52 protein-coding genes and 1 pseudogene are annotated in these 52,429 nt (G+C 41.5%); 35 read left to right on the top strand and 18 right to left on the bottom strand.

Going from position 1 to position 52,429, the window contains the following annotated elements; translation table 11 throughout:
- Positions 1–117: 117 nt before the first annotated feature.
- The 5 genes from ABKW31_RS20425 to ABKW31_RS20405 all read left to right on the top strand — a co-directional run bounded on the left by ABKW31_RS20425 (position 118) and on the right by ABKW31_RS20405 (position 2,266).
- Positions 118–396: a type II toxin-antitoxin system RelE/ParE family toxin gene (locus tag ABKW31_RS20425; RefSeq protein WP_348618454.1), complete on the top strand. Its 279-nt coding sequence runs from the start codon at positions 118–120 to the stop codon at positions 394–396.
- Positions 396–689: a HigA family addiction module antitoxin gene (locus tag ABKW31_RS20420; protein WP_348618453.1), complete on the top strand. Its 294-nt coding sequence runs from the start codon at positions 396–398 to the stop codon at positions 687–689. Before ABKW31_RS20425 ends, ABKW31_RS20420 begins: the two co-directional genes overlap by 1 nt.
- Before the next feature lie 79 nt (positions 690–768).
- Positions 769–1,209, top strand: a complete 441-nt coding sequence (locus ABKW31_RS20415; RefSeq protein ID WP_348618452.1) for a hypothetical protein — start codon at positions 769–771, stop codon at positions 1,207–1,209.
- 86 nt (positions 1,210–1,295) lie between these two features.
- Positions 1,296–1,676, top strand: coding sequence for a hypothetical protein (locus tag ABKW31_RS20410; protein WP_348618451.1), 381 nt, complete (start codon positions 1,296–1,298; stop codon positions 1,674–1,676).
- A gap of 89 nt (positions 1,677–1,765) precedes the next feature.
- Positions 1,766–2,266, top strand: coding sequence for a hypothetical protein (locus ABKW31_RS20405; RefSeq protein WP_348618450.1), 501 nt, complete (start codon positions 1,766–1,768; stop codon positions 2,264–2,266).
- A 72-nt stretch (positions 2,267–2,338) separates the two neighbouring features.
- Here the strand turns inward: ABKW31_RS20405 and ABKW31_RS20400 are convergent, their stop codons facing one another.
- A complete protein-coding gene (locus ABKW31_RS20400; RefSeq protein WP_348618449.1) occupies positions 2,339–2,710 on the bottom strand; it encodes a hypothetical protein in 372 nt (123 codons plus the stop codon).
- 26 nt (positions 2,711–2,736) lie between these two features.
- Between ABKW31_RS20400 and ABKW31_RS20395 the strand changes: the two genes are divergently transcribed.
- The 14 genes from ABKW31_RS20395 (at position 2,737) to ABKW31_RS20330 (ending at position 13,732) form a co-directional block, all read left to right on the top strand.
- The gene (locus tag ABKW31_RS20395; RefSeq protein ID WP_348618448.1) at positions 2,737–2,859 is read left to right on the top strand and encodes a hypothetical protein; all 123 of its coding nucleotides are present in this window, start codon (positions 2,737–2,739) and stop codon (positions 2,857–2,859) included.
- 2 nt (positions 2,860–2,861) lie between these two features.
- Positions 2,862–3,374 carry a hypothetical protein gene (locus ABKW31_RS20390; RefSeq protein WP_348618447.1) on the top strand — a complete coding sequence of 171 codons (513 nt, stop codon included), beginning with the start codon at positions 2,862–2,864 and terminating at the stop codon, positions 3,372–3,374.
- A gap of 230 nt (positions 3,375–3,604) precedes the next feature.
- Positions 3,605–3,934 (top strand): hypothetical protein, encoded by a 330-nt coding sequence (locus ABKW31_RS20385; protein ID WP_348618446.1) that lies wholly within the window; start codon positions 3,605–3,607, stop codon positions 3,932–3,934.
- Positions 3,935–4,040: 106 nt separating this feature from the next.
- Complete coding sequence (locus ABKW31_RS20380; protein WP_348618445.1) at positions 4,041–4,274, top strand: CDGSH iron-sulfur domain-containing protein; 234 nt, start codon at positions 4,041–4,043, stop codon at positions 4,272–4,274.
- Positions 4,275–5,018: 744 nt separating this feature from the next.
- On the top strand, positions 5,019–5,387 hold the full coding sequence (locus ABKW31_RS20375) for a ribonuclease E inhibitor RraB (protein WP_348618444.1): 369 nt from the start codon (positions 5,019–5,021) through the stop codon (positions 5,385–5,387).
- A gap of 314 nt (positions 5,388–5,701) precedes the next feature.
- Positions 5,702–7,036, top strand: a complete 1,335-nt coding sequence (gene hflX / locus ABKW31_RS20370) for a GTPase HflX (RefSeq protein WP_348618443.1) — start codon at positions 5,702–5,704, stop codon at positions 7,034–7,036.
- A 986-nt stretch (positions 7,037–8,022) separates the two neighbouring features.
- Complete coding sequence (locus ABKW31_RS20365; RefSeq protein ID WP_348618442.1) at positions 8,023–8,469, top strand: DUF1499 domain-containing protein; 447 nt, start codon at positions 8,023–8,025, stop codon at positions 8,467–8,469.
- Positions 8,470–8,569: 100 nt separating this feature from the next.
- Positions 8,570–9,529: a transcription termination factor Rho gene (rho, locus tag ABKW31_RS20360; protein ID WP_348618441.1), complete on the top strand. Its 960-nt coding sequence runs from the start codon at positions 8,570–8,572 to the stop codon at positions 9,527–9,529.
- Between the two features lie 247 nt (positions 9,530–9,776).
- On the top strand, positions 9,777–10,001 hold the full coding sequence (locus ABKW31_RS20355; RefSeq protein ID WP_348618440.1) for a hypothetical protein: 225 nt from the start codon (positions 9,777–9,779) through the stop codon (positions 9,999–10,001).
- Between the two features lie 82 nt (positions 10,002–10,083).
- A complete protein-coding gene (locus ABKW31_RS20350) occupies positions 10,084–10,725 on the top strand; it encodes a cold shock and DUF1294 domain-containing protein (RefSeq protein ID WP_348618439.1) in 642 nt (213 codons plus the stop codon).
- Positions 10,726–11,010: 285 nt separating this feature from the next.
- On the top strand, positions 11,011–11,415 hold the full coding sequence (locus tag ABKW31_RS20345; RefSeq protein ID WP_348618437.1) for a GNAT family N-acetyltransferase: 405 nt from the start codon (positions 11,011–11,013) through the stop codon (positions 11,413–11,415).
- A 60-nt stretch (positions 11,416–11,475) separates the two neighbouring features.
- Complete coding sequence (locus ABKW31_RS20340; protein WP_348618436.1) at positions 11,476–11,676, top strand: DUF1294 domain-containing protein; 201 nt, start codon at positions 11,476–11,478, stop codon at positions 11,674–11,676.
- 398 nt (positions 11,677–12,074) lie between these two features.
- Complete coding sequence (locus ABKW31_RS20335; protein ID WP_348618435.1) at positions 12,075–12,656, top strand: carbonic anhydrase; 582 nt, start codon at positions 12,075–12,077, stop codon at positions 12,654–12,656.
- 170 nt (positions 12,657–12,826) lie between these two features.
- On the top strand, positions 12,827–13,732 hold the full coding sequence (locus tag ABKW31_RS20330) for an NAD(P)-dependent oxidoreductase (protein ID WP_348618434.1): 906 nt from the start codon (positions 12,827–12,829) through the stop codon (positions 13,730–13,732).
- 399 nt (positions 13,733–14,131) lie between these two features.
- On the opposite strand, the gene ABKW31_RS20325 is transcribed toward ABKW31_RS20330, so the two are convergent.
- From ABKW31_RS20325 to ABKW31_RS20310, 4 genes are read right to left on the bottom strand one after another with little or no spacing between them, the layout of a single operon-like run.
- The gene (locus ABKW31_RS20325) at positions 14,132–15,388 is read right to left on the bottom strand and encodes an FtsX-like permease family protein (RefSeq protein WP_348618433.1); all 1,257 of its coding nucleotides are present in this window, start codon (positions 15,386–15,388) and stop codon (positions 14,132–14,134) included.
- A gap of 9 nt (positions 15,389–15,397) precedes the next feature.
- Positions 15,398–16,723, bottom strand: coding sequence for an ABC transporter permease (locus tag ABKW31_RS20320; protein ID WP_348618431.1), 1,326 nt, complete (start codon positions 16,721–16,723; stop codon positions 15,398–15,400).
- A 13-nt stretch (positions 16,724–16,736) separates the two neighbouring features.
- On the bottom strand, positions 16,737–17,438 hold the full coding sequence (locus ABKW31_RS20315) for an ABC transporter ATP-binding protein (protein WP_348618430.1): 702 nt from the start codon (positions 17,436–17,438) through the stop codon (positions 16,737–16,739).
- Between the two features lie 28 nt (positions 17,439–17,466).
- Complete coding sequence (locus ABKW31_RS20310) at positions 17,467–18,762, bottom strand: efflux RND transporter periplasmic adaptor subunit (RefSeq protein ID WP_348618429.1); 1,296 nt, start codon at positions 18,760–18,762, stop codon at positions 17,467–17,469.
- Between the two features lie 230 nt (positions 18,763–18,992).
- Between ABKW31_RS20310 and ABKW31_RS20305 the strand changes: the two genes are divergently transcribed.
- The 3 genes from ABKW31_RS20305 to pheA all read left to right on the top strand — a co-directional run bounded on the left by ABKW31_RS20305 (position 18,993) and on the right by pheA (position 22,839).
- A complete protein-coding gene (locus ABKW31_RS20305) occupies positions 18,993–21,137 on the top strand; it encodes a molybdopterin-dependent oxidoreductase (protein ID WP_348618428.1) in 2,145 nt (714 codons plus the stop codon).
- Positions 21,138–21,270: 133 nt separating this feature from the next.
- On the top strand, positions 21,271–21,828 hold the full coding sequence (locus ABKW31_RS20300) for a hypothetical protein (RefSeq protein ID WP_348618427.1): 558 nt from the start codon (positions 21,271–21,273) through the stop codon (positions 21,826–21,828).
- Between the two features lie 159 nt (positions 21,829–21,987).
- A complete protein-coding gene (gene pheA, locus ABKW31_RS20295) occupies positions 21,988–22,839 on the top strand; it encodes a prephenate dehydratase (protein WP_348618426.1) in 852 nt (283 codons plus the stop codon).
- A gap of 48 nt (positions 22,840–22,887) precedes the next feature.
- On the opposite strand, the gene ABKW31_RS20290 is transcribed toward pheA, so the two are convergent.
- From ABKW31_RS20290 to ABKW31_RS20265, 6 genes are all read right to left on the bottom strand, one after another.
- Entirely contained in the window at positions 22,888–24,060 is a 1,173-nt protein-coding gene (locus ABKW31_RS20290; protein WP_348618425.1) for a hydroxymethylglutaryl-CoA reductase, read from the bottom strand.
- Between the two features lie 144 nt (positions 24,061–24,204).
- Positions 24,205–24,723: an RNA methyltransferase gene (locus tag ABKW31_RS20285; protein WP_348618423.1), complete on the bottom strand. Its 519-nt coding sequence runs from the start codon at positions 24,721–24,723 to the stop codon at positions 24,205–24,207.
- Complete coding sequence (mgrA, locus tag ABKW31_RS20280; RefSeq protein WP_348618422.1) at positions 24,716–25,729, bottom strand: L-glyceraldehyde 3-phosphate reductase; 1,014 nt, start codon at positions 25,727–25,729, stop codon at positions 24,716–24,718. The genes ABKW31_RS20285 and mgrA overlap by 8 nt, the downstream gene beginning before the upstream one ends.
- A gap of 81 nt (positions 25,730–25,810) precedes the next feature.
- Complete coding sequence (locus tag ABKW31_RS20275; protein ID WP_348618421.1) at positions 25,811–28,897, bottom strand: efflux RND transporter permease subunit; 3,087 nt, start codon at positions 28,895–28,897, stop codon at positions 25,811–25,813.
- Positions 28,890–32,243, bottom strand: coding sequence for an efflux RND transporter permease subunit (locus tag ABKW31_RS20270; RefSeq protein WP_348618420.1), 3,354 nt, complete (start codon positions 32,241–32,243; stop codon positions 28,890–28,892). Before ABKW31_RS20270 ends, ABKW31_RS20275 begins: the two co-directional genes overlap by 8 nt.
- Before the next feature lie 10 nt (positions 32,244–32,253).
- Positions 32,254–33,375 (bottom strand): efflux RND transporter periplasmic adaptor subunit, encoded by a 1,122-nt coding sequence (locus ABKW31_RS20265; protein WP_348618419.1) that lies wholly within the window; start codon positions 33,373–33,375, stop codon positions 32,254–32,256.
- A 298-nt stretch (positions 33,376–33,673) separates the two neighbouring features.
- Here ABKW31_RS20265 and ABKW31_RS20260 point away from each other — a divergent pair, with 298 nt between their 5' ends.
- The 4 genes from ABKW31_RS20260 to ABKW31_RS20245 are packed head-to-tail and all read left to right on the top strand — an operon-like array spanning position 33,674 to position 37,493.
- On the top strand, positions 33,674–35,497 hold the full coding sequence (locus ABKW31_RS20260; protein WP_348618418.1) for a VWA domain-containing protein: 1,824 nt from the start codon (positions 33,674–33,676) through the stop codon (positions 35,495–35,497).
- Positions 35,475–36,098, top strand: coding sequence for a sigma-70 family RNA polymerase sigma factor (locus tag ABKW31_RS20255; protein ID WP_348618417.1), 624 nt, complete (start codon positions 35,475–35,477; stop codon positions 36,096–36,098). Before ABKW31_RS20260 ends, ABKW31_RS20255 begins: the two co-directional genes overlap by 23 nt.
- Entirely contained in the window at positions 36,095–37,000 is a 906-nt protein-coding gene (locus ABKW31_RS20250; RefSeq protein ID WP_348618416.1) for a hypothetical protein, read from the top strand. The genes ABKW31_RS20255 and ABKW31_RS20250 overlap by 4 nt, the downstream gene beginning before the upstream one ends.
- A gap of 43 nt (positions 37,001–37,043) precedes the next feature.
- Positions 37,044–37,493 (top strand): YaiI/YqxD family protein, encoded by a 450-nt coding sequence (locus ABKW31_RS20245; RefSeq protein WP_348618415.1) that lies wholly within the window; start codon positions 37,044–37,046, stop codon positions 37,491–37,493.
- Positions 37,494–37,942: 449 nt separating this feature from the next.
- Here the strand turns inward: ABKW31_RS20245 and ABKW31_RS20240 are convergent.
- Together ABKW31_RS20240 and ABKW31_RS20235 are read right to left on the bottom strand one after the other, a co-directional pair.
- Positions 37,943–38,101 (bottom strand): annotated as a pseudogene (locus tag ABKW31_RS20240) (hypothetical protein); the annotation flags it as partial.
- 202 nt (positions 38,102–38,303) lie between these two features.
- Positions 38,304–38,540, bottom strand: a complete 237-nt coding sequence (locus tag ABKW31_RS20235) for a DUF2892 domain-containing protein (protein ID WP_348618413.1) — start codon at positions 38,538–38,540, stop codon at positions 38,304–38,306.
- Positions 38,541–38,842: 302 nt separating this feature from the next.
- Here ABKW31_RS20235 and ABKW31_RS20230 point away from each other — a divergent pair, with 302 nt between their 5' ends.
- The 4 genes from ABKW31_RS20230 (at position 38,843) to ABKW31_RS20215 (ending at position 42,709) form a co-directional block, all read left to right on the top strand.
- Entirely contained in the window at positions 38,843–39,343 is a 501-nt protein-coding gene (locus ABKW31_RS20230; protein ID WP_348618411.1) for an RDD family protein, read from the top strand.
- 238 nt (positions 39,344–39,581) lie between these two features.
- Positions 39,582–40,277 (top strand): DUF1080 domain-containing protein, encoded by a 696-nt coding sequence (locus ABKW31_RS20225; protein ID WP_348618410.1) that lies wholly within the window; start codon positions 39,582–39,584, stop codon positions 40,275–40,277.
- Positions 40,278–40,287: 10 nt separating this feature from the next.
- Positions 40,288–41,970: a GMC family oxidoreductase gene (locus ABKW31_RS20220; protein WP_348618409.1), complete on the top strand. Its 1,683-nt coding sequence runs from the start codon at positions 40,288–40,290 to the stop codon at positions 41,968–41,970.
- 1 nt (position 41,971) lies between these two features.
- Positions 41,972–42,709 (top strand): gluconate 2-dehydrogenase subunit 3 family protein, encoded by a 738-nt coding sequence (locus ABKW31_RS20215; protein WP_348618408.1) that lies wholly within the window; start codon positions 41,972–41,974, stop codon positions 42,707–42,709.
- Between the two features lie 50 nt (positions 42,710–42,759).
- Here ABKW31_RS20215 and nhaD read toward each other — a convergent pair whose 3' ends face one another.
- The 5 genes from nhaD to ABKW31_RS20190 form a co-directional block, all read right to left on the bottom strand.
- Complete coding sequence (gene nhaD / locus ABKW31_RS20210; protein ID WP_348618407.1) at positions 42,760–44,004, bottom strand: sodium:proton antiporter NhaD; 1,245 nt, start codon at positions 44,002–44,004, stop codon at positions 42,760–42,762.
- A gap of 385 nt (positions 44,005–44,389) precedes the next feature.
- Complete coding sequence (locus ABKW31_RS20205; protein ID WP_348618406.1) at positions 44,390–44,860, bottom strand: hypothetical protein; 471 nt, start codon at positions 44,858–44,860, stop codon at positions 44,390–44,392.
- 13 nt (positions 44,861–44,873) lie between these two features.
- A complete protein-coding gene (locus tag ABKW31_RS20200) occupies positions 44,874–46,163 on the bottom strand; it encodes a glycosyltransferase family 4 protein (protein WP_348618405.1) in 1,290 nt (429 codons plus the stop codon).
- Positions 46,160–47,404 carry a GGDEF domain-containing protein gene (locus ABKW31_RS20195; protein ID WP_348618404.1) on the bottom strand — a complete coding sequence of 415 codons (1,245 nt, stop codon included), beginning with the start codon at positions 47,402–47,404 and terminating at the stop codon, positions 46,160–46,162. Before ABKW31_RS20195 ends, ABKW31_RS20200 begins: the two co-directional genes overlap by 4 nt.
- A gap of 179 nt (positions 47,405–47,583) precedes the next feature.
- Entirely contained in the window at positions 47,584–48,183 is a 600-nt protein-coding gene (locus ABKW31_RS20190) for a hypothetical protein (protein WP_348618403.1), read from the bottom strand.
- A 1,051-nt stretch (positions 48,184–49,234) separates the two neighbouring features.
- On the opposite strand from ABKW31_RS20190, the gene ABKW31_RS20185 reads away from it, so the two are divergent.
- The 5 genes from ABKW31_RS20185 (at position 49,235) to ABKW31_RS20165 (ending at position 52,266) form a co-directional block, all read left to right on the top strand.
- Complete coding sequence (locus tag ABKW31_RS20185; RefSeq protein WP_348618402.1) at positions 49,235–49,747, top strand: hypothetical protein; 513 nt, start codon at positions 49,235–49,237, stop codon at positions 49,745–49,747.
- Positions 49,748–49,970: 223 nt separating this feature from the next.
- Entirely contained in the window at positions 49,971–50,477 is a 507-nt protein-coding gene (locus tag ABKW31_RS20180; protein WP_348618401.1) for a helix-turn-helix transcriptional regulator, read from the top strand.
- 126 nt (positions 50,478–50,603) lie between these two features.
- Entirely contained in the window at positions 50,604–50,975 is a 372-nt protein-coding gene (locus ABKW31_RS20175; RefSeq protein ID WP_348618400.1) for a hypothetical protein, read from the top strand.
- A gap of 115 nt (positions 50,976–51,090) precedes the next feature.
- The gene (locus ABKW31_RS20170; RefSeq protein WP_348618399.1) at positions 51,091–51,351 is read left to right on the top strand and encodes a hypothetical protein; all 261 of its coding nucleotides are present in this window, start codon (positions 51,091–51,093) and stop codon (positions 51,349–51,351) included.
- A 471-nt stretch (positions 51,352–51,822) separates the two neighbouring features.
- On the top strand, positions 51,823–52,266 hold the full coding sequence (locus tag ABKW31_RS20165; protein WP_348618398.1) for a hypothetical protein: 444 nt from the start codon (positions 51,823–51,825) through the stop codon (positions 52,264–52,266).
- Positions 52,267–52,429 lie beyond the last annotated feature (163 nt).

Here is a 52,429-nt window from a genome sequence, read left to right as displayed (position 1 = left end):
GCGATAGTTCATTAGGTTGGCGCAATAACAAGCAAAGGCATCGGACGCAAAAAGCCGCGCCGTTGCTTTGAACGTTACGCGCTTTGACAGTGTTGCGCAACATGCTACACTCTGCGCATGATCAAATCATTCAAGCACAAAGGCCTAGAAAAGTTCTACAACACCGGAACTAAAAAGGGCATTCAGGCTACTCACGCCACCAAACTAAGGATGCAGCTTGCGGCTTTAGATACTGCCCATTGTATTGAAGATTTGGACATCCCAGGTTATCGGCTGCACCCGTTAAAAGGTAACCGAAAAGGTCTGTGGTCTATTACCGTCAATGGTAACTGGCGTGTAACTTTCGAGTTTGAAGAAGGCCATGTTTATATCATTAACTATGAGGATTATCACTAATGAGTATGCATAACCCCCCTCATCCAGGTGAGTTTATCAAAGCAACTTACATGGAGCCATTTGATATTAGCTGCCGCAATCTTGCAAAACATCTTGATGTAGCGGCTTCAACTCTTAATCGAGTCATTAAGGGTCAGAGTGGTATCAGTCCAGAAATGGCTCTAAGGCTTTCTAAGGCTTTAGGTCGTAGCCCAGAAAGCTGGCTTACCATGCAAGACAACTACGATTTGTCAATTGCTAAAAAGCAGACAAAGCTGACGAACGTTTTTCCCCTTGACCTAAGTGCCGCATAACAAGGCCAACAATTTGACCTCCTTACGCTGCGCTTCAGTCATCAAATTATGGCGGCGTTATGTTTCAAGGTAGGTTCTGTTGAGTATTGTAGATAGTATTGAAAACTTATTGATACCAGACTACTACACTAATTCCTTAGGTGGTTTAGCGCCAATTGAATTGCTTTTGATGAAAAAGAAGGCCTTCGCACGTTATGTGCTAGTCGTAAAATCGTTGAGTGATATTTCTAATTTAGCATCAGAAATCGCTGAAGTTAGAAGCCAAATCAGAAAACGTACGAATGCTCTTTGGATGGTCAGAGAGGTTGGCGCTTATGTGGTTTTTCGCGTTGATAAGCTACCGAAATTGGAACGTGCAGCTATTGAAGTTGACAAAACAGGTTTCCACGCAGTAATAATTCAAGGTGTTCATTTCATATCAGCTTCTGGACAGCACTTGTTTAATCATTCAAAGTGGCTTAATCACACTTTCGGTGGCGCAGTTGGGATCGCAGAGAGGATCGAGTCAATTGAAACATAACAAAAACATCATGGTGGGAATTTTACTCGCTGAAAAAGCGCACCTAAAATTCCAATATGTTAAGCGTTAGAGGTTAAAGGGATTAAATGGAATTAGAAGTTTCAGATATACGTAATGTAAAAAAAAATATGCTCATTTTGATGACGATTTGGCCATTGCTTGATTTAGCTATTTTCGTCTATCGGCAAGAATTTTCAATTCTTATCAGGCTTTGTTTGACTTGTGCACTATTTTTCATGATTTACCGTGGGAAAAATTGGGCTCGTCAACTTTTTTTGATATTTGCGATGCTAGGCTTAATTATTGGTGTCGGAGCGTCTATTTATTTCGCCACCATATCAATTTGGATTGGAGTTGGCATGTTACTTTTTACTGTGGTTCTGGCAACTTTGCCAAGCTATTTGGTGTTTAATAAAAAGGCTAAAGCATATTTTGTGTCCGCCACCCTTGTAAAAAATAGCCACTAACAAAAACATCATGGTGGGAATTTTACTCGCTGGATAAGCGTTCCTAAAATCCCCATTAGCAAAGCGTTAGAGAATCATTTGGAAATTTCATGGAATTTAGTTGGCAAGGAATCATCACTTCGGCTTTAACTGTTGGCCTCATCACGTATGTAATTAATTCTGCTAGCCACTCTGTCAAGCAAGGACAGTTAAAATACGGGCTATTTATAAAAGGATTGGGGATAGTCTGTTTGTTATTCTGTTTGGGCCCACTTTGGGTTTATTTAACTGATAACTATCAAGTAAATAAACCAGGGCAGGCCGCTGCACTCATTGGATTAACAATAGGCTTTGGCTTTTTTGCAATCTGTACGATAGGTGAGGGCTTTTTTGTAAAGGGAAGTTATGATGAATCCTCAATTAATTTCTCAACACTATGGACAGGTTCAAAAGCTTGCAACTGGGGAGACCTTGAATCGGTAAAGTTTAATATCCTTTGTTGCTGGTATGTTTTGCAATTTAAAGATGGAAATACTATACGAATATCATCTTATTTAGGTGGAAACGGCTATCTTTTGGATTTTTTACGTGAAAAAGGACATGATTTCTAACAAGCCAAGTCAGCGGGAATTTTACTCGCTGAAAAACACTCTCAAAATCCCCCACTTGGGGCGTTATACAAGTTAGCAGACAGTGGAGGTTGAAGTGAAAGGTGCATCGGTTGGTTTTAGTTTTTTAACATTGATAATTTTGCTGATGGCTATTGTCGGGCATATGTTTATCTTTGTTGGTATCTTCACTGAACAAGCCTCTACCATAAATTTTTTGGTTGTTACTCCAATATCACTACTTATCTTTTTGTTTAATGCTCTCATCGTTTTCGGTCTTAGGCGGCGCTGATTTTGGGCGTTTCTTTTTGGAAGTTTTGAGATGATTGTTCTGATAATTGTAGCATCGGTAAATATTTGGTCGGCTGATATGTTTGGCGTTATTTTTAGTTTATTCCTGATGGTATTTTCAATTTCGATGCTTTTCGCATTGCGTAATGATTTCAATGAGATTAAGGCACAAGAGATACCGCATGTATAACAAGCGCCTTATGCTCGCCCAACAAGTTGGGTTGGGACAATTACTCGCTGCAACTTCGTTGCAAAACACTCCTAATCGCCAGATAGGCGAGCGTTATATGCCAAAGGGAATTTGAAATTGCTCTTCGATCGGTTCAAGTCAGAAAAACCAAATGTATATTTAGGATCACTCGCGGTAGTTTCTGAAGACAACTTTACAAAAATAGAAAACTTTTTCTCATTCACTGGCAATTCCCTGCAAGACCATATGCGGACCAAACTAGAGGAGGCTTTTTGTCTTCACAGTGTTTCTTCAGTAAAAGAAATCAAGCCTTCCGATGTTGGATTAGATATTGTTATCGTAACTCTTCATGGTGGGGACGCTTTTTCTATCGACTGGGGTGTAGGCGGTTTGCCTGTATTTTGGCGTCCTAAAATTAAACTTGTTTCACGTCTTTATAATTTGAAATCTAAGAAAATAATTAAAACGTTCAAAGTATCAAAATCGGTAATTTGGCGGGAATTTTTTATAAAACAGTTCAGTTTTAGGGGAATTTTTTGTTGGGGACCGCTGTATAGTAATCAGGATATGGAAATACTTCTTTATCAAGCATCCCTCGAACTCATAGACAAAATGCGTAAGGCTATTTAAACATTGGCTTATAACAAGAGACTATGTTCATCCAATACACTGGGGTGGGATGATTACTCACTGCAACTTCGTCGCAAAATACTGATAATTGCCTCACAGGCGAGTGTTAGTGCTTCGTGCAAGTTTAGCCAGTAAGCCAGCGCCCCATATGCTAAGCGATAGTCAAAATTATGGAAACTAGATACAAAGTTAGATTAAAAAACAAAGTTAAAATTAGGATAATTCTGACTATGGGTGTTGTATCAGCAATGATTGCTTTAGTTGGGTTAAATTCCTTTCGTTCATTTGTGGTTAAAACACCAAAGCCCAAATTTGTTGACTATATTTGGGGTGAAGTTTTAGATCCAACATCATGGGAGACTGCAAGACGTCCAACAGGTTTTTTTTATGCTCCAGGTTACCCGTATGGCGGAAAAGTTAAAACGAAAAATGGCAACGTCAAGGTGGGTAGTTACAAGCCAATTTTTGAGGGGAACATTATTTGTGTTGGTGAACAAGTAGATGAAAACTCAAATAAAACATACTTTTACGTTGCGGTTGATTTACAATATTGTGGTTAACAAAAGATAAATTGAAAATTATTCACTGCAACTTGGTTGCAAAAATGCTCGTATTTTTCAGTTTTACTAAGCGTTAAATTTAGTTAACCAACCAAGGAGCATGCAAATGAGTGATCCAATAAGAGCGTCTAATATTCCATATCCAGTCGAAGTTGAATCTGGTAAATCATATTACTGGTGCTCATGCGGTCAAAGCAAAAGTCAGCCTTTTTGTGATGGCTCACATAAAGGTTCAGAGTTTTCGCCAGTAAAATTTCAGGCAACAGAATCAAAAAAAGTTTATTTTTGCGGCTGTAAAGCCACCGCTTCGCAACCACTGTGTGATGGCAGCCACAAATAACTAAAGTAAGCTGCCACTCGTTTGTGCGCTGGACTCGCTAATGCTCGGCAGAGTGCAGGACGTTAGCTTAAAAGGAGAATTATCAGCACATGGATAAATTAAAAATAATAGGTCTTTTGGCTGTTTTTTTAAAAAGCATGTCATTCAAAAGGACAAAAATAGTTGGCTTTTAATTCTCTGTTACTAATATTAGCCAACAATTTTTTACCTGTTAATTAAGTGCTGGCTGAGAAGCCCCTCAAAACATAGCCTCACTTTTTTGTTAGTCTAGTTAAGATACTCAACAATGGCCTATGTTATTTGTTCTGAGTTGATTTTGTCATCTGTAGCGCTTTTGCTCACTTCTCTGACTAGCCTAGTAGTTGAAAGCACTGGTCGGTGACGCAAGATAATAGCTTGAAATGTGCGTTTATAATTTTGCTTTACAGCGACGAGGCCGAGTAGTGTTAACAAACATTCTGCAAGCATAGCAATCAGTGGAAGGATAGATGTTTTGCTTGAATGTTCAGGCAATCTTTATCGAGAAAATCGTGTGAGATATTTGCGTATATTTTTGTTAAATATAAGATTTTTTGTGAAATCAATGGGTTTAAATAGCGCGATGCGTGTCTCTATTATTAATGCAACTTACATTTATGACGGGAATCGTTAGATTGTAGTGTTTTAAGTTGAGGAGAGTTCAGTGTCAAAATACACTATTGTCTTTTCTTACTATGTTTTGAGTTGAGTGCTGAAGAGAAAACTATGGATAACATACCTAATAAAAAAATTACCATTGAGCAGCTTGATGAATTGTTTAATAACCTTCGGGAGGAAGGGCAATGGGATTTATCTAAACCACTTCTTTGGGGATATTACTTTTCTGATGCTGATCCTAATAAATTACAATCGGTTATTCCTAAAATTGAATCTATGGGTTACTCCATTGTTAATATATTTCAGGCTAAAAAAGAAGTTGAGACTGAAGCGGATTCATTTTATTTACATGTGGAAAAAGTAGAAATTCATAACAGTAAATCACTTGATAAAACAAATGATGACTTTTATATTTTTGCACTTAAAAATGGCTTGGACTCATACGATGGCATGGATGTTGGGCCTGTTGAGCAATAAACTTATTATCAACAAATAATAATGCTTACAAAAAGCGCGGGCAGGGAAGCAAGCAGTCTGTTATTTGATTTTAATCCGATAGATTTTTAACCCTTTCCGAAATCGGTGATCCGAATACTGAAGATGCCTCCATTTTTTAGTGAAATCAATTGGTAAAGTATGAATTAATGTCACTATTTTTGCTGGTAATAGATTGGAGGTAAAGGGGGATATTGCACCTATACTCAGGTGCACATCCAATATTTTGTGTATACTTCAGACCGCGCGACGCTACTTGCAAGTCCGTCCCCTCCAATACCATGAGAAATTACCTAATGTTAAACCCCGAAAAGAAAAGTCGTCCCCGTGCCTTGATCGTCGCCGTGCAATTAGATACCGTCAGCGATGTTGAATTCGAGTCGTCGTTGGCTGAATTAGGTGACTTAGCAAAGACCTTAGGGCTTGAAGTAGTCGGTAAGTTTACACAAAAACGTTCCTCTTTTGACTCGACGGCATACGTGGGCGTGGGTAAACGGGAGGAAATACGACAGTTCTTAAAGGGTCAACAAGCAGGTTTTGAGCGCTTGTCGCAGCCTATTGCTGACGTTGAATTTATTCTAGTTGACCATGAAATTTCGCCTTCTCAGGCACTTAATTTAGAAAATGAAGTGGGTTGCGAGGTGATGGATCGTACGGTGGTTATATTGGAGATTTTTCATCGCAATGCTCACTCACACGTAGCTCAGGTACAAGTTGAGATAGCACGTCTGAGTTATATGGCACCGCGCTTGCGTGAGGCGGCCAAGCGCGAGGGACCTTCAGGACGCCAGCGCAGCGGAACCGGGGGCAGAGGTACAGGGCAGTCGCGTAGCCAAATGGATAAACTCAAAGTTCGCGACCGTATTGCCGAGCTGCAAAAGGAAATTGACGCCATAGAGGGGAGTCGCGATACCCAGCGCTCTCGACGTCAGGGACAATCGGGGCTATCGCAGGTCGCTCTGGTCGGTTATACGAACGCGGGTAAATCTACCTTAATGCGCGCCTTGACCGGCAGTGAAGTTCTAGTGGCTAACCAATTGTTTGCTACCTTGGACACAAAAGTGCGCACCTTATACCCAGAAAGTGTGCCAAGGGTTTTGGTGAGTGATACAGTTGGTTTTATCAAAAATTTACCCCATGGGCTAGTTGCCTCGTTCAAGTCAACCCTAGACGAAGCCCTTAACGCATCACTTTTGTTACATGTTATTGACGCTAGCGATCCTGGTTTTGAGATGCAGTTAGAAGTAACGGATAGAGTGTTGGCTGAAATTGGTGCGGATAGTGTGCCGCGCATTCGGGTGTTCAATAAAATTGATTATTTGGACGACGTGGCTGCACAAACAGAGCGTATTGCTGAGCTGCAAGTAAAGTATCCTGGCTGTATTGTTGTTAGTGCCCGCAGTAAAGACGATATAAGTAAGTTGCATAAGGCGGTTGTAGAGTCCTTTCAGCAGCAACTGATAGAAGCCGAGATTTTTTTACCTTGGTCAGCGCAAGGATTACGTGGTGATATCTTTGCCTCCTGCAAAGTGCTTGAAGAGCGGGCTGAAGAAGCCGGCGCATTTTTTCGCTTTCGCGCCACACCTAATGTGGTCGCTAGACTACGCGAACTTACAGACGACGCGAGCTAAGACCAGCAAAGCTTTAAGTTATAGTCATTTATGATATACGAATAGTCTTATTGATTAGCGGCAAAAGATTACATTTAGGGGGCTTTATCAGGACACTCATGCTAATGACCTTAATAGGACATCCAAGATATTGACCTTGGAATTTTATTACTTTGACAGTGGTTATCATGGCTGTCCTGATAATTCATTCTTGTGACCTTATTAGGACATCCAAGATATTGATTTTGGAATTTTATTACTTTGACAGCGGTTATCATGGGTGTCCTGATAATTGATTCTTGTGACCTTATTAGGACATCCAAGATATTGACCTTGGAATTTTATTACTTTGACAGTGGTTATCATGGCTGTCCTGATAATTCATTCTTGTGACCTTAATAGGACATCCAAGATATTGATTTTGGAATTTTATTACTTTGACAGTGGTTATTATGGCTGTCCTTATAATTGATTCTTGTGACCTTATTAGGACATCCAAGATATTGACCTTGGAATTTTACTATTTTGACAACGGTTATCATGGGTGTCCTGATAATTGATTCTTGTGACCTTATTAGGACATCCAAGATATTGACCTTGGAATTTTACTATTTTGACAGCGGTTATCATGGGTGTCCTGATAATTTTTAATAGGACAGCCAAAATATTGCTCTGGGAATTTTATTACTTTGACAGTGGTTATTATGGCTGTCCTTATAATTTTCTATGCTGGAGAGCTGCTTGCGGGTTTACTTGAAACGGATCAGTTATGCAAAATTTGATTTACAGTATTTTTAGACTAATTCGGTAAACTTATTGCCTAACAGCGTTTGGATGAACAAGCTTATTTATCAAATTAAATTAGAGTCTAATTTTATTGATCATCAAGTGCCCTCAGGCTCTGTGTTATAACTCAGCCGGGTAGCTTAGTGGCGAGGTTAGTCACAAATAATCGTAGGTCGCTGTTGCGGCTGCTTTATCATTTTGAATTTAAAAGGACCAAAGCAATGAGTAAAAATATTTTAGTGGTATTATTCACCTTCTTTTTACTGGCGGGATGCGCGGGGACAGTGCCTAAATTGGGTGTTATTGATGCCCAACTGATGCCGTGTCCTGAGACACCTAACTGTGTCAGCAGTCAAGCCTTAGATACGGAGCATTTTATCGCTCCCATCGACTTCAATGGCAGTCGAGAGCAGGCTCAAGAGCGTCTGTTACAAATACTAAAATCCTCAGAGCGGACAAACATCACTGTCGTTGAGGAAGATTATATTCGGGTAGCGTTTACCTCTGCAATATTCAGATTTGTTGATGATGTGGAGTTTTATTTTCCTGCTGTAGATAGCGGAAAAATAATCATACATACTCGTTCGGCTTCACGCATTGGTTATTCAGACCTAGGCGCGAACAGAGCTCGAATTGAACTAATTAGAAGTAAATTTAACGCATATTGATGTCAATAAATCGATTTAAACATCGTGCAAAAAATATAAGTAGGTGTCTGTGCTAAGTGCACCGAGAACCTTCAATTCACTAAGGTTATAAAGCGAAATCATGACAAGAAAAATATTATCCTTGAATGTCAAAAAACATAAAGAAGCTAAACCAGCAGATGAGTTGGTCAATGGCGTATCTGTTGATAATCCTGAAAAGCGTTTTATGAATGGCGTAGCCGTCAATCCGACGCAGTGTATTCGTTTGGAATTAGGCTCTGAGGAACTAAGCACTCGAGCGATGGATTTGATCACCCCCATTGGCATGGGCCAGCGCGGTTTAATTGTTGCACCTCCGGGCTGCGGAAAAACCACCTTGTTAAAACATATCTGTCAGGCGGTAGGTAAGGCTTATCCTGAGATAAAGTTATATGCTTTACTTATCGATGAGCGACCGGAAGAAGTGACTGATTTTAAGCGCAGTGTGCCGGCACAAGTGCATGCATCCTCTACCGATGAAAGCTTTGAACAACATGTGCGTGTGGCTAACAACCTGTTAAGCATTGCGCGCCGAGAAGCTGGTGAAGGCCATGATGTGATGATTGTTATCGACTCACTTACAAGGCTGTCGCGAGTACACAATGCTTCGCGTAAGAGCAGTGGTCGCACAATGTCGGGCGGGCTTGATGCTAGAGCGCTAGAAATACCACGGAAACTGTTTGGATCTGCGAGAAAGATCGAAAATGGTGGGTCGTTGACAATTCTAGCCACCATTCTCATTGATACTGGTAGCCAGATGGATCAGGTCATATTTGAAGAGTTTAAGGGTACCGGAAACATGGAAATTGTTTTGTCTAGGGAAATTGCCAATCAGAGAGTTTTTCCTGCGTTAGATGTAGCGAAAAGTAGCACGCGCCGAGAAGAGCTACTGTTAAATTCGAAAGATATTGAAGGTGTCAGAGTTTTGCGCAGGGCACTTAGCCCTCTCAAACCCTTAGAAAGTGCCCGAAAACTGGTTGAGTTGCTGGAAAAATACCCGACAAATGCAGAGGTGATCACTAGTCTGCTGCCCAAAGTTTAAAATTCTGCGTTATCAACAGCTTTGAGTGATTCAAATATCTGCAGCCAGCCCAATGTTCAATCGGGTGGTTAGAAACTCAACAAATGATTCTTTCATGACGATATGGTAGTGCAATTATTTACTCAATTCAGCTATGGTATTGGCTAGTCGCTCTAATTGGGTGTTTAAGTGTTGCACTGTACTAACAAGAGCCAAACTCAAGGGCAATCTTTTGATGGCTTGATGCTTGTTAATTGTTAGGCTTAATATGGCTTTTGCTCAGGGATTAGTGCTTGAAATGAAAATAAAAGATGAAGTTAAGAAGAATACATGGGGACGTCCTATCGCCACCGGCGCAGGGATAGGCGCCGTTATCGGTGTTTTCGCTGGTGTAGCGTTCGATATTTTTCCTTTTTTGGGGATATTTATCGGTATTGGCGCAAGCGCAGGTATAGCATATTGCAGCGTCCAGACAGGGATAAAAGACAAGTAGGGTAGGTGAGTTGTATTTTGCCTAAGGTGAGGATCTTTGATTACTCGCTATTTGTGAAATGAGTCAGTAAATTCGAGGCAACATGAAGTTTCAAGGGAAAGTAATAAATTGGAATGACGAAAAAGGGTTTGGTTTTGTTGAGCCCAATGGTGGCGGAGAAAGGGCTTTTGTTCATATTAAAGCTTTTAGACCAGGTTCGCGCAGACCCGTTAGCGGTGAACTCATTACTTATGAATTAGTTCGAGAAAATAATAATCGTTATAAGGCAGAAAAAATAAAATTCACTGCTGACACAAAAGCATTAAAAAATCGTAATAAAACAAAAAATAATAGTGCATTTGGCCTCATATTTACCCTCATTTTCTGTATGGGACTTGTGGTATCGTTTTTATTCGGAACGTTATCGTTTGAGGTTGTGGTCATATATTTTGTTATGAGCTTAATAACGTTTATCGCCTACGCAATGGACAAATCAGCAGCTGAAAAGGGTCGGTGGAGAACGAAAGAAAGTACCTTGCACCTTTTTTCTCTCATTTGCGGTTGGCCAGGAGCTTATTTCGGTCAAACAAAATTTCGACACAAATCGAGTAAATTAGAATTTAAAAACGTTTACTGGGTGACTGTTTTTTTGAATATAGGCGGCTTAGTTTGGCTGCATAAAGATAAAGCAACATTGCTCTTAGATACTGCGGTTGTGCAATTTCTGCTTGGGCTCGTTGGGTAGCTGGGTTATTGAATTTTAAACTCCAATATATGCTGTGTTAAAACAAAGGCCTAGACAACGCTTATATTGAATGCAAAAGTTCAACATGTTTGGATTTGTGGTGATAAATCTCAGTGTTTAGTCTCCTCAAGTATTTTGCAGTTTACAAACATCAGACAAACTATCTGTAGTTAGATTCAACGGATAAGAGATTGGTATAAATGCCTTATCAGGCGCATGTTTTGGATTAAATTTAACTGTACTCAATTCGACCATAAGTACGAGCATCGGGGACCGTCATGAATTATGACAATAATTTATAGTTTTTCAGATAAGCATATTGAGCAACTTAGTCAAATGTACAAAGATGTTGGCTGGGGCGAACGTTCAACTGACGATATACTGAAATGTTTAGCAGGCTCACAAGTTTGTATCGGCATCCTTGATGAAAATAGTCATTTAATTGGGTTTACTCGCGTTATTAGTGATTTTATATACAAAGCTATTATTTTTGATGTGATGGTAGAAGCTAAATATCGAGGTAGTGGTTTAGGTCAATCGTTGATTGGTATTGTGAAAAATCATGAGAAATTAAAAAATGTTAAACACCTTGAACTATATTGTCTTCCTGAGTTGGAGGATTTTTACAGCCATTTGGGATTCTCAACCGATTTGGATGGTATTAGATTAATGCGGTTTAATAACGTTTAGCGTCTACGCAATGGGCAAATCTGCAGCTGATAGGGGCGCTGGAGAACGAAAGAAAGTACCTTGCACCTTTTTTCTCTCATTTGCGGTTGGCTAGGGGCTTATTTAGGTCATACAACATTTCGACACAAATCGAGTAAAATGGAATTTAAAAGCGTTTACTGGGTAACGGTTGTTTTGAATATAGGCGGCTTAGTTCGGTTGCCTAAAGATAAAGCAATATTGCTTTTTGATAATGCCCTTGTTCAATTTTTGAATGGCTAATGGAGTCGTCAAAAGTATCTTAGCTAGAGTCACAATAGGGTTTTCTGTAAGGAAACGACAGCTCGGACACCTCCGTCTGCCACTGCAAAAATAGCAGGTAGAACGAGGCTATATTCTAAAACTGCGGATCTTGTATTTCGTCTTTTCGGCACTAACTGTTTATTAAAAGCTTCGCGCCTCAACGGCGGCTCACAAAAACGTGAACTATTAGTACTTTGTGTGAGTATTCATATCTTGCAAGCCAAATGGTTTCGCCAGTTATAAGCTGGTCTGTGACTTCCAGTTTTACTAACTATTTTTGTCACTACCTCTATTGGCACGTCGCCAAAATAGAGTGGTTGCATTATCGCCGCGATGGCAACAACATTAAAACAAGCACTTAGCAAAGGAGAATAAAGATGAGTAAAGTAGTCAAAGAAGTAATGTCCGCGAACGCTGACTATGTCGCTGGCTTTGGAGATAAAGGCGATTTGCCTATGCCTCCTGCAAGGCAGTTTGCCATCCTGACATGTATGGATGCACGCTTAGATCCCGCTAAATATGCCGGTCTTGCAGAGGGTGATGCCCATGTTATTCGTAACGCAGGCGGTAGAGCAAGCGATGATGCAATCCGTTCATTGGTCATATCTTACAAACTGTTAGGTACAAAAGAGTGGTTTGTAATCCATCATACTGATTGTGGAATGGAGACGTTTACCAACGAAGTAATGGGTGAGCTACTTTCGGGCAGTTTAAAAACATCAAGTGTAGATAGTGCTGGTTGGCACGACAGTCATTCTGGTGGCGGAACAAGCGATGGTAAGTATATCAATTGGTTACCCATTAGTTGCCAAGAACAAAGTGTTTTAGAAGATGTTAAGCGGATAAAAAGTAACTCAATGGTGCCTAGAGATATTCCAATTTATGGATATATTTATGACTGCAAATCAGGAAATCTTGTGGAGGTTCTTGAGGCAACAGAAGCAGGAAAGGTAAGCTAAAAACTGAATAAGTCAAACAAGGCCTCAGCCAGTTTGTTGTACTATCCCCTTAAGCAATGAAAAGTTGTAAAGATAATAAATACACAGAAAGGCGATGAGCTGGATAGTCAAAATAGACATTCTATTCAGCCCTGTTAAATTTTCTGAGTCTAATTAAACAAGGAGCATAAATGACAGCAAAGCGAATTTTATTTACAGGTGGCTCAGGAAAAGCGGGCAAGTATGTTATCGCCTATCTGCTCGAACAAGGCCATCGGGTATTAAATGTTGATTTAGTGGCCTTGGATTATCCTGGTGTAGATAATTTAATTGCTGATATTACTGATTCTGGGCACATGTTTAATGCTATGAGTTCTTATGCTGGCTTTGATGAAATGGAATCTGGTAAGGGGGTACCAAAATTTGATGCGGTAGTTCATTTTGCTGCGGTACCTAGAATATTACTTAAGCCTGACAATGAAACTTTTCAGGTTAATACTGTTGGTACTTATAATGTGATTGAAGCGGCTGTTAAGCTCGGCATTGAAAAAGTTATTATAGCTTCGTCAGAAACGACCTACGGTATTTGTTTTTCAGATGGCAAAACCAATCCCAGTGTATTGCCTTTGGAAGAGGACTATGACGTTGATCCGATGGACAGCTATGGCTTATCGAAGGTTGTAAATGAGCAAACCGCACGGAGCTTCCAGCGCCGTTCAGGCTTTGATATTTACGCTCTGCGTATTGGTAATGTGATTGAGCCTCATGAATATACTGAGCTGTTTCCGGCTTTTTTTAAAAATCCTGAAGTGCGCCGCCGTAATGCGTTCTGTTATATTGACGCTCGGGATCTAGGACAGATTGTAGATTTATGTTTGAAAAAAGACGGACTGGGTTATCAGGTTTTTAATGCTGGTAACGATCACAACGGCGCAATTATTCCAAGTAAAAAATTAGCGGAGCAGTTTTTCCATGGGGTCACAATTACACGTGAGATGGGTGAGCATGAAGCTCTGTATTCAAACCGTAAAATCCGTGAAGTTCTCGGTTTTAAAGAACAACATAATTGGAAAAAATACGTCAATGCGGATGATTAGTTTATTAGGCAATTCGTTGATTTTGCAGGGTGGGCTGTTGGGTGGTTTGGTTTTCGCAGCTGAAGCAGGGCCTACAAAAAAAGACATATCGTTAATTTTGTAGGGTGGGCTGTTAAGTGGTTTGGTTTTCGCAGCTGAAGCAGCTCCTACAAAAAAAAGATAAATTGTTGATTTTGTAGGGTGGGCTGTTGGGTGGCTTGGTTTTCGCAGCTGAAGCAGGGCCTACAAAAAAAGACATATCGTTAATTTTGTAGGGTGGGCTGTTAGGTGGTTTGGTTTTCGCAGCTGAAGCAGCTCCTACAAAAAAAGACATATCGTTAATTTTGTAGGGTGGGCTGTTGAGTGGCTTGGTTTTTCGCTGCTAGTCACTGCTTGTTTATAATTTGTAGTCTCGGCGTTTTACACTGTTCGTGTTGCTAATGCAGGCGGTATATTGGCGGCTTTTTGTGCGGGGCCAAAAACTGCGAGCTGTCCAACTAGCCAAAGAACTAACATGCCAATGGGGATGTAATACCAATCAAGGGCTTGTAAACTAAATACCTCTACTAAAATCATGTTGAGTCCGACCGTTAATATTGCACCAAATACAACACCTACGGTGCTTATCATAAAGTTTTCAAGCATAAAATACCGAATGATCGCACCGCGTGTGGCACCCAGTGCTCGACGTGTGCCTATTTGTTTTTTGCGTTGATTAACACTGAAACTGGCTAAACCAACAATGCCTAAGGCTGTGACTGTGGTTAATATAATCATCACGGTGCTTAATATTTTGATCATGGCGGTATGTCCGCGGTAACTGCGTTCACGGGTTTCTTGCAAACTACGCATGCCTTTAATAATACGGCTTTTGTTACTTGTGGCTAAGCGCTCTTCAACGTCAGCCATTACTTGATCTCGTTGGCCAGGTTCAGTGCGAATAAAATAACGGGCAGCGCTTTGAGCTAGCCATTGGGGTGATAACATGACATTTTCTACTTTATCCCAGTCGGTCCAAGGTGCCTGTAATTGGTCGATAATGCCGACAATGATCATGGCTTGTATATCATTGATAAATACCGTTTTGCCGACTATTTGGGTTAATGGTTGGTCGGCAAACAAGGTTTTAGCTAAGGCTTGAGTAATAATGACTTTGTTTGGCCAGGTGTTTTGTGAGTCTTCACGCCAAGTAATATCAGTAGCAGAGAAGTTTTCACCGGCCAGCAGTTGAACATCAAGAGTATTGAGCCCTTGTTCATCGACCATGTAAACAGCGGTACCCACTCCGTCGTATTCTGCACCTGCTTGGGTTTGTAGGCCCATAGACCAGCCACTACCACTTATCGGTACGGCGTTAATTTGAATTGCATTGACGACACCCGGCAGGCGACGCAGAAAATTAAGGTCCTCTTTTATGCTTACTTTGCTGTTGAAGTCATGGCCAAAACCCAAGCTTGAAAGATAAAAACTATTATCTTCATCGACACCACTGGCACGCTGCATTTCTTGACTGCGCTGAACAATGATAAACACCGAATTAACGATAATCGTCATCGTCACCGCAATTTGAATGGCGATGAGCAGAGCACCGACTTTATTGCGCATTAAAGCCCGTAAAATTGGACCCGTTTCCCAATTGATAGTGGTTTTTGGCACATTATTGTTAACAGTAGACATGGGGCTTCCTTACTGGCTTTTTAGTTGGCTGGCGGGGGCGATGTTGCAAGCACGCCATGTGGGATAAAGTCCTGCTAAAACGCTGGAAACAACGGCTAGTAGCAAGGCCAGTATGACCATGTTGGTATCGAGTGTGGCAAGATTATCAATGAAATCCCCATACAGGCTTTTCACCCCTTGTAAGCCGAGAAATGCTAGCCCAAGACCGACAATGCCGCCCAGTAAACCAATACAAGCTGCTTCAATAATATGCTGCTTAAACAGCTCCGCTTTTGAGGCGCCTACTGCCCGACGCAAGCCTATTTCAGCGGCCTTGCCGCTGAATTTAGCCAGCAGTAAACCAATAGTATTAAGCAAACAAACCAACAGAAACATAAAGGATAACCACATCATCAATTTGGCATCGCGGTCGACTACTTTTTGTGACTCCATCCACGTCATGACGTCAGATAGGCGGTTGTTCAGTGGGCGAGGGAAGCGACCTAATTCTTTTTGCTCAGTGACGTAATTGTTTAAGAAGCTGAGGTAATCGGCTTTGTCACCTAATGTTGGTAACTCTACCCACATTTGAAAGTTAATGCATTCTGAGCGCAAAAATGCTTTAAATCCCTCGCCTTCAGGGGTTTTCCAACAATTCACATTACCCCAATTGGGTAGCTCCAATTCCTCTTTAAGGTAGAAAGGCATGTAGACTTCTTCAGGCAAGTCGAAAGCACCGTTACCAATGTCATAAAACTTAGGTACCGGTTGCCAGTTGTCCATGACCCCGATGACTCGAAAGGTTTTACCCGACATAATGAAATTTTTGCCTACCGAGTTTTCACCGCCAAATACTTTATCGTTGATGTTTTTACTCAGAACAACAACAAGATCGCGATTGATATCACTTTGTTCATCCCAGCTATTGCCGTATTGAAAAGGCACATCAAACATACTAAAAAAATCAGCAAAAGTGAGTCGAATTGACGCTTCAAAAGGTTTTGCATCTTGACTTTGCGGTTCAATAATACCGCCGGACTTAGCCATAGCTGTTTGTTTGTAGGCGCGTTTGGCGGCCATCAAGTTAGTGGCCTCGGTGTAAGTTAATTGGCTTGGAGGAGGCGCTACCTCGTCGCTATTGTCAGAGTAGGCTTCGTTGGGATCCCAACTGTCAACTTGAACATAAAATAGTTGTTGGCTTTTTTGTGGAATGGGATCGGCTGACATTAAATAATTGACCGTAATAGTGGTAATACTGGCGCCAATGCCTAAGGCAATTGCCATCACCATTAAGGTACTTAAAATAGGGTTGCGCTTAATACTTTTAAACGCCAGTTTTAGATAGTAAGTAAACATGCTCAATTTCCAACTAAACAGCGCAGAGTTTGGCTGCGAGTGGAGACACGGTTACTTCACTTACTTTGCCGTCACGCACAAAAATATTGCGTTTTGCTTGCTTGGCTAAATTAGCGTCGTGAGTAACCATTATGATGGTGGTACCTTTGGCGTTTATGTCTCTTAATAAGTCCATGACACTGCTTGCCATTTGGCTATCAAGATTACCGGTTGGTTCGTCGGCTAATAAAAAGCGCGGTTCGCCCGCTAAAGCTCGCGCTATTGCCACACGTTGTTGTTGACCTCCGGAAAGTTGAGAAGGCAAATGTTGCATGCGCTGGGCTAAACCGACCATGTCTAGACTATGCTCTATACGTTTTTTTCGTTCAGCGCTGTTAAAACCACGATAGCGCAAGGGAACATCAACATTATCGAATAGATTAAGATCAGGGATTAAATTGAAACTTTGGAAGATAAAGCCAATTTTTTCGTTGCGTAAACGGCTGCGCTGTCTGTCGTTAAGGTGGCTAACATCTTGACCATCAAGTTCAAATTTTCCGCCATCAAATGTTTCTAACAAACCCGCTATATTGAGAAAGGTGGTTTTACCTGAGCCTGAGGGACCGGTTACGGCCACAAAATCTCCCTCTTTTACATGCAGATTAAAATCGATTAGTGCCTGTGTTTCAACCAAGTCGGTACGAAAAACTTTCTTAACATCCATCATTTTTAACATAGTTATAGCCCTGTATTTATTTATTGTTTTATTGGGTAATTAGCACGGTTTGTGCGCCATTAAATTGTTCTGTACCCGAAATGATAATATTGTCACCTTTAGCTAGACCTGAGATGATCTCAACACTCGACAAACTTCGCGCGCCAGTACTAATTGAGGTTTTTTCTGCTAAGCCATCTTTCACGACATAAGCAATTCGACCGCTGCCGCTTTCTAAAAATTGTCCTCGTTGTACCATCAATACATTGGCTTTATTTTCCATCAATATACGAGTAGTTAAACGTTGGTTTTGGCGCAGTCCTTGTGGTTGACTCACGCTACCATCTGTATTGAGGTCGGCGAAACGCACCCGCCCAGTGACTTGATTGTTCTCTATTTCAGGCGAGATGGTCACTAGTTTTGCACGATGGGTTTCGCCGTTAAGACTAACTTCTGCGGCCATGCCGATAGCTAAATCGTCAGCATAGCTTTCAGGAATATCGACTTCTAATTCAAACTCCGTCAGATCCACAACGCTGAGAATGGGCTGATTTTTGGCAACCTGATTTTTTTGTTCAACCGCTAAGTTACCGACTATGCCATTGACCGGAGAGCGCAGGTCTAATTCATCCACTTTACGACTGAGTTCTGCCACTAATAATGTTTGACGCTCAACTAACAACTGACGCGTACGAATTTCAAATTGCAAACTTTCTAAATTAAGTTCTGCATCCTTGACCGCATGTTGATAAACCAGTTTTGCGTTTTCCAACTCATCTTGCGCTTTTTCAAAGTCGATCTCACTAATAGCGTTTGAGGCATAAGCTTTGTCGGCTCGTCTTTTTTCACGATCGGCAGCAGTGAGGGACACTTTGGCCAAATCAACAGCTTTTTGATACATCAATGCTTCTTTACTGCTTTGTATTCGCTCGCGGTCGAGTTCCATTTGCAAACGTTGTAAACCCGATTCTTGTTGTTTTAGTTCGTTGGTAAGCTCAGGGCTGTCAATCACGGCTAAAACTTGGTTTTTGCTGACCGAATCACCGGCGTCAACGGCAAAGGTAATTGTGCCTTGGGCTGGGCTGTATAAGCGCGGACTCACTGCTGCTACCACTCGCCCTTGGACCGATAGATCTCGCACAAAATCTCCTTGGGTAACGCTGGCAAACCGTAAACGATTAGCCGAAATACTGGTATCAGAGTTTGACCAATTGCTTAAGGCAGGGCGAAGAGAAAACAAAATAAGGCATAAAATGACAAAACTAAAGCCTCCAATCCAGAGTAACTTTTTGTTCGGTTTTTTTATTACAACGGTATCTTGCCCGCTGGTATCGGCAATTTTCATGGACTTTCCTGCAATACAATATTGAACAATCAATGACTAAGTCGTTGGCAAACGCCAAATGGTTTAAAAACTGTATCAGATTTTTTTACTTGGGTAGATTTTTAAACCAAAGTTTTTGTGTTTTTTTTACAATGCAGTGCTGTCAGCATGATTCATAATTTAAAATGATGCTTGTCTATAAGGACGTTGTTCGTTAACGTCTTGTTTACAAATTCTTAGCGCGTATTCCTATGTCTACTAGTCAACAAAAACACTACTCTACCTGTACTTTGTGTGAAGCAATGTGTGGTATCGAAGTCACTACCGAAGACCGGCAAATATTGTCCATTGTCGGTGATAAAAAAAATCCATTTAGTGAAGGGCATGTTTGTCCAAAAGCGATGGCGTTAAAAGACTTATATGACGACCCAGAACGTTTAAAACTGCCTGTAGAAAAAACACCAGAGGGCTGGCGTACGATTACGTGGGATGAGGCCTTTGACAAGGTAGCACAGCAGTTGTTTGCCATTCAGCAACAACATGGTGATGACGCTGTCGGCGTGTATTTGGGTAATCCCAATGCACACAATATGGGCTCAATATTGTTTGGACCTTATTTTTATCGAGCGTTAAAAACCCATAATCGTTATTCGGCCACCTCAGTTGACCAACTACCTCATCATATTGTTAGTCGGCAATTGTTTGGCCATCAATCGCAGATCCCTATTCCAGATATCGATCACACTCAATATTTCATGATCATTGGTGGTAATCCCTTAGCATCAAACGGCAGTATCATGACGGTGCCCCATGTTAAAAGACGCTTAAAGGCAATTCAGGCCCGTGGCGGCAAAGTGGTAGTGATTGATCCAAAACAGTCAGAAACTGCGGATATTAGTACTGAGCATCACTTTATTAAACCCGGCACTGACGCTTTGTTATTACTTGCTATGCTCAATACTTTGTTTAGCCATGGCTGGCAAAAGCCCGGTAAATTACTCGACTACGCAGAGCAATTATTAGAGGTTGAGACGTATGTAAAAGATTATCCTGCGTCGCGCGTTGCGCCATTAATTGGCATGAGTGAAAGTCAAATTGAACATCTGGTTGAAGATTTTTGTGATGCAAGTTCGGCAGTCTGTTACGGGCGAATGGGGGCCAGTGTGCAAGCGTTTGGTACCTTAACTCAGTATCTTATTATGCTGTTTAACATGTTAACCGGGAATTTAGACAGAGCAGGGGGGATGATGTTCACTCAACCCGCTGCAGACACCTTGCCCCACTCGGGACGGGGCAGTATTGCGCAATATCATTCACGGGTCCGTCATTTACCAGCTTTTGCTGGCGAGTTTCCAGTATCTGCGCTATCAGAAGAGATCACTACTCCAGGTGAAGGACAAATAAAAGCGATGGTTATCGGTGCCGGTAACCCGGTGTTAACTACTCCGAATGGTCAGCAATTGGATGATGCGTTTGCTGGTTTAGAATACATGGTTGCGGTTGACTTTTACGTGACCGAAACCTCGCGCCATGCCAATATCATATTGCCACCTGTGACTGCTTTAGAGCGCGACCACTATGATGTGGTGTTTCATAATTTTGCGGTGCGTAATAGTAGTAAATATTCTCCGGCTATTTTTAGTCCTGAAAAAGACAGCTTAACTGACTGGCAAATTTATCTACAACTAGCCCAGCGACTGGATACTCTGCGAGGTGTACCGACTGATAAATACCAAGCACTTTGGGCTAAAGAGCCCAAAGGGGTTGTCGACGACTTATTAAAAAGCAGTAGTTATCGGCATGAGGGCAAACGCCTAAGTATCGAATTGTTGTTAGAAAAGCCCCATGGCATTGATTTAGGACCGTTAAGAGAAAATCTACCCGAGGCGATTTTTCACCCTGAGCAAAAGATTGATCTGCGTTTTGATTATTTTATGGCAGATTTAGTGCGTTTAAATAAGCATTTTTTTAGTGCTGTAAATCAGGGCCAACAAGATAGTTTGTTATTAATCGGGCGACGCCACTTAAAAACCAATAATTCGTGGTTGCACAACAGCAACCGTATGGTAAAAGGCACGAATAACGGTTTATCACGCTGTACGGCGCAGTTACATTCTGAAGATGCACAGCGTTATAATATTGAAAACGGACAAATGATTAGTGTGAAATCTCGGGTGGGAGAAATTGCTTTACCAGCTGAAGTGACTGATAAAATTATGCCGGGGGTTATTTCTATTCCCCATGGTTGGGGTCACAACAAAAAAGGCTCTAAGTGGTCTGTGGCAGAGCAACATGCTGGCGTGAATGTAAATGAATTAACCGATGAACTTGTCTTAGATGAATTGTCGGGCAACGCAGTTCTTAATGGTGTGCCGGTTTGGATCAAGGGCTTATAAATGAGTTCCTTGTGCCATTATCCTGTGGAATAGCGGTAATCCATTAATAATTGACTAATTGTTGGGTGAATTCTTTAATTACGGCTAGAATCCGAGTAGTTGAATTCACTCATTTATCAGCAGGAAGCGAGCAATGAAAAAGTTTAGTTTTGCCAAAAATGTATTTTTTCACGCCTGTATTCCGCCTTTACTTATTTTTGCAGTTTTGGCCTTCAGTTTATGGGGGAATGGCACAGGCTCTTCTTTTCCCCTCACGTTGGCTATCTTTCTTACCGGCGCTGGCGGGGGCGTCATCAGTACTTATTTTCGACTAAAAAATATTGCACCTACTGAAATTGAAGTTAATGCCATATTGCAAGTCTATATCACTCCCATTATTGCTGGTTTGCTTGGTTGGATTTGTTACGCGTTTTTCCTCACTGAAATGCTGAAAGGGCCACTGTTTCCAGATTTTACTGGTAAAAGCATACCCTATACTGATTTAGGCAGTGTTTTTGCGATAAAACCTTTAACCAGTCTAGATGCAGCTAAAGCCTTGTTGTGGGCCTTTATTGCCGGATTTTCAGAGAAAATGATCCCCAATATATTGGATAAACTTGCGGCTCAAGGTGAAAACAGAGATACGCCAGTTAAGTCAACACCAACCTTAAGTCAGGAAAATCCAGCGGTAAACGAACAGCAAAAACCCTAAAAATACTTTGATTAAACACTAAGAGGAGCAATAACCTGCACTTCATTGTGTCCCCATGTTATGGCTTAGAACAATATAATCAGTTTTTTGGTTTTCTAAATGATTCAAAGCAGGTTAAATTCTCTCTACCACGCCATTTTATTTTATTTTCTGTGAGCCATGATAAAAATTGCTACCTTAGGACCTGCCGGTACGTTTTCTGATACTGCTACTCAGCGTTACATCAAAACACAAACACAAGCCTGCGAAATTCATTACTTTGATTCCATTAAATTGGCCTTAAACGCCGTGGGAGACCGCTGCGAGTATGGCGTATTGCCGGTAGAAAATTTTTCGGAAGGGTTTATTTCCTTGGTGTTAGATCATTTGCTTGATTCTGATTTGTCTGTCGTAAGTGAAATTCGTCTTGCCATTCAGTTTTCGTTAGTTAGCCAAACCACTCAACTTGCTGCTATTAGACAACTTTACGTGCAATTTGTGGCTAAAGGGCAATGCTCTGAGTTTATTGATGCCCTAGGAGGCATCGAGATAGAAACAACTGAAAGTAATATGGAATCTTTGCGCTGTGCCTCACAAGGTAATAATCAAACGGCTGCGATTGTGCCGAGCAGTGCAGTACGGCCTGAGGATTTCCCGCTGGTTATTAACGATGTGAATGACTATAAAAACAATGAAACACGGTTTCTGGTGTTTACTAAAAATACGGCGGTATGCCAGAAAGATTTAGCTCTCGAGTATAAAACCAGTGTGATTGTCATGGACGAAAACGATCATCCAGGCTTTTTGGGTGAAGTGCTGCTGTCTTTTTCTAATCGTAAAATTAACTTAACCTCAATTATGTCGCGTCCTACGCGGCAAACTTTTGGTAAGTACCACTTTTTTATCGATTTCGATGGTCATGTTGATGATATCAACATTGCTCAAGCTTTAGCTGAAATTGCGGGTAATTGTAAGGTGAAATTACTTGGCTCTTATCCCAAAATGATTGACAAAGACGTACGTAAAAATTAAAAAAGCCCGAACAGAGTCGGGCTTATATTTAAGTGTATCAATCGTTAATTAACGATTACGGCCCATTTTATCGTGGCTACTCACCCAATGGCCGGCGATAACTGCACAGGCCAATGAAATATCGCCCGCCAGTACCGTAGCCGCAACGATTTCAGCAAATTTGTTGGCTTTACCTTTACCCACGCAGCCCAGCATGCTTAAACACTCATTTTGAGTAGGTAAGCCGGTTCCGCCGCCAAAGGTGGCAACAATCAGTGAGGGAAGGGTTACCGATATATAAAAGTCGCCATTGTCTAATAATTGATGAGACAACATACCAGCATGTGATTCAACGACGTTCGCCTCATCCTGACCAGTGGCAATATAGAGTGAAGCAATGCCGTTAGCAGAGTGAGGACCATTGTAAGCCGCACCGGCCATTAGGGCGCCAGTATTGGCTAGTACAGTAGCACCTGCCAATATTTTGGTGTCTACTTTCATGATGTCTGCTAACACTTCTTTTTTCAGTACAATTTCGGCAATGACACGTTTACCACGTGAATGCAGCATATTGAGATGGGAGTGTTTTTTGTCTGTATCCATATTGCCTGACAACAAATACATGCAAGGGATCGGAGAATTGGCTTTTATCCATTCACAGGCTGCTAATGTCGCTTTACCGACCATGTTCTGACCGGCTGCATCGCCAGTGGTATAGTTAAAACGCAAATAACGTGTTTTAGACACTGACCATTGTTGAATATGTTCTAGCTTACCAATACTGGTGGTGGTTTCAGAGACGGCTTTGATTTGGTCAAAATTATCAACTATCCACTGACCAAAATCGCGCGCTTCACGTGCATCATTAAAAATAAACGCGGGAGCTCGTTGCATAAATCCTTCAACAACAGTGGTTTTAACGCCACCACATTCATTGATTACACGCATACCGCGACTGTAACTTGCTACTAGTGTGCCTTCTGTAGTAGCTAAAGGAACGTAGAATAAGCCTTGAGCATGTTCGCCGTTAATTTGTATCGGACCAGCCACGCCGACGGGCATTTGTACTATGCCAATAAAATTTTCGATATTGCCAGGCAACACCGCAGGGTCAATACTGAATTGCCCTGTGTGATGGAGATCTGCCCCCGTTTTTTCTTTGATAAACTCTCGACGAACTTTAGCCATTTCGTGGCTATGGTCATTATCTTTACTGCGGGGGATACGAATATCTTCACTCATGGTGTTTTCCTTAATAAATACGCTGATACTTTAAATACTAGAATGACTGCTTGGTTAAATATACACATGCCAAGGTCAATAACACAGTATAAACGTACTTATAGTCAACATAATTTTAACAAATTGAGGTCTAAACTCTTAAAATCACAATAATCGAGTGCGATTATTGGTATCACGGCTAGCAAGAATGAGCTCATCACCAAAGGTAATTTGCGGATTTTTAGCCATGCGATCATAAAGTACCACATTTACTGTCGCCGCAAGATTCATACAGCCAATGGTGGGAATGTAAACCACACCATCACATTGATCTAATATTTCTTGCTCTATTGTCCCATCTTCGGGGCCAAGCACATACATGACGTTGGCAGGGTGGTTAAATTGCGGAAGTGGTATGGCTCCTTGGACTAACTCTATTGCCACTACTTTTAAATGCTGTGCTTTGGCGGTCGCAATGATGTCGGTGCAATGAGTGGGGCTTATTTCAAGATGGCGCTTTTTGGTATCGGTGACATATTGGCGGGCGCGATCGTAACGCGAGCCAGTATAATGAATACTCTGAACTTGATAACAACCCGCTGCCCGCAAAATGCTACCCATATTTTCGGGACTTTTGGGATTGATTAAACCGATATGGGCGGAGCTTGGTGTTGAATTAAACAATGATCTGCCTTATTTGGCTAAGTTCATCTTGAGTAAAATCAAGATTGGATAATGCTGCAACGCAGTCCTCAATTTGCCTGACCTTACTGGCCCCGATAATCGAACTGGTTACTGCTGGATTGCTCAATACCCATGCTAAGGCCATTTGAGCTAATGATTGACCCCGTTGTTGAGCAATTTCATTGAGTTTTTGCACCTTAAAAACTTTGTCTTGGGTAATTTGCTCGGCGTTTAGATAGATTTGTTCACTGCGTGAGGCACGTGAATCTTGCGGAATACCACCCAGATACTTATCAGTTAAAAAGCCTTGTGCTAGGGGAGAAAACACCACTGAGCCAATACCTTCCTCAATTAAAATATCGCATAAACCATCTTCGATCCAACGATCAAACATATTGTAGCGCGGCTGATGCACCAATAAGGGGGTTCCTAGGTCTTTTAATATGGCGATGGCTTGTTGAGTTTGTTGTGGAGAATAATTTGATATACCCACATACAAAGCACGTCCCGAACGCACTATATAGTCTAGGGCCTGCATGGTTTCTTCTAATGGAGTGTTAGGGTCGAAACAGTGAGAATAAAAAATATCGAAGTAGTCGAGTCCTGTACGTTTTAGACTTTGATCACAACTGGCAACTAAGTATTTGCGCGAGCCACCTTGACCAAAAGGCCCGCCCCACATGTCGTAGCCGGCTTTACTTGATATCAGTAACTCATCACGGTAAGCATGCAGACTTTTTGCCATAACATGGCCAAAAGTTGACTCTGCTGAGCCGTAAGGAGGACCATAATTATTGGCTAAATCAAAATGGTTAATCCCTAAATCAAAGGCGCGATGTAACATGTTTTTGGCATTTTGTAGTGAGTCTACTGCACCAAAATTCTGCCAAAGTCCTAAGCTTAGGGCAGGCAGCTTTAAACCACTTTTACCACATCGGCGATAAGGCATGTTTTCGTAACGCGCTGGATCAGCGGTGTAAAGGGGATTAGGGTCATGTTTAATCATAGCGTTGCCTGACAAATAAATTTGCCGATAGCCTAAACCAAAGTGCGTCCTTGCACAATTTTCCTGTAGGGCTTTTACTGACTAGACCTTAACCCAGCGACTGACTAATAGTTTGCTGTTGGTAACCATTTGGGTGGTTTTTAGTCTGAGTTTTAGTAACAACAAATAGGCCAGTGGTACTAATACCAAACTGGTTAAAGTGGAAAACAGTAATCCACCAATAATGGCTATAGCCATGGGGGAATAGGGCGGCCCATCACCGCCTATGCGGGTCGAACCTAGGGCTAATGGCACCAGACCCAACACGGTTGTTGCAACGGTCATTAAGATGGGTTTAACCCGAGTTAAACACGCTTCGATAATGGCTTGCTGTGCCGCGTAACCAATATTGATGAGCTGGTTAATTCTATCTACTAGTACGATGCCATTGTTTACCACTATGCCCATTAAAATAAGCATGCCTATCATACTCATAATAGACATAGGCAAACCGGTGATAAACAACGCCCAGAACACACCTGTCATAGAAAATAGCAAAGAGGTAATCACTGCTGTAGGTAACAATAATGACTCAAACAAAGCCGCCATCACGATATAAATCATGCACACGGCTAACAACATATTGGTTTGCATGGCGTCTTCATTTTGATTTTGACGGGTAAATCCGCCATCAAATGTCCAGCTATAACCACTGGGTAATTGCATATAAGCCATTACAGCAGTAATTTTTTCTTGGGCCTGCTCCATGGTTAATCCTTCGACCAAATTGGCTCCGATAGTGACTGATGTTTGGCGATAACTGCGATTAATTTGGGCTAAACGCGGCTTGATGGTTAGTGTTGCTACCATGTCGAGGCTAACATTTTGCCCCGCTTCACGTTTGATAGTGAGGTTTCTTAATGCTTCAATTGAGTTTTGTAAGCCCTCATCAAACATCAATCGAATGGCGACTTCACCACTTTCGCTGTTCCTAAAAGTACGTAAATTAGTGCCACGTAGGGCAGTGGCAACCACGCTTGCAATGTCATCGCTGCTTAAACCAAAACGGAAGGCTTTTTGACGATCAACCTTGATTTGTAGCTCTTCTTTCTGACTGGCGTTATCGGTTTTTACTTCACTTAGGCCGTCTATGTTAGCGATAGCAGGCAAAATTTGTTTAGCGATTTGATTGAGTGTTTCAGAAGAATCGCCTAACAGTGTGAGTTGTATGCCTCCACCATTGCCTTGTTCCCATTGAAATGAGGGGTTTGCACGAGCAAATTTGGGCATATTATCGGTGATTAACTTTTTCACTTCAAACTGCTTTAAAGGCAGATCATCCTGTAAAGTAATACCCGATACTGCAAATCCGGCGGTGTAAAAGCTATACACTTGTTTAATATGAAATTTTTCTTGATTGGCATACAAATAACTTTCCATTTTAGCCACGGTTTTTTCGACTTCTTCTAGGGTGTAGCTGCTTTGAATATCGTAGTTCATCCACACTCGGTTTTGGTCATTGTCGGCGTCAGCATCATTGGTCACAGTGCCCATCGGGATCGCGGTACTGAGCAAAATGGCAACGGCAATGGCACAAGTCAAACCTTGATGGGCGAGTGACCAACGTAAGACTTTTTCGTAGGCGAGGGCAATTTTACCGGGCGATTTAGGCTGAGCTTTTTTATCGACTAATTTTTTTGACTTAATTTTGCTACTGAGCAAGGGGATCAAAGTTTGAGAAATTAACAAAGAGGCAAACAACGAGATACAAATGGCAATAGCAACATGCTCTAAAAATACGGTTACATTAACTTTGGCCCCAACAATATTAGGCAAAAATACAATAGCGGTAGTCACAGTGCCGGCGATAACCGCCAAGCTGACTTTAGCTACCCCCGCTTTAGTTGCTGCAACAGGATCATCATTGTGCTGTCTTTCTTGATTGATACTCTCGGTTACGACCACGGCGTTATCCACTAACATACCTACGGCCAACATCAGGCCCATCATTGACAAAATATTGATGGAGTACCCCATAAAATACATGCAGCCTAGGGTAATACAAATTGAAAAAGGGACAGATAACACCACTAATAAGGTACTGGTGATATTACGTAAAAAGGCATACAGCACTAACAGTGATAACAAGGAGCCTAACAAGCCAGCATTGAGCAAGTCTGCCAAGGAGGACGTAACACTCTCAGCTTCGTTTTCCATGATATACAAATGAATGCCATTAAAAGCTGGGTTAGTGTTGGCCTCATCAATCACTGCCATGACCCGCTGAGCTACTTCAACCATGTTGCTATTCGATTCACGGTAGATGTTAAAACCGACCGCATAGGATTGATCTAAATGACGGCCTTCAGTGCGTTTAGGGGTTTCAAATTTAATTTCGGCGATATCTGACAAGCGCACATTTGTTTTAACGAAGATGTCGCGGATTTCATCTAAACTCGACATTTCACCAAGAGGATTAACGGTAATTTTTTGCTGTAGATCTTCGTCAATAAAATGGCCTGCACTCATGGAAAAATTGACCTTACGCAAACTATCACGTAAATCATTAGTATTGACCTGCAGCGCAGCCATCAGTTCTGAGTCTAAACGAATGGCAATTTGCTTTTTAGTCACGCCGTAAAGCTCTACCTTTGACACTCCAGGTACCCTTTCGATGGGCATCTTTAAGTTGCGATCCAATAAGTCATAGGCATTAGACAGATCCCGCTCACTCGAAACGCGTAGTGAAAATATTGGCATGTCACTGGTATTGAATTGATAGACCAATACTCGCTCAACATCACTGGGCAGTTGATTGCGAATGGCGTCTATTTTTTCTCTTACCTCTACGCCTTTGGCTTTAAGGTTTTCATCCCAAGCGAATTCTAATTGAATCTCTGCCCCATCTTCTGTGGAGCGAGAGCGCAAACGTTTTATACCTGGCATTGTTGCTAAGGATTCTTCTACCGGACGGGTGATCATCTTTTCAATTTCTGCCGGTGTGGCATCTTGATAAGGTATTTGTACGGCAATTTCTGGAATGTCGATGCTTGGAAATTTCTCCAAAGGTAATAATTGGCTAGCCAATAAACCAAAGGCCAGCATGGAGAAAAAGAACATGCAAACGGTCACTGGGCGGCGAATAGCAAAATCGGCTAAGGCTGCACCTGCACTTTCAAACTTATCCATAGACTTTCTCCAGCGGCTTAGCGGGTACTGGGGAATTAGGCGCAAAGTTTTTACGGTCAAATAAACTGTAAATAACCGGTATAAAAAACAAGGTAAGTACGGTTGCAAATGACAAACCAAATATGACTGTGATGGCCATGGGTGCGCGAATTTCTGCTCCTTCACCGAGGCCAATCGCCATGGGTAATAAACCTAATGAGGTAGTTAGCGTGGTCATTAAAATAGGACGCAAACGACTTTGGGCCGAGGCCATAATTGCTGCGGCTTTGTCGAGGCCCTCGGCGCGCATCTGATTGATGCGGTCGATTAATACAATGGCATTGTTCACCACAATACCCGCGAGCATTATTAAGCCAATAAATACCACCACGCTGACATTGGTCGACGTCAGATACAAACCGTAAACCGAGCCTGCACAAGCGAGCGGCACCGTAAATAGGATCAGCAGAGGATGCAGTAAGGATTCAAACTGTGAAGCCATAACTAAATAAACCAAAAATATGGCGAGGGCTAAGGCGAATTTAAGTGAGGTAAAGCTGTTTTCCATTTCTTCACTTTGGCCGGTCACACGGGCTTGCATATTGATAGGTAAATTAAGCTGTTGTAGATGTTGCTTTGCAGCAATTACCGCATCATTTAAATCACCATAGCCTAAGTTCATGGTTAACAAGGCAACACGTTGCTGACCCACGCGTGTAATTTCACTGGGACCCACCGACATGGTGATTTGCGCTACTGCATTGAGGGGAATGACTTGTTCGGCCCCTGGGTTAACAATAATTTGGCCGATGTCAGCAACCGAGTCTCGCTGCTGTTGCTGGGTGCGGACTAATACATCAACTTTACGATCCATGATGTTGTATTTGGTAGCGACTTCACCGCCAATTTGAATGGCGATTAACTTAGCCACATCAGCGGCATTTAAGCCTAGTTGCCCTAAAGCTGCGTGATTGAATTTTATTTTTAGTTCGGGGTTACCACTTTGTAAAGTAGATTTAACATCAGTAAAACGTGAATCTGAATTTAAAGCAGTCTGTAATTTTTGACTATTAGCCATCAGCTCATCAAGGTTATAACCACTGATTTCAATTTCCAGCGGCGTGGCCATCGTAAATAGGGCAGGTTGCCCAAACTTACTTTGTACACCAGCTTGCTGAGATAAATATCCTCGCATTTTATCCATGACCAATAAACTGCTTACTGCATCAGTTTTGGGCTTTAATACCACATTTAATTTACCCCAGTATTCGCCACCTTGACTGGCTGAGGCATTCATTAAACTGCCACTACCGGCTAAGGAATAAGTGCGGGCCACAGCGGGTAAGTTTTCAGTGAATTTGGCCAATTGGTTAATAACCGCATCGGTTGATTCAAGTTGCGAACCGCTGGGCAGAGTGATTTCAACGTAGAACTCACCTTGGGCCATATCGGGGATCAACTCCATGCCTAATTTGGGCAATAATAAGGCCGAAAGTCCAGCAATGATAATTACCCCAGCCAGCACTAATGTGCGCGCCTGCAATGCCTTGGCTAAACCATTAATATAGTAACGCTCTAGTAGGGTAAAACAGCGATCAAAAACCCACAAAATAGGTTTAAATATGTAACCTAACCCTTTGCTTACTATCCTAAATAAAGTGATAACGAGGCTAGTAATAAGTAGGGGTAAATAATAAAACACGGTGCGTAATAGCAAACGCAGTGGCCATACAAGGTAATAGCCGGTTAAGCCGAGTTTACTGGTGGGTTTGGTACTCGGCGCACTGTCACCCAGGTCGAGTTGCTTTGCTGTGTCAGTGCTAGTAGCGGTTTTCTCACGTGCCGCCAGCATGGGGATTAAGGTTAAGGCAACCAGGAGGGAAGCGGCTAAAGCAAAAGTCACGGTTAAGGCTTGATCTGCAAATAACTGTCCGGCAATCCCTTCAACGAATACCAGGGGGAAAAATACCGCCATGGTGGTGAGAGTTGAGGCGATGATTGCCATCGATACTTCTTTGGTGCCAAGGGCGGCGGCCAATTTAAAATCTGTGGTTTTTGCTTTATGACGGTCAATGTTTTCTAAGACCACAATGCTGTTGTCGACCAACAAACCAATGGCTAAGGCGATACCACCCAAGCTCATGATGTTTAAGCTGATATCGTTGGCATACATCAAATTAAAGGTGGCAATAATGGAGACTGGAATCGATATAGAAATGATTAAAGTGGGCCAAATATTTTTAAGAAATAAATACAAAACAAACATGGCCAACAAACCGCCGATTAAGCCCGACGATTTTACTTCTTCGATAGCGTTGGCGATAAAGCGACTTTGATCATAAACCTTCTGTAATTGGTATTGAGCGGGAATTTCTTGCTGTAACTGTTCGATTCGAAGGTTAATATTTTTTGCCACTTTAACTGTGTTGGCATCCCCTTCTTTATAGATAGCAATTTCAACGCCTTCAAAACCTCCAAAACGATTCATTGAAGTACGGTCTTTAAAGGCATCTACTACTTGCGCTATATCCCCTAAACGAATATTTTTACCTTCACGATTGGCAATAAAAACATCACGGATTTCATCTAAACTTTCAAATTGATTTAAGCTTCGGACTAAAAATTCCTGCGAGCCATCTTCTACTCGTCCGCCCGAGGTATTGACGTTTTCTTCTTTTAAACGTTTGATAATATCATTAACGCTGATATTGAGTTGACTGGTTTTGTCTTGATCAACCAGCACCTGTATTTCATTTTCTAAACCACCACCTACTTTAACCGAAGCAATACCGGCCACTGATTCTAACTGACGTTTAATTTGCTCTTCGGCATATATTCGCAGGGTTTTTATACCTTGTTCATCAAGCACCGCTGGTGTCACCGAAGCTTCAGTGTTGGCATTTGGGGTGGGGGTTTGCAAAGTGGCAAGCGGCGTAATACCGACAAAACCAAAACGCATAATGGGATCAAGGCTGGGGTTGAAACGCAATAATATTGGTTTTTTAACGTCTAAAGGCAATTGTAAAGTGTCGAGCTTTTCACGGACTTCAAGACTGGCTAAGTCCATGTCCGTACCCCATTCAAATTCAAGTAATACGTCAGATTGACTGGCCTTTGAGGTGGATGTGACGGTACGCACACCTTTAACAACGCCAATGGTTTCTTCAATGGGTTTTGATACCAGCTGTTCAATTTCGGCCGGTGCCGCACCGATATAGTCGGTCCGGATGGTGAGAGTAGGGTAGGACAATTCAGGCAATAAATTTAAGGCTAAGCGTGACAAAGACACCATGCCAAAAAGAATAATAGCAAAGGTAAACATCCAAACGGTGACGGGGCGTTTAACCGCAATATCTACAATATTCATCGGCTTGACCTTAGCGACGTGCAAGTTCAGTAGGAGCAGTGCTCGGCGCTATTTTATCGTTATTGACGATTTCAATAGGGGCTTTATCCCGTAGATTATGATGACCGGTAATGACCACTTGCTCATTGCCGTCAAGACCTGCAAGCACTTCAACAAACTCACCTTCTTGATAGCCGATTTGAATAGGGGTTTTGGTGGCAATACCGTCTTTTACTACAAATACGTTGATGCTGTTGTCGATAGCAAGCAAGGCTTTACGTGGCAATAATATCGCATTGTTATGAGTGTCATAATTAAGTTTAACTTGGGCAAACATACCTGATTTGAGCAAGTGATCATCGTTAGGCACACGTAAGGTCACTTTAAACGTACCGGTTTTAGGATCGATGACCGGGCTTATCCGCTCAATAAAAGCTTCAATATCTTGACCACCAAAAGCGGTTAAATCAAGCATGGCTTTTTGATTTTTGTGCACTCGAGATAGTTCTTTTTCAGGCAAATACACGATGCCATAGAGTTCTTGCTGTTGCACAATGTGAAACATTCTAGCCCGTTGGAACGATTCAGTCAGGTTACCCACTTTGGCATTACGTTCGGCAATAAACCCTGAGATAGGGGCGGTAATCGTAGCTTCTTTTAAATCAAGTTCGGCGAGTGCTAGGGTGGCTTTAGCACTTTCATATTGAGCGTTTAGTTTATCAAAGGTATCGTCGCTTACTAGTTTTTGACTATATACCTTATTTATTTTGGCCAATTCTTTTTGAATACCAACCATGTCAGCACGAGCACGGTCTAAATTGAGGTGGTAACGCTGGGGTTCTATTTGCGCTAGTACTTGGTCTTTTTCAACATAGTCACCTTCTTCCACCATGATTTGCTCAATAATACCTGAAGCACGTGGTACCACAAATGCCTCTTCTTTAGCTTCGAGTATGGCGGTAGTCGCATAGTTAGAAGAAATACTACCTTGACTGAGCACAGCCACCTCAACCGGTACGGCTATCACGATTTCTTTTTTGTCTGTCTCAACAATGGCCTCCGCATTACCGCAGGCATTGAGTAAAGCGGATGAGGCTAAGACGGCACAAATTGCTAAACGGTGCAGTGGTTGATGTGGTTTAAAGGTGGTCATGTGGTTTCTCCTGAAAATATGCAGCTCAAATGAGCAAATGAATCTAATTTTCGAAAGAATTGCATTGAACGTGCCATACAAATAAAAATAATATAAAACAATTACATAGCTGAATTTTTGCTTGGTTTTTAAGCGCGAAAATATTTCCAATTAGTGAATTTGACCATAACTTGGTTTATTTGCTTATTAGGGGAAGGCCTTAAACGCACAAAAATATAAATGAAAAAATAAAAACCCCTTGAGTCAAGTGAGCCGTTGATAGCTATGAAAGCAATCAATTTCATCACAAGGGAATCTTATGAAAAATCGTAAAAATGCAGCAGCGAGAATACTCAGCAATCACTCAGTTCTTAGCATATTCACAGTAGTGAGTCTGTTATCTGCTTGCTCTTTTGAACCCCGTCACAGCAGTCAGGTTGTTGAAGATAAGCAGAGTCAAGCGCTCCAGCAAGCAAGCGAAAAACTGAGGCAGCAACAAGCCACTGAATCTGTGCTTATCATGATGGATGCAGCGCAGCAGCAGGGAGAAGCTAGCTCAATCATGGCCGCGCAACAATACACTAAGAGCAAACAGCGCCTGCATGATGTTTTAACATTTGCACCTAGCTATCAACATGAGCCACAAGAAACCTACGGACATCAGCCAGAAAATGGCGTGAAATCAGTGGTGGTGGAACCGGTATCCACTTTTTCAATTGATGTCGATACTGGGAGCTATAGCAATGCACGCAGAATGCTGAATCAAGGGGTATTACCGCCAGCTGATGCAGTGAGAATAGAGGAGTTTATTAATTATTTTGATTATCACTATGTTAGCCCTGAAGTAAAAAGTGGCCCTTTTAGCGTGCAGACTGATATAGCGGTATCACCATGGGATAGTGAAAAACACTTAATTAGGATTGCGTTGCAAGGTTATGTGCCTGAGATTGACCCTGAGCTGGGGCGCAATTTGGTATTTTTACTGGATGTGTCTGGCTCAATGGATCAACCTGATAAATTACCCTTATTGAGCCGCTCCTTGAATTTGCTGAGTCGCCAATTATCGGCTAAAGATAGCGTCGCTATTGTGGTATATGCTGGGGCATCAGGTGTGGTACTTGAACCTACACCTGGCGATCAACATAGCAAAATTCAACAAGCTTTAAACCAACTCAAAGCGGGCGGCGCCACCAATGGTCATGCGGGAATTGAGTTGGCTTATGATTTGGCAGAACAAGCCTTGGTTAAAAATGGGCTTAACCGCGTAATCTTAGCGACTGATGGTGACTTCAACGTGGGCATTCATGATCACAAACGGCTAGTCGATTTAATAAAGACTAAAAAAGAGGCCGGGATTGCACTGACAACCTTAGGGTTTGGACAAGGTAATTATAATGATCACCTGATGGAACAATTAGCCGACGCAGGTAACGGTAACTACTACTATATTGATACCATTCATGAAGCCCGCAAAGTGTTGGTTGATGAGTTAAATTCGACCCTGATGATTATTGCCAAAGATGTAAAAGTTCAAGTGGAATTTAACCCAGCTAATGTGGCGGAATACCGTTTAATGGGGTATGAAAACCGGGCACTCAAGCAAGAAGATTTTAACAATGACGTTGTTGATGCCGGTGAAATTGGCGCGGGGCATAAAGTCACAGCTTTCTATGAAGTGAGTTTAGTTAACAGTGACAACAAGTATCTCGACCCTTTACGTTATCAAACTCAGGGTAAAAGTAGCGCGATCAGCAGCCGCTCACAACCTCACCTCGCCAGTGAACTCGCCCTAGTTAAACTTCGTTATAAACCACTAGACAGTGAAAAAAGTATTTTATTAACGCAAACCCTGAAAAAAGAACAAATAACTGATTTTAATCAACAATCAGCTGATTTCCGCTTTGCAATTGCTGTGGTAGGCTTTGCTCATAAACTAAAAAACAGTGTTTACCTGCAAAATATGGATTACACCCAATTAGTGACCATGGCTCAAGAGGCAAAAGGACATGATGAATTTGGTTATCGAGCTGAATTTATTCAGTTATTACGAAGTGCGCAAGTGATCCAGGCCACTAGCAAAACACCAAAAACGTTAGCAACTGGGCGATTGACCTTGTTAAATGAGAATGTTGCCCATCAATAACGAAAAAGAACAAGAGCAAGAGACGGATGAAACCCTGATGCAACGATATGCTTTGGGGGACTTTGCTGCTTTTGAGCAACTGTATCAGCGACATAAAGGTGGCTTGTACCGTTATTTTTTGCGCCAATTAGGCAACCACGCCTTGGCTGAAGACTTATTTCAGGATATTTGGAGTAAGGTCATCAGCCAAGCCCCAAAATATCAAATTAAAGCTAAATTCTCGACATGGTTGTATACCTTAGCGCAACATAAATTAATTGATCATATTAGGCATATCAAGGTAGTTGAGAGAGTGATAGAAGCCCCTAGTTCGGAAAGTAAAGAATCTGAGCCAAGTTGGCAAAGTCAAGGTGTCAACGAACTCACTCCCCATCTGCAACTCGAAAAATCTCATGCTTCAGCAGCCTTAAAAACGTGCATTCAAGGTTTGCCACTAGTACAAAAAGACTGTTTTTTACTTAAAGAGGAAGCTGGCCTCAGTGTAGATGTTATAGCGCAGATTCTTGGGGCAAACTATGAAGCGTGTAAAAGCCGACTTCGCTATGCCTATGAAAACTTACGTCAATGTATTAGCCATAAAATAGGACAGCTTACCCTATGACTGAAGTGGACAAAAACCAACAAGCAGAACAGCAAAAAATCAGTGATTTATATGCAACGCTGAAACAAGAGCAACCCACAGCTGAGTTAGACCAGCGTATTCTAGACTTAGCCAAACAGCAGGTGGCCTCGCGTGAATCCGCGCTCAAGACAAAAGCCCAAATTTTAAGCGTCGATAAAAGAAGTTGGCGTCGCTGGCAATGGCCGTTATCTATTGCTGCATCGATACTGTTTGTTAGCGTGATTTTCATTGATCAAACAAGCAAATTTATGCCCGGTTCAGTGATACTTGCTCCCCAAGAAATCAATGAGTTGATGCCTGATTCGGCGAAGTCATCGATAGCGCGAGATTCAAATAATAATGCAAACTTGAACTCTGAAGCAAAGGAGCAACCAGAGGTATTAGGACTCAGTATTAACGATGGCGCAGGTGACGAGTTAACAAGCACGGTGGTAGAGGACAAACATGCGCAATTGCAAGGCGAACAAACAGCGCTAGCAAAGCAGGCTGTGCGAGAAAAACAACAATTGACAGAGCGGACATTGGTTGAAAAACAAAAACGAGAGAGCACGGCAGTGGGTGAATCACAAACACAGTTAGTCTTGCTTGAAATCGAAACGCTGCAACAACGGTTAAGTATCAAACAAGCCCAACTTGTTATCTTGCAGCAACAAGAAGGAGTCAAGTTGAGACCAGACAGTTTGCGAGAAAATAACATCGCTCGTTTTTCTCTTAATACCCTCAAACTAAAAGAATTAAAAACCCAAGTTAGTGAGTTACAAGATACCTTGTTCGCTCAAATGAACGCCTATAAGCAGCAAGTTCTGGATTGGCAAGCAAGCGATGAATTGCTTAGTTTGCTCAGCCGTGAGCAGCAGCAGCTTTGGCTAAATTCACGATAAGTCTCTCAATAAAAATTAATTGTCATAAAAGTGGATATATACAATGAAAATATGGGTTGATGCTGATGCTATACCTGCGGTAATGAAAGATATTATTTGTCGCGCCGCTGAGCGCAAACAAATTGAAACCGTGTTTGTTGCCAATCAGTTTATACGTACGCCACCGTCTAAGGTGATCCGTTCAATTCAAGTCAGTAGTGGATTTGACGTGGCCGATGATGAAATAGTCAAACGAGTTGAAGTAGGGGATTTAGTCATCACCAGTGATATTCCTTTGGCGGCAGAAGTGATTGCCAAAGGTGGCCAAGTATTAAGCTCAAGGGGAGAGCTATTTACCACTGAAAATATTGGTGAGCGCCTTAATATCCGCGACTTTATGGATACCATGCGCGCCAGCGGTCAACAATCCGGCGGCCCGCCGCCGCTAAATCAAGCTGATCGTCAACAGTTTGCCAATCATTTAGACCGTATACTCGCCAAGGTAAAGGTCTAATATTTATTGCGTTTATTTAGCATTAGAAGGTCGTTTAGATGTATCTATGGATATGTTTGATTATATATTCGGCAGTCGCAGGCTTGCTGGTTGCCAAATTTACTAAGAGCAATTGGGGTCTTGTCCTCGCTGGACTTATTCCTTGGCTCAGCCTCTTAGCGCTTCTTTTGTATTATGAATATTGTGTTCCATATCAAGGTGGTGGTGCATCTATGTGGCCCATCGCTCAACTTTTTGCCGGTACAGTTGCTGCCTTAGTTGGAGGAGGCGTTTTCATAATAATTCGTGTAAGACAGCGTAAAATATAAATACCGCCCATTAAGTCAATTTGATTCATCCAAGCAGGTGAGCTAAAACGCGAAAGTACGCGTCCTATATTGAAGAAAGATGTTTAAGGGCGCAGTTGTCCGCGACCTGTTTTTATTTTTATGCGATGAGAGCGTATTTAATCATTGACTAATTACTTTAAGTGCAGCAAATAGATATTTAGGATTGTGAGTTGCTGCATACATTGGATGCACTTTTTTATCGGTATCAAACACACCATAAACTGCCACTTGAGCTGTCCTGACTGAATATTCAACGGTAAATACATAATTTTGGGGTGTTTCAGCAAATTAGCCTAGAAATGCAAGACTCGTTTTTTACATGGTGTATCTAGAGCTTGAATTCAATTCCAACGATGGAGAAACAAGCCCAATGTAGTAGTTACCAATCTTTGTACTCACTCAGCATTTGTTGCTGAAAACTGGGCATTTATCTATGCCTATTTAGCTTTTTTTGCGTCACTCCAGCACATACATAGTGGATTTATGTTCTAGGATAATTTTGGTATAGACCATCCCCAGCGCCAGGGTAAGTATCTATGCCGAGGGCTTTGTAAATAAAACAAATGCCAAAACTCGAAGAAGCCCAAAGCATTAAGCCTACTATCAACACAGCAATTGTTGCCGCTCGAGGTAAGACGCCCTCTGCAGCAATAGCTAAGCAAATAACGGCGATGACTCCGCGGATAGCGGTATCTAATATCCCAACATTCTGTTTCATGATTTTGCTCCTTTTGTGTAAGTTCACCAAAAGTATAAAGTGACAGTGAGCAGCGCTTATTGATCTAGGTCAAGGTTTGCTAAATCGATGATGGATAGTCAGGTTTTGGCCACGATTAAGCAGCTTTCACGTTAAATATCATTATAAACGTTGCGTCGAGTGGTCAAATTATTTTACATTTACGCAAGTGGCCGGTACGCGTGTTAATTGCCATGCGAACAATGCTATTGTTTAACCCGCTTTACATGGCGACTGGATGGATTTATCCCTAACTATAAGATGATTAAAAATAAGGAAGTAACATGGAAGAGAATTTATATCAAACGCCTGAATCTGAGCTGAAAGTACCCCTCATAGACGATAGATTAGAATTAGCATCACGATGGTCGAGACTAGGCGCATCGATTATCGATTCAATTATTATCATGCTGGTATTAATGCCAATATTTTATTTTACCGGTTACTTTTCGTCTTTGTCTGCGGGTCAACAGCCCCCGTTACTGCAAATGCTAATGTATGCAGTGTTGGGTATTGTTATTTTTGTGGTTATTAATGGCAAATTCTTAGTTCAAAGTGGCCAAACAGTGGGTAAAAAGATACTAGGGATTAAAATCACCGATCTTAACCAACAAAGCCCAACAACAAGCGCCTTATTTAAAAGATATGGGCTTTATCTAGGGCTGGGACAAATTCCGTTCATTGGAGCATTTTTTTCCATCATTAATGTCTTATTTATATTTTCTAAAAGTAAGCGTTGTTTACACGACCTTGCAGCAAAAACAATAGTGATTAAAAATCCATAAACATTATTTTGTTTGTGAATTAGCGTAATTAGCCACAACTTTTATGAACCTATCAAGGTTGTGGCAGCTCGAGGAGGGCGGCAAGCCTAGCCCTCAGATTACTTTGTATCACTCCAAGCGCTATTTTCTGTAATTTTCATAATCCAGTTAACTGTTTTAATCTTGTTTAATAATTGTTAATAACTCATCTTTTCGTAATACTCTATTTACTACTCATTATCCTGATATGGAAAGTTCAATGCGCAAGTATTTACACCTAAGCTTGGTTGTTATGTGTGGGATTTTTTCAAGTCCGCTGCTCAGCCAAGACAATGTGTTAACTCAGACTGAGATAGAAGAGGGATGGAGCCTAATGTTTGACGGCGCTGACTTGTCACAGTGGCGCAATTTTAAACGTTCGGATTTAAGTCCAAAATGGCAAGCCATAGAGGGGGAAATGCGCCTGACCGCAAAAGACGCGGGCGATATTGTGAGTAAAAATGCGTATCGTGATTTTGAGTTACAACTTGACTGGAACATTTCATCAGCGGGTAACAGTGGTATATTTTTGCGGGTTGATGAAGATGCAGAGTATGTCTATTCACATGCTCTTGAAGTACAAATATTAGATAACGAGCGGCATCCTGACAGTAAACTCTCTACCCGTCGCTCTGGCTCACTCTATGACTTGCAAGCTTCACCGCCTAGCTCACATAAACCGGCAGGACAATGGAATCACGTGCGTATTGTATTTCGTGGAATGAATCTAAACGTTTGGCAAAATGACGTGCAAACTGTTGATATATTGGTTGGCAGCGCCGACTGGCAGGAACGTCTTGCAAACAGCAAATTTAAAACCTGGCCTAGCTTTGGCTTGAACTATGAGGGTTTTATTGGCTTACAAGATCATGGCGATCACGTGGCATTTAAAAATATAAAAATTAAAATACTGTAGGTGGCGCACTATGAGTAAATCAATGGGGCAAATTATTGTTGTGGGTTCAGGTGCCGGTGGCGCAATGGCCGCGTATACCTTGGCTAAAGCTGGGCATAAAGTATTAATGCTAGAAGCAGGGCGAGATTACGACCCCGTAACTGAAACACCTATGTTTAAACTAAAGGGAGAAGCTCCTTTAATGGGGGCGGGTAATAACGATAAAGATTTTGGTTATTATGATGCCACCATAGACGGGGGGTGGTCCGTTCCTAATGAGCCTTATACCACCGCCGAAGGCTCAGAATTCAAGTGGTGGCGGGCGCGAATGTTAGGAGGGCGAACCAACCATTGGGGGCGTTATTCCTTGCGTTTTAGCCACCATGATTTTAAAGGAAAGTCGCGGGATGGTTTAGGTGCTGATTGGCCATTTGAATATGATGAATTGGCTCCTTGGTATGATCTTACTGAAGAATTAGTTGGAGTATGTGGCACGAATACCGGCTTAGATGATATGCCTGATTCAGCAGAAGGAATATTACAACCACCTCCTACTCCTCGCATACCTGAACTATTACTTGCAGCGGCAGCTAAAAAGTTAGGAATAGCTACTGCTCCTATGCATCGTGCCGTGTTAACTCGTCCTAAAGACAATCGAGCGGCCTGTTTTTATGCTACACCTTGTGGTCATGGATGTTCAATTGGCGCAGCTTTTCAAACCACCACCTCACTTATCCCGATGGCCAAAGCCACAGGCAATTTGCAGATCATAACCGATGCCATGGTTAAAGAAATTAATGTTGATAGTCAAGGCAAAGTAACGGCAATCAGTTATGTGGACAAAAATACATCAGAAACCATAAGCTTAGTTGCTAGAGTGATCATTCTAGCAGCCAGTGCCTGTGAATCGGCGCGTATATTACTCAATTCAAAAAGCAGTAAACATCCCAACGGGTTAGCAAATTCTAGCGGGCAAGTGGGTCGAAATATTATGGACTCTACAGGGGCTTGGTTGGGGGCTTCTATACCTGGGTTAAGGGGACGACCGATATACAACGAAGATGGACATACGGCTAATCATCTGTTTATTCCTTGGTGGGGACACAAGTTACAAGAACAAGGTGCATTAGACTTTCCCCGTGGTTATCACTTTGAAATAGGCAGTGGTTTTGGTGAACCTGGTTCAAATGTTTCTGGTTATATTGACGGCTACGGTAATCAAGCTAAAGATGCGGTTAAGTTAGAATATGGTGCCTATGTTGGACTTGCTCTGCGTGGGGAGATGTTACCGAATGAGCATTGTTATATGGAAATTGATGATACGGTAACTGATAAGTGGGGCATACCGGTGGTTAAGTTTCATTGGCGTTGGTCTGAACATGAACTCAAGCAAGTTGAGCACGGTTTAAAAACAGCGCGTCAGATCTTAGAAACTATGGGGGCCACTATCGAACAAGCGCTGCCGGCCGCGAAAGATGCGATTGCAAAAGGTGGCGAAATCATTCATGAAGTTGGGACTACCCGCATGGGCGAATCGCCATTGGACTCAGTGACTAACCAATGGGGCCAAACGTGGGACTGCGAAAACGTGTTTGTTATGGATGCTGGGGTGTTTGCTTCTAATCCCCATAAAAACTGTACCTTAACTATCATGACCTTAGCTATGCGCAACGCAACTTGGCTGGCTAAGCAGCTCAGTAAAGGAGACTTATAAGATGGCTAATAATAAAATGTTTTCCATCGAAACACCCTATGTGACGGGCTTAAGTCGGCGGCAAACCTTGAAATGGTTGGGAGCATTGTCGGCCACGACTGCTTTTCCTTTGTTAAGCGCGTGTGTCAGCAATGAAGAGCTAAACGAGGTAAGTGCGGTCCATTGGCCTATTTTAAGTTTGCCGCCTATCACAGCGCCAGGTTATGGCAAAGATCCTAATCTAATTATGCCGCCACAAACACCTTGGCCACTTACCCTGACTGGCGCTGAGTTAACATTGGTGGCGGTATTGGCTGATATTATTGTACCTCGTGATGGTGCTGTGCCATCGGCCAGTGAAGTCAAAGTGCCCGATGTCATCAATGAGTGGGTGAGTTCGCCCTACAGCGGTCAGCAGCAAGATCGCATTAAAGTGATGTCGTTATTGTCTTGGCTCAATACTGAAGGGCAATATAGAGCACAAAAGAGCTTTATCGAACTTACGGCCACCCAACAAATGGCCATTATCGATGACATTGCGTTTAGAAAAGCGTATTCATCTGCCGCATTTGGTAAACCGGCGATGGCGTTTGCGGCATTACGCCGACTGGTTTTGGCGGCATTTTTCTGCAGTTCACCAGGCAGTAAAGACCTAGGTTATCAGGGTAATGTAGCGATTAGTGGCGACTATCCCGGGCCGAGTAAAGAGGCGAGGGCACATTTAGATAGCTTGCTGGTACAATTGGGATTAAGCCTTTAAAAAGCGATTGAATAAAAAAATGGCGTTATGTTAACGCCATTTTTCTATGCTTAGATAATGTAGCCTAGCCCTAACACCATGCAAAACCCCAAGGTATAAGCAAACAATAAGAGTAAACTATATTTGGCGTAACGAGCAAAAGTCAGGCCTTGTACCTTACTCATGGTGACGATCCCGGCCGCTGAGCCAATCACTAATAACGAGCCACCCACACCGACAGCGTAAGTTAAGCTTAACCAAGAAGTTAACTCCATATTAATGTTAGTTTTTAGTAGGGCCGCGGTGAGTGGCACATTATCTACAACTGCCGAGGTAATGCCCATCAGATAATTGGCATACACTGGTGGCAGAATTTCATACAGTTTAACCAAGAAGTCTAAGGCCTGTATTTGTTCTAACATGCCGACTAATAGCAATATGCCAAGGAAAAATAGTAGCGTATCAAATTCAATGTGACGGATATATTCTAAAATAGGGTCGTTTTCATCGTTGTCTTGGAAAAAATGAGCCACCAAAAACATCACAGATAAACCGGCTAAAAAGCTTAATACTGGCGGTATGGCAAATAGCACATTGGCACAAATAGTAAATACAATGGTACTGACAAAAATAATGGCAATCCAATAATCCAGTTTGCGGATTTCTCGTGATTTATGTTTTATTCGCACTCGACCATTCATGCCAATACTGAGCAATCCTGTGAGCACAAGTACAGCCGTAAATGAGGGCAAAGAAAGCCAGAATAAATTAAGAATGCTGACTTTGTCCGCCAAAAAAATCATCAAAGTAGTGACGTCACCGGTGATCAATGAAACGCCGCCTGAGTTAACGGCAAACACCACCAGTACTGCAAAACGCATGGTCTTATTCGGAGGTAAACTTAGAGACAATACCAGTGTAATGGCAACCAAGGTAGCTGTGATATTGTCGGCTAAGGATGAAAACAAAAAACTAAATATGGCAGTAAAAAACAACAACTTTCTTTCACTGATCGATTCAGGCATGGCACGGTGCAATAAACTTTCTATAAAGCCCTTTTTATTCAGATAAGCGACAAACGTCATTGCAGCCACTAAGAATAACCATAGAGAAGAGATATCGGCTAAATTTTCTCGAAGATTGTGGTTAACGATATCCCGGTCAGCACTGTTTTGGGCAAAAATAAATAAACTGATCCACGCCAAGGTGCCAAAAAACAAGGTCACTTTAGCTTTGTTAATGTGGGTTATTTCTTCAAAGATAACGCCAGCTAATGCGAGCACCGCTAAACTGATTAAAAAATAATTAATAAACATATAGCTTCTAAGGGATAGCGTTAAAATTGTCGCGCATTCTAGGCCAAGTTAACGAGATTACCAGCACTGTATGTGCATAAAATACAAGTGCAAAGAATAAGTCATTTAAGTTTTAGTTAAGAATCGGTTGATAACCAATTTTTAATGGTTAAAAACAGGCATGTTATGGATATTCTGGAGTGTAATTAAGTCGCTAATCACAAGCGAAAACTTACTAATTAATCTCATAAGTGAAACCATAGGAAAGATTCTTTTTACTGAATTTGTATTTTTATTGGTAAACAAGCGGTGAAATTAATTGGGTTTTATGGTCCATCAATGAAAATATTTAACAGCACCACAAGTTAAGTGATAAAGATTGCATGAATCCAGCGAGGTGAATGGACTAATAAGCTTTCATAAAGACTTGGCAGTCACCGCTATGACTGACGTCAATTAAATAATGAATTTTCCACTGTGTATTTTGTTTTACCAACTGAAAACTATTGCTGCCACAGTGGCTTAATTTGCCATCAATATAGAAAGCGAAAGGCGTCCAAACAGATGCGAGACTGCCTTGCTGTAAGACTACTTGGTCGAGGAGTTGCTCATCTAAAAACGCTAAACTTTGGCTAATGTTACGCGCAAATTGTTGTATGTCGGTGCTAGTAACATTGCCTTTTTTATCTGTTCTTTGTAGTAAGGCAGACTCAGTAAATTGCTGCAAAATTTTACTGCTATCATGCTCTCGCATGCCATCAAACAGATTTTTAATGGGTTGCATTATGTTGGCTGTGTTTTGGTCATCGGGGTTGGCTAAGCTAGCTAAACTCAAGCTAGTTAAGATAACTGTTAGCATTATACGGTAGTTTGGCATTATAAAATTCCTGTCAATTGGCTTTGTTTTTAGCTTCTATCCACTGAGCCATATATTGAGTACTTTTAAATTGATGGTGTTGTAACATCTGACCGATGAAATTGGTGGCTCGGTGGTGTTCAAGCGAGCTCATAAGGCTGTCGATCCTGCTTAATAAGCTACTGCTAATTATTTGACCGTCGAAATTTTGTTTTAACCAACTAAAGCCTAGTTGTTGGCAAGCTTGCCACTGTTGTTGGTTTTGGTAAAGATCAACGGCCGCTAAGGCCAATTGTTGTGCTACGCTGTCTTGCTGGACGACATCAAACTCTATGTATTTACCCGGCCAATTTAATGCGCTTTTGCTTAACTCGTTTATTGGTACTCGTCCCATGCCTTCACGACCCACACAAGTGGTGATACTCGGAGTACCGCATAACATGGCCTCAGTTAATTTGCCTTTGATACCCGCGCCAAATCGCAAAGGCGCTAAACATACCCGCGCTTGCGCCATCACTTGTTCCGCATCTAAGGCCCAACCTTTAATAATAAAACCCTGTTTTACATTGTGCAGTTGGGTGGCCTTAGGTGGTGGGTAGGCGCCATAAACATGCAGTTCCGCTAGTGGAAGTTGTTGGCGAATCAAGGGCCAAATGGTTTGCTTGAGCCATAAGACTGCATCCCAATTGGGCTCGTGGCGAAAGTTGCCAATGCAAATAAAATGCTGGCGCTGGCTGTAATCTGTCTTAGGCAGTGCGACCTTATCCAGTTCTAACATAAAGGGGGTATGGATAAGTAGATTGGCGGGAACATTATAATGACTCTGTAGTAGTTGGAACTCAAAGTCAGAAATAATCAAACTTAAATCGCAACGAAATATGGCGGCAATTTCGCGTTTGGCTTGCTCGCTGTTTAGATCATCAAGATTGATTTGACGTTGTTGTTTAAGGGCTTGGTGCCTTGCGTTTCGCAGGGAGTGCATGTCTTCGGTATCTAATATACGCAGGGCCTGTGGGCAGCATTGTGCTACTCGCCAACCAAACTGTTCTTCGAGCATAAAACGATCAAAAAGCACGATGCTAGGTTGCAACTCAGTGATGAAAGTATCGAAACTGCTGCAATTAAGCGCAATTTTTTGTTCTTTTATACCCAGTGCAATAAGATCAATTTTATGCTCGCCTTTTAGCGCTGGGCTGGCAAAAGTAATACTCCAGCCTGCTGATTGAAATGCTTGCAGTAAACTTAACATGTGTTTACCCGCCGCCGATGAGTTAGGCTCGGGCCATACGTAACCTAAAACTAATATTTGCCTAGGCAAGCTCATTGTTTGGCCACTTTTACACAATTACGCCCGGCTTTTTTAGCGCTATAAAGTGCGATGTCAGCCTGTTTCATTACATCTTCAAATTCACTGTGTGTTTTAGTCCGTTGTGCAATGCCAAAGCTAGTGGTGACTTTAACTATTTTATCTTTTGCCGGTAAACGCGGTTTGGACTTTGGCGCTTTTGCGGGTCTGGGTTGTGTGCGCAACGCGATATCATAGTCGGCTATAAGCATACGAATTGCCTCGATATGGGGTAATACTTGCTCGGGAGTTTGTCCCGGAAATAACATCACAAATTCTTCACCACCAAAGCGGAAGGCTTTTCCGCCACCAGTTACTTTAGACAATTTACTGGCGACGAGTTTAAGCACTTCGTCGCCCACATCATGGCCGTAACTATCATTAAATTTTTTAAAATGGTCGATATCAGACATGACTAAGGTAAATTTACGTCCCAATGTTTCGACTTTTTGCATTAAGGCTCGACGCGAAGGAATGCCGGTTAATTCATCTTTGAATGCCATGGTAAAGCTGTCTTTGATAACGCTAAAGGCAATGATGATAGCAAGCGTCGTCACCATTAAAACCTTGACGTCATTGCCTGTATGGGTCATTACAAATAGATAGCTCAACCAAGCAAGCAGAAGGGCAATTTGGCTATGATTAACTCGCCAAATACTGCTAAATAGTGCGATGACGCTACTAAGTAGAATCAGCAACAATTCACTAGCAGTAAGCCACTGATACAAGGCGGGCCACAAGCGAAATAGCCAGGCGGTACTCGGTGTTAATAACCAGTGTTGGACGAGAGTATGTGTATTTGTTAGGGGTAATAAATAGGCACTAGTCAGCGCTAAAGCAGCGAGAATTGAGCCAGAAACGATTAGGCTATTGGGCGAAAAACCCTTGTCTTTACTGAGCATCAACCAACAAATTGTCAAGATGACAAAACTAACATGCCCCTGCAACATGTATTCACTGAATGGCCAGTGCGGGTTTATGGGCGCAATAACAGCGAACAGAATAAGGCCTAAGTAAACTAAACGGCTGCGACCAAACTGCCAAGCAATGGCACAGGCAAATCCAATAGCAATGTGAGGTAGCCAAGGCAAACGTTGAAATGTATGACTCACCAGCAGTGGTTGGAAATAATATAACAGCCCAGCGACAGACAACAATATTAGAGGAATAAGAGCCAAATTTAAAAAACGAAATATACCTTGTAGGGCAAATGCAAACACAGCAGGCAACAACACTTAGGATAATCAACAGTGTGGCTATTGTAGGTGAAAAAGATGGACTAAGTCCAAACGCAATTTAATGTTTAGCACAAAATATTGACGTTATTTGAGTGGGGGTATATGCCAGATAACTAGGCTATTTAGTTCGCGCATTTATAGTTCGATATTAATAAAAGGGGCTAATCCCAGTGTGTTTTTTGGCGAATAGAGGCCCCTAACTTAGCAGCATTGGCCTTATGTTGGGTAATACGTGGATGATAGTTATACCCAGTATACTTAAAAAATAAAGTATCGATTTTATAGTCACCCGCTTGCTGTAAATTGTTTACGGCTTGGCGCACATAGTTGGGCCATTTGTTATTTTGAGTAGCATCCATACTGCCAAGGGCACAATTTATTTGAGCTTTGGGATACCGTGTACGAATTTTAGTCACCAATTCCTGATAATAGCTCACCCTTTCGTTATCAGTTGGAATAGGCTGCAAGCGTTTTACATTGTCGATTAACCACTTATCATTTCGCACTAAATTAATTAAGACTACGTTTGGTGTCCATTGGACAAAGTCCCACTGACTGTCATTATTGCCCACTGCACGTAGCTGGTCATAAAATTGCGGCCTAATAAAATCAAACCAGCTTATCATCACACCTATACCGCTTTGAGAAATAGTGTGTAGTTCAGCGTTTAGGGCTCTAGCGGCGATAGAGCCATAAACCATATAGTTATTTTTTTCGGCAGGCAGGTTATCAGCACCATCGTCAGCCGCTTCATTACCCATGCTACTACTAATCGAATTTCAATCCTACGATTGGGCTTTAGTGGGACAGGGAGCAGTGTGGCGTCATCCTCAATCACTGATCTTTTAAATAGGCTGCTACCTTCTTCCCCTTCGGTACGTTTGCATATTCCCACACTGTTCGCGCCCTTGGTTAAGATGTAATGATCACATAGGTATTTGTAACTGGTTTAGCTTAAATTGCAAATGAGGGGGTGAGCGATCAGCGGAACTTTGGCTGAGCTGCGATGAAGATCGCCTATGCAAAGTAAAGCAGATGTTCAACTTTAAACTTCCATTCAAAGCGCTGTTTTGTGCGATTTAAATCCATCAAACATATCGGGTGTGTTACTGAAAAGTCTCACTAATACCCTTCAAAAAACTCGATGTTTGTCATAGGTTATCGATTTAGCTATGTTTTTATAAAAATGAATCTGTTATTGCTGCACTTCTCAGTAATATCCTATTTGAAAGGTAAGTTTAGTGCTCAAAATGCTTTCTAACTTATTGATTATTGGTAAACTTAGGATTATTAATCCACGTGGATGTCTGGAATTTACTGAGACGTCTAGATAATAAGCGTTAGGTTTTTCTGGGCGATTAAAAAATTGTGAATATTGGAAAGCAACTTCATCTTTATTTAGTAACGTTAGCATTCTTAGTAATGTGGTTTGACAACGGTCTGGAGTCGGCATCTTTCCAAATTGCTTTTTTCATATACCTGTTGGTTGGAATGAGCGGAAGTATTAAAGTCTTAGCGGGAGGTCTAGATAATTTTTTCAATAAACGGTTAATTGCAAGCGGGCAAGTTTTGTATTTGATTTTTTATTCCACGTATTGGATCTTAACATTCGGTTTTAATAAAAAGTCTATTCTATTGCTTTCGCCTTTTATATTTGCTGTGCTCTTACATATTACAATAACAGCATATAAACGCTTGTTTCATGCAAACAAAAAATAACAAGGCGCTCAAGCAAGGAAAAATACTCGCTGGCCTTCGGCCAAATCGCAAGTATTCTCCGCTTAGCTTGGCATTATACACATAAGGAAAACTATGCAGACAATTGAATCTATCGCTCTAGGGATCAGATTATTAGGTATATTTCTTTTCGTAATGCTACTTAAAGATATGCCTCAGATTATTGAGTCTATCAATCTATATAAATCAATATCTCAAGGTACAGGCAATTTAATGTACATATATGTGGGTATTTCAATTGCGGCGATTTTTCTTTCTTTAACAATGATTAAGTTCCCTATATCAGTATCAAAATTATTATATTCTAAATCTGCTCAAGCTTCGCCTCAGTTGAGCAGTGATTTAGAAATAGCCAAAGTTACAGGTATAACTATCCTAGGTGTTTATATTTTGTCTTGGGCAATACCTGATCTCGTAAGTAACATAATTGGTTTACTGCAAGCTAATACCTACGCTGCGCATGATGAGGCTAATATTGCATATATTTGGAATTCTTTAATCACAACAATTGTAGAAATCATTATTGGTTTGTATTGTGCGATAAATTCTAATGGTATTGTTAAGTTAATCGCAAGGCTTCGAGCTTAAGTGCGTATAACAAGGCCATAAAGTAGCGGACACATAATAGCTGGCTGTGCTCGCATCTCGCTATTTTAGCCAACTATTATTTAACCCCTTATGGCGGCGTCGCGAGGCAGGACATGGGAAACAAATTTACTTTTTTGTCGGCTGGTGTCGCTTAATTGTCATTACCGACAGCAAGTTTTTGATATACAGTTCGTAAAAATCGAATAAGGAATGAGCTATAGCTATGAAGACATTAAGGCTTAATAAACTTTGGTCACAGGAACAACTTGCGCATTTGAGCGGCTTGAATGTCCGAACCATCCAGCGAGTAGAAAAAGGAGAAAGTGTAGGGCTTGAAACTTTGAAATCACTGGCCGCTGTTTTTGAAATTTCAACAGACGAATTAATATATGAAATAGAGAATGAGAAACAACCATCACAAAAAGAAGACGTGGATATAGTCAAAGCTCAATCTCTGCGAAACGATGCGCATGAGAAAGTTAAATCTATAAAGTATTTTTATGCATCCTCTGCATTTCTAATCGTAATCTTCCTTTTTTTTATGTTGCCCAACTACAACCAAGGTGAAAACTTAGGTCCATTGATCGTAGTATTTATATCCTTTAGTGTGCTAATTGCAGGCCATGCATACCAGGTATTCCAACCATTTGGTGAAAAATGGGAGCAAGAAAAAGTATCCAAACTTTTAAGTAAGCAAAGCAATAACAGCAACTCCACTTCTGAGCACTAAATGACTAATGGCATATAACAAGAATTTAAAGCGGGACTGCTAACAGTTTGCTCGGTTTAGCTTCGCTTCACATTTTGGCCAACTATCACTTAGCCATTGCTCGAGGCGTTAACTGTCAAAGGGAAGATGGATAAATATCAGGCTAATCAGATTCCAGCAGCTGAGAGACTATTTAACCTAGTTTGGGGTATTGGTCTTCTTGTTATTGCTTATATAGGCTTCACAAATCAATCGTTTCATTTGCCTGGAAAAGGAGGAACTAATGGAGTTACCTTTGAAGGGGCGGCACTATGGCTCTTCATTGCCGCAGCAGTGATTGGATCTTTAAATTTATTCATCACTATTGCAGACCATTTCGACAAAAGAGAAAACGAGCATTGGTACAAACAAGCTTCGCGTTTTTGCATTGGTCTTGGAGTGGCTCTTGCTGTTTTAGCAGTTACAGTGCAATTTGTTAGCAACCCAAAAGAGCTGGTAATTATCAGCAATGGCAGTTAACAAATTGCTTAACTTTGTTCCGGCTACAAACGACGTAGCCTCCACTGGACTGCCTGCGCTGCGGCAGTCAATTAGCTAAGCGTTATGTGTCATATTTTTTGACAAACAGGATGTTATGAAAGAGTACTTTAAAAATAATTGGGTGTTGCTTGTTTTTTGCATACTTTTGCCTTTTGGGTCATTCCTTAACGGCGATGCTAGTCTGCAAAAATTTGTAATAGTTTCTATCGCTTGTTTGGTTTTATTTCCTGTAACGCACTATATGTTTATCGTAAAATTTAAAGTAGATAAACAAGGTCCAATTCCTTGGTATGGCTCTCCCATATTGTGGATGGCAATTCCAGTTCTTGGGGTAATCTTTTATATTTTCATGTAAAACACATAATAAACGCCTTATGCTTACCCAACGAGTTGGGCTGGGACAATTACTCGCTGCAACTTCGTTGCAAAACACTCATAATCGCCCCACAGGCGAGCGTTATGTTTTAGAGGATGATACTGAGTCATGATTAAGAAAATCGGTCTGAGCATAATTACAATACTTTTCTTAAGTTTATATATTTCTATATCTATAAAGGTTTTCTCTGGCTCTGAGCCACAGATTCATTATATGCAAAATGAATTGATGTTCGGTAGCTCAACTTTATTAGGCGCATTTATATTCATGACCATAATTTTACTTATCATGTGTAATTATCTAATTGATTTAATGTTTAAAAAGAGATAGTTAAAGAGTTCTGGCTCAATAGAAAACATAAAAATTAATATGCAGTTCTTTGGGTCCGTATCATTTAACTGTTATGTGCGATAGCAGAAATGGTTATTAATCAAGGATTCGATAAGTAATATGTTCAACAAACATAATATTTTTACAACGCTTCTATTCATTTGTGTCTTAGCTAACGGTGCCTTAGCTTTATTCAGCAGCCAAAACATCATCTCAGGTCTCATTAACTTCTCCACTTGGGAGGAAACAGTATATTGGTTGGTTTCAATAGTCGCTATTTGTGTAAGCATTTATGGTGGTATTTTAGTATTTCAAAAGAAGCGGGTTGGATTAGCAGTATGTCTTGGGGTTTATGCTATACAACTATTTGGGGGAATCACTACCTCGTACAATTATATTATCATTGTTGGGCTTTATGTCTCTTGGTCCCTTGATTTAGGTATTTTATTTAACTTAGAAGGCTCATCTGTGGACATGAATTTAGTTGCGCTAATTATTGTCATCCTATCGGGAATATCATTATCAACTATTAGCAAAATCCAGCAACGCGAAAACTGCACATAAAAAAATTTCAAGCGGGACTGTTAACAGTTTGCTCGGTTCCGCTTCACTTCACAATTTTAGCAAACTATTATCAGCCTCTTAAATGGGCGTTAGGTGTTTTAAGGCATGGATCACTTTCCTGAACAATACGAATTATTAGGATTCTTTGAGTCTGAACCTGAAT

It is taken from the genome of Paraglaciecola sp. 25GB23A, assembly GCF_040012495.1.
Classification (GTDB): domain Bacteria; phylum Pseudomonadota; class Gammaproteobacteria; order Enterobacterales; family Alteromonadaceae; genus Paraglaciecola.
The sequence above is the reverse complement of the archived record's forward strand: the minus strand, read 5'-3'. Positions and strand labels throughout refer to the sequence as shown.

Bases quoted from the DNA above. Each gene is read 5' to 3' on its own strand.
- ABKW31_RS20425 (WP_348618454.1), top strand. From the start codon at position 118: ATGATCAAATCATTCAAGCACAAAGGCCTAGAAAAGTTCTACAACACC.
- ABKW31_RS20205 (WP_348618406.1), bottom strand. From the start codon at position 44,860: ATGCCAAACTACCGTATAATGCTAACAGTTATCTTAACTAGCTTGAGT.
- ABKW31_RS20180 (WP_348618401.1), top strand. From the start codon at position 49,971: ATGAAGACATTAAGGCTTAATAAACTTTGGTCACAGGAACAACTTGCG.
- ABKW31_RS20265 (WP_348618419.1), bottom strand. From the start codon at position 33,375: ATGACCACCTTTAAACCACATCAACCACTGCACCGTTTAGCAATTTGT.
- ABKW31_RS20405 (WP_348618450.1), top strand. From the start codon at position 1,766: ATGGAATTTAGTTGGCAAGGAATCATCACTTCGGCTTTAACTGTTGGC.
- hflX (WP_348618443.1), top strand. From the start codon at position 5,702: ATGTTAAACCCCGAAAAGAAAAGTCGTCCCCGTGCCTTGATCGTCGCC.
- ABKW31_RS20225 (WP_348618410.1), top strand. From the start codon at position 39,582: ATGCGCAAGTATTTACACCTAAGCTTGGTTGTTATGTGTGGGATTTTT.
- ABKW31_RS20255 (WP_348618417.1), top strand. From the start codon at position 35,475: ATGAGAATGTTGCCCATCAATAACGAAAAAGAACAAGAGCAAGAGACG.
- ABKW31_RS20270 (WP_348618420.1), bottom strand. From the start codon at position 32,243: ATGAATATTGTAGATATTGCGGTTAAACGCCCCGTCACCGTTTGGATG.
- ABKW31_RS20215 (WP_348618408.1), top strand. From the start codon at position 41,972: ATGGCTAATAATAAAATGTTTTCCATCGAAACACCCTATGTGACGGGC.
- ABKW31_RS20260 (WP_348618418.1), top strand. From the start codon at position 33,674: ATGAAAAATCGTAAAAATGCAGCAGCGAGAATACTCAGCAATCACTCA.
- ABKW31_RS20220 (WP_348618409.1), top strand. From the start codon at position 40,288: ATGAGTAAATCAATGGGGCAAATTATTGTTGTGGGTTCAGGTGCCGGT.
- ABKW31_RS20190 (WP_348618403.1), bottom strand. From the start codon at position 48,183: ATGGGTAATGAAGCGGCTGACGATGGTGCTGATAACCTGCCTGCCGAA.
- ABKW31_RS20410 (WP_348618451.1), top strand. From the start codon at position 1,296: ATGGAATTAGAAGTTTCAGATATACGTAATGTAAAAAAAAATATGCTC.
- ABKW31_RS20170 (WP_348618399.1), top strand. From the start codon at position 51,091: ATGAAAGAGTACTTTAAAAATAATTGGGTGTTGCTTGTTTTTTGCATA.
- ABKW31_RS20325 (WP_348618433.1), bottom strand. From the start codon at position 15,388: ATGTCTACTGTTAACAATAATGTGCCAAAAACCACTATCAATTGGGAA.
- ABKW31_RS20250 (WP_348618416.1), top strand. From the start codon at position 36,095: ATGACTGAAGTGGACAAAAACCAACAAGCAGAACAGCAAAAAATCAGT.
- ABKW31_RS20315 (WP_348618430.1), bottom strand. From the start codon at position 17,438: ATGTTAAAAATGATGGATGTTAAGAAAGTTTTTCGTACCGACTTGGTT.
- ABKW31_RS20320 (WP_348618431.1), bottom strand. From the start codon at position 16,723: ATGTTTACTTACTATCTAAAACTGGCGTTTAAAAGTATTAAGCGCAAC.
- nhaD (WP_348618407.1), bottom strand. From the start codon at position 44,004: ATGTTTATTAATTATTTTTTAATCAGTTTAGCGGTGCTCGCATTAGCT.
- ABKW31_RS20290 (WP_348618425.1), bottom strand. From the start codon at position 24,060: ATGAGTGAAGATATTCGTATCCCCCGCAGTAAAGATAATGACCATAGC.
- ABKW31_RS20310 (WP_348618429.1), bottom strand. From the start codon at position 18,762: ATGAAAATTGCCGATACCAGCGGGCAAGATACCGTTGTAATAAAAAAA.
- ABKW31_RS20185 (WP_348618402.1), top strand. From the start codon at position 49,235: ATGCAGACAATTGAATCTATCGCTCTAGGGATCAGATTATTAGGTATA.
- ABKW31_RS20350 (WP_348618439.1), top strand. From the start codon at position 10,084: ATGAAGTTTCAAGGGAAAGTAATAAATTGGAATGACGAAAAAGGGTTT.
- ABKW31_RS20330 (WP_348618434.1), top strand. From the start codon at position 12,827: ATGACAGCAAAGCGAATTTTATTTACAGGTGGCTCAGGAAAAGCGGGC.
- ABKW31_RS20365 (WP_348618442.1), top strand. From the start codon at position 8,023: ATGAGTAAAAATATTTTAGTGGTATTATTCACCTTCTTTTTACTGGCG.
- ABKW31_RS20380 (WP_348618445.1), top strand. From the start codon at position 4,041: ATGAGTGATCCAATAAGAGCGTCTAATATTCCATATCCAGTCGAAGTT.
- ABKW31_RS20200 (WP_348618405.1), bottom strand. From the start codon at position 46,163: ATGAGCTTGCCTAGGCAAATATTAGTTTTAGGTTACGTATGGCCCGAG.
- ABKW31_RS20230 (WP_348618411.1), top strand. From the start codon at position 38,843: ATGGAAGAGAATTTATATCAAACGCCTGAATCTGAGCTGAAAGTACCC.
- ABKW31_RS20355 (WP_348618440.1), top strand. From the start codon at position 9,777: ATGGCTTTTGCTCAGGGATTAGTGCTTGAAATGAAAATAAAAGATGAA.
- rho (WP_348618441.1), top strand. From the start codon at position 8,570: ATGACAAGAAAAATATTATCCTTGAATGTCAAAAAACATAAAGAAGCT.
- ABKW31_RS20300 (WP_348618427.1), top strand. From the start codon at position 21,271: ATGAAAAAGTTTAGTTTTGCCAAAAATGTATTTTTTCACGCCTGTATT.
- ABKW31_RS20420 (WP_348618453.1), top strand. From the start codon at position 396: ATGAGTATGCATAACCCCCCTCATCCAGGTGAGTTTATCAAAGCAACT.
- ABKW31_RS20305 (WP_348618428.1), top strand. From the start codon at position 18,993: ATGTCTACTAGTCAACAAAAACACTACTCTACCTGTACTTTGTGTGAA.
- ABKW31_RS20235 (WP_348618413.1), bottom strand. From the start codon at position 38,540: ATGAAACAGAATGTTGGGATATTAGATACCGCTATCCGCGGAGTCATC.
- ABKW31_RS20245 (WP_348618415.1), top strand. From the start codon at position 37,044: ATGAAAATATGGGTTGATGCTGATGCTATACCTGCGGTAATGAAAGAT.
- ABKW31_RS20175 (WP_348618400.1), top strand. From the start codon at position 50,604: ATGGATAAATATCAGGCTAATCAGATTCCAGCAGCTGAGAGACTATTT.
- pheA (WP_348618426.1), top strand. From the start codon at position 21,988: ATGATAAAAATTGCTACCTTAGGACCTGCCGGTACGTTTTCTGATACT.
- ABKW31_RS20345 (WP_348618437.1), top strand. From the start codon at position 11,011: ATGACAATAATTTATAGTTTTTCAGATAAGCATATTGAGCAACTTAGT.
- ABKW31_RS20375 (WP_348618444.1), top strand. From the start codon at position 5,019: ATGGATAACATACCTAATAAAAAAATTACCATTGAGCAGCTTGATGAA.
- ABKW31_RS20165 (WP_348618398.1), top strand. From the start codon at position 51,823: ATGTTCAACAAACATAATATTTTTACAACGCTTCTATTCATTTGTGTC.
- ABKW31_RS20335 (WP_348618435.1), top strand. From the start codon at position 12,075: ATGAGTAAAGTAGTCAAAGAAGTAATGTCCGCGAACGCTGACTATGTC.
- mgrA (WP_348618422.1), bottom strand. From the start codon at position 25,729: ATGATTAAACATGACCCTAATCCCCTTTACACCGCTGATCCAGCGCGT.
- ABKW31_RS20275 (WP_348618421.1), bottom strand. From the start codon at position 28,897: ATGGATAAGTTTGAAAGTGCAGGTGCAGCCTTAGCCGATTTTGCTATT.
- ABKW31_RS20395 (WP_348618448.1), top strand. From the start codon at position 2,737: ATGTATAACAAGCGCCTTATGCTCGCCCAACAAGTTGGGTTGGGACAA.
- ABKW31_RS20385 (WP_348618446.1), top strand. From the start codon at position 3,605: ATGGGTGTTGTATCAGCAATGATTGCTTTAGTTGGGTTAAATTCCTTT.